The sequence below is a fragment of the Vreelandella neptunia genome (assembly GCF_034479615.1).
GTDB classification, from domain to species: Bacteria; Pseudomonadota; Gammaproteobacteria; order Pseudomonadales; family Halomonadaceae; genus Vreelandella; species Vreelandella neptunia.
Map to the genome: position 1 here is coordinate 1,948,947 of NZ_CP140255.1, position 56,612 is coordinate 2,005,558.

53 protein-coding genes and 2 tRNA genes (2 of these 55 cut by a window edge) are annotated in these 56,612 nt (G+C 54.0%); 38 read left to right on the plus strand and 17 right to left on the minus strand.

The window, feature by feature from the left end; translation table 11 throughout:
• The 3 genes from pgaB to SR894_RS09065 form a co-directional block, all read right to left on the minus strand.
• A protein-coding gene (gene pgaB / locus SR894_RS09055; protein WP_223288777.1) for a poly-beta-1,6-N-acetyl-D-glucosamine N-deacetylase PgaB crosses the window boundary here: on the minus strand, window positions 1–1,532 show its 5' portion. The gene continues 430 nt to the left of window position 1, outside the view; 1,532 of the gene's 1,962 nt are visible here — the first part of the coding sequence; its start codon is at window positions 1,530–1,532; the stop codon falls past the left edge of the window.
• Window positions 1,529–3,955, minus strand: a complete 2,427-nt coding sequence (pgaA, locus tag SR894_RS09060) for a poly-beta-1,6 N-acetyl-D-glucosamine export porin PgaA (RefSeq protein WP_133730683.1) — start codon at window positions 3,953–3,955, stop codon at window positions 1,529–1,531. Before pgaA ends, pgaB begins: the two co-directional genes overlap by 4 nt.
• 424 nt (window positions 3,956–4,379) lie before the next feature.
• Window positions 4,380–5,270: a LysR family transcriptional regulator gene (locus tag SR894_RS09065; protein WP_133730684.1), complete on the minus strand. Its 891-nt coding sequence runs from the start codon at window positions 5,268–5,270 to the stop codon at window positions 4,380–4,382.
• A 158-nt stretch (window positions 5,271–5,428) separates the two neighbouring features.
• Between SR894_RS09065 and leuC the strand changes: the two genes are divergently transcribed.
• From leuC to SR894_RS09140, 15 genes are all read left to right on the plus strand, one after another.
• The gene (gene leuC / locus SR894_RS09070; protein WP_133730685.1) at window positions 5,429–6,880 is read left to right on the plus strand and encodes a 3-isopropylmalate dehydratase large subunit; all 1,452 of its coding nucleotides are present in this window, start codon (window positions 5,429–5,431) and stop codon (window positions 6,878–6,880) included.
• Window positions 6,881–6,883: 3 nt separating this feature from the next.
• Window positions 6,884–7,531, plus strand: coding sequence for a 3-isopropylmalate dehydratase small subunit (gene leuD, locus SR894_RS09075; protein ID WP_133730686.1), 648 nt, complete (start codon window positions 6,884–6,886; stop codon window positions 7,529–7,531).
• A gap of 99 nt (window positions 7,532–7,630) precedes the next feature.
• Window positions 7,631–8,710 (plus strand): 3-isopropylmalate dehydrogenase, encoded by a 1,080-nt coding sequence (leuB, locus tag SR894_RS09080; RefSeq protein ID WP_133730687.1) that lies wholly within the window; start codon window positions 7,631–7,633, stop codon window positions 8,708–8,710.
• A gap of 274 nt (window positions 8,711–8,984) precedes the next feature.
• Window positions 8,985–10,097 carry an aspartate-semialdehyde dehydrogenase gene (gene asd, locus SR894_RS09085; RefSeq protein ID WP_133730688.1) on the plus strand — a complete coding sequence of 371 codons (1,113 nt, stop codon included), beginning with the start codon at window positions 8,985–8,987 and terminating at the stop codon, window positions 10,095–10,097.
• Window positions 10,098–10,285: 188 nt separating this feature from the next.
• Window positions 10,286–12,553, plus strand: a complete 2,268-nt coding sequence (locus tag SR894_RS09090; protein ID WP_133730689.1) for a FimV/HubP family polar landmark protein — start codon at window positions 10,286–10,288, stop codon at window positions 12,551–12,553.
• 9 nt (window positions 12,554–12,562) lie between these two features.
• Window positions 12,563–13,501 (plus strand): tRNA pseudouridine(38-40) synthase TruA, encoded by a 939-nt coding sequence (truA, locus tag SR894_RS09095; protein WP_133730690.1) that lies wholly within the window; start codon window positions 12,563–12,565, stop codon window positions 13,499–13,501.
• Window positions 13,498–14,136 carry a phosphoribosylanthranilate isomerase gene (locus tag SR894_RS09100; RefSeq protein ID WP_133730691.1) on the plus strand — a complete coding sequence of 213 codons (639 nt, stop codon included), beginning with the start codon at window positions 13,498–13,500 and terminating at the stop codon, window positions 14,134–14,136. The genes truA and SR894_RS09100 overlap by 4 nt, the downstream gene beginning before the upstream one ends.
• A 184-nt stretch (window positions 14,137–14,320) precedes the next feature.
• Window positions 14,321–15,508: a tryptophan synthase subunit beta gene (gene trpB, locus SR894_RS09105; RefSeq protein ID WP_208862649.1), complete on the plus strand. Its 1,188-nt coding sequence runs from the start codon at window positions 14,321–14,323 to the stop codon at window positions 15,506–15,508.
• 23 nt (window positions 15,509–15,531) lie between these two features.
• Window positions 15,532–16,335 (plus strand): tryptophan synthase subunit alpha, encoded by an 804-nt coding sequence (gene trpA, locus SR894_RS09110; protein ID WP_133730693.1) that lies wholly within the window; start codon window positions 15,532–15,534, stop codon window positions 16,333–16,335.
• A gap of 94 nt (window positions 16,336–16,429) precedes the next feature.
• On the plus strand, window positions 16,430–17,449 hold the full coding sequence (accD, locus tag SR894_RS09115; RefSeq protein ID WP_133730694.1) for an acetyl-CoA carboxylase, carboxyltransferase subunit beta: 1,020 nt from the start codon (window positions 16,430–16,432) through the stop codon (window positions 17,447–17,449).
• Window positions 17,427–18,785 carry a bifunctional tetrahydrofolate synthase/dihydrofolate synthase gene (gene folC, locus SR894_RS09120; protein ID WP_244286495.1) on the plus strand — a complete coding sequence of 453 codons (1,359 nt, stop codon included), beginning with the start codon at window positions 17,427–17,429 and terminating at the stop codon, window positions 18,783–18,785. The genes accD and folC overlap by 23 nt, the downstream gene beginning before the upstream one ends.
• Entirely contained in the window at window positions 18,772–19,506 is a 735-nt protein-coding gene (locus SR894_RS09125; protein ID WP_133730695.1) for an SPOR domain-containing protein, read from the plus strand. The genes folC and SR894_RS09125 overlap by 14 nt, the downstream gene beginning before the upstream one ends.
• A gap of 3 nt (window positions 19,507–19,509) precedes the next feature.
• Window positions 19,510–20,085, plus strand: coding sequence for a CvpA family protein (locus tag SR894_RS09130; RefSeq protein ID WP_133730696.1), 576 nt, complete (start codon window positions 19,510–19,512; stop codon window positions 20,083–20,085).
• 87 nt (window positions 20,086–20,172) lie between these two features.
• Window positions 20,173–21,693, plus strand: a complete 1,521-nt coding sequence (purF, locus tag SR894_RS09135; protein WP_009286952.1) for an amidophosphoribosyltransferase — start codon at window positions 20,173–20,175, stop codon at window positions 21,691–21,693.
• A 12-nt stretch (window positions 21,694–21,705) separates the two neighbouring features.
• Window positions 21,706–22,914 carry an O-succinylhomoserine sulfhydrylase gene (locus SR894_RS09140; protein ID WP_133730697.1) on the plus strand — a complete coding sequence of 403 codons (1,209 nt, stop codon included), beginning with the start codon at window positions 21,706–21,708 and terminating at the stop codon, window positions 22,912–22,914.
• A 114-nt stretch (window positions 22,915–23,028) separates the two neighbouring features.
• Here the strand turns inward: SR894_RS09140 and SR894_RS09145 are convergent, their stop codons facing one another.
• Window positions 23,029–23,307 carry a hypothetical protein gene (locus SR894_RS09145; protein WP_133730698.1) on the minus strand — a complete coding sequence of 93 codons (279 nt, stop codon included), beginning with the start codon at window positions 23,305–23,307 and terminating at the stop codon, window positions 23,029–23,031.
• A gap of 354 nt (window positions 23,308–23,661) precedes the next feature.
• Between SR894_RS09145 and SR894_RS09150 the strand changes: the two genes are divergently transcribed.
• From SR894_RS09150 to SR894_RS09160, 3 genes are all read left to right on the plus strand, one after another.
• The gene (locus tag SR894_RS09150) at window positions 23,662–24,234 is read left to right on the plus strand and encodes a cytochrome b (protein ID WP_133730699.1); all 573 of its coding nucleotides are present in this window, start codon (window positions 23,662–23,664) and stop codon (window positions 24,232–24,234) included.
• Between the two features lie 93 nt (window positions 24,235–24,327).
• Window positions 24,328–24,912, plus strand: a complete 585-nt coding sequence (locus SR894_RS09155) for a YceI family protein (protein ID WP_133730700.1) — start codon at window positions 24,328–24,330, stop codon at window positions 24,910–24,912.
• Window positions 24,913–25,005: 93 nt separating this feature from the next.
• A complete protein-coding gene (locus tag SR894_RS09160) occupies window positions 25,006–26,340 on the plus strand; it encodes an MATE family efflux transporter (protein WP_223288779.1) in 1,335 nt (444 codons plus the stop codon).
• Here the strand turns inward: SR894_RS09160 and SR894_RS09165 are convergent.
• From SR894_RS09165 to SR894_RS09180, 4 genes are all read right to left on the minus strand, one after another.
• Window positions 26,337–27,821 carry an NCS2 family permease gene (locus SR894_RS09165; RefSeq protein WP_133733534.1) on the minus strand — a complete coding sequence of 495 codons (1,485 nt, stop codon included), beginning with the start codon at window positions 27,819–27,821 and terminating at the stop codon, window positions 26,337–26,339. The genes SR894_RS09160 and SR894_RS09165 overlap by 4 nt on opposite strands.
• Before the next feature lie 137 nt (window positions 27,822–27,958).
• Window positions 27,959–29,149 carry an amino acid aminotransferase gene (locus SR894_RS09170; RefSeq protein ID WP_133733533.1) on the minus strand — a complete coding sequence of 397 codons (1,191 nt, stop codon included), beginning with the start codon at window positions 29,147–29,149 and terminating at the stop codon, window positions 27,959–27,961.
• Window positions 29,150–29,488 (minus strand): 4a-hydroxytetrahydrobiopterin dehydratase, encoded by a 339-nt coding sequence (locus SR894_RS09175; protein WP_133733532.1) that lies wholly within the window; start codon window positions 29,486–29,488, stop codon window positions 29,150–29,152.
• 30 nt (window positions 29,489–29,518) lie between these two features.
• Entirely contained in the window at window positions 29,519–30,421 is a 903-nt protein-coding gene (locus SR894_RS09180) for a GGDEF domain-containing protein (RefSeq protein WP_133733531.1), read from the minus strand.
• 265 nt (window positions 30,422–30,686) lie between these two features.
• On the opposite strand from SR894_RS09180, the gene cobA reads away from it, so the two are divergent.
• The 4 genes from cobA to dcd all read left to right on the plus strand — a co-directional run bounded on the left by cobA (window position 30,687) and on the right by dcd (window position 34,444).
• Window positions 30,687–31,487, plus strand: a complete 801-nt coding sequence (gene cobA / locus SR894_RS09185) for a uroporphyrinogen-III C-methyltransferase (RefSeq protein WP_133733530.1) — start codon at window positions 30,687–30,689, stop codon at window positions 31,485–31,487.
• A gap of 189 nt (window positions 31,488–31,676) precedes the next feature.
• Window positions 31,677–32,891, plus strand: a complete 1,215-nt coding sequence (locus SR894_RS09190; RefSeq protein WP_133733529.1) for a coiled-coil domain-containing protein — start codon at window positions 31,677–31,679, stop codon at window positions 32,889–32,891.
• A gap of 174 nt (window positions 32,892–33,065) precedes the next feature.
• Window positions 33,066–33,866 carry an iron-sulfur cluster carrier protein ApbC gene (apbC, locus tag SR894_RS09195; protein ID WP_133733528.1) on the plus strand — a complete coding sequence of 267 codons (801 nt, stop codon included), beginning with the start codon at window positions 33,066–33,068 and terminating at the stop codon, window positions 33,864–33,866.
• 11 nt (window positions 33,867–33,877) lie between these two features.
• Entirely contained in the window at window positions 33,878–34,444 is a 567-nt protein-coding gene (dcd, locus tag SR894_RS09200) for a dCTP deaminase (protein ID WP_035579668.1), read from the plus strand.
• A gap of 82 nt (window positions 34,445–34,526) precedes the next feature.
• Here the strand turns inward: dcd and purN are convergent, their stop codons facing one another.
• Both purN and purM read right to left on the minus strand, forming a co-directional pair.
• Window positions 34,527–35,294, minus strand: a complete 768-nt coding sequence (gene purN, locus SR894_RS09205; RefSeq protein ID WP_133733527.1) for a phosphoribosylglycinamide formyltransferase — start codon at window positions 35,292–35,294, stop codon at window positions 34,527–34,529.
• The gene (gene purM / locus SR894_RS09210; protein WP_133733526.1) at window positions 35,291–36,358 is read right to left on the minus strand and encodes a phosphoribosylformylglycinamidine cyclo-ligase; all 1,068 of its coding nucleotides are present in this window, start codon (window positions 36,356–36,358) and stop codon (window positions 35,291–35,293) included. Before purM ends, purN begins: the two co-directional genes overlap by 4 nt.
• Window positions 36,359–36,602: 244 nt before the next feature.
• Between purM and SR894_RS09215 the strand changes: the two genes are divergently transcribed.
• Window positions 36,603–37,763 (plus strand): AI-2E family transporter, encoded by a 1,161-nt coding sequence (locus tag SR894_RS09215; RefSeq protein WP_133733525.1) that lies wholly within the window; start codon window positions 36,603–36,605, stop codon window positions 37,761–37,763.
• Complete coding sequence (gene hda, locus SR894_RS09220; RefSeq protein ID WP_133733524.1) at window positions 37,760–38,467, plus strand: DnaA regulatory inactivator Hda; 708 nt, start codon at window positions 37,760–37,762, stop codon at window positions 38,465–38,467. The genes SR894_RS09215 and hda overlap by 4 nt, the downstream gene beginning before the upstream one ends.
• Window positions 38,468–38,578: 111 nt before the next feature.
• On the opposite strand, the gene SR894_RS09225 is transcribed toward hda, so the two are convergent.
• Window positions 38,579–38,953 (minus strand): phasin family protein, encoded by a 375-nt coding sequence (locus SR894_RS09225; protein WP_064233518.1) that lies wholly within the window; start codon window positions 38,951–38,953, stop codon window positions 38,579–38,581.
• Between the two features lie 291 nt (window positions 38,954–39,244).
• On the opposite strand from SR894_RS09225, the gene SR894_RS09230 reads away from it, so the two are divergent.
• Window positions 39,245–40,621, plus strand: coding sequence for a class II fumarate hydratase (locus SR894_RS09230; RefSeq protein ID WP_133733523.1), 1,377 nt, complete (start codon window positions 39,245–39,247; stop codon window positions 40,619–40,621).
• A 36-nt stretch (window positions 40,622–40,657) separates the two neighbouring features.
• Here SR894_RS09230 and SR894_RS09235 read toward each other — a convergent pair whose 3' ends face one another.
• The gene (locus tag SR894_RS09235) at window positions 40,658–41,728 is read right to left on the minus strand and encodes an endonuclease/exonuclease/phosphatase family protein (RefSeq protein ID WP_133733522.1); all 1,071 of its coding nucleotides are present in this window, start codon (window positions 41,726–41,728) and stop codon (window positions 40,658–40,660) included.
• Between the two features lie 219 nt (window positions 41,729–41,947).
• Between SR894_RS09235 and SR894_RS09240 the strand changes: the two genes are divergently transcribed.
• Both SR894_RS09240 and SR894_RS09245 read left to right on the plus strand, forming a co-directional pair.
• Window positions 41,948–42,024: transfer RNA gene (locus SR894_RS09240), tRNA-Val, on the plus strand.
• Between the two features lie 22 nt (window positions 42,025–42,046).
• A tRNA-Val gene (locus SR894_RS09245) sits at window positions 42,047–42,123 on the plus strand.
• 386 nt (window positions 42,124–42,509) lie between these two features.
• Here SR894_RS09245 and SR894_RS09250 read toward each other — a convergent pair.
• The 4 genes from SR894_RS09250 to SR894_RS09265 form a co-directional block, all read right to left on the minus strand.
• On the minus strand, window positions 42,510–42,995 hold the full coding sequence (locus SR894_RS09250; RefSeq protein WP_133733521.1) for a GAF domain-containing protein: 486 nt from the start codon (window positions 42,993–42,995) through the stop codon (window positions 42,510–42,512).
• A gap of 101 nt (window positions 42,996–43,096) precedes the next feature.
• Window positions 43,097–43,888 carry a MetQ/NlpA family ABC transporter substrate-binding protein gene (locus SR894_RS09255; protein ID WP_133733520.1) on the minus strand — a complete coding sequence of 264 codons (792 nt, stop codon included), beginning with the start codon at window positions 43,886–43,888 and terminating at the stop codon, window positions 43,097–43,099.
• Window positions 43,889–43,991: 103 nt separating this feature from the next.
• The gene (locus SR894_RS09260) at window positions 43,992–44,645 is read right to left on the minus strand and encodes a methionine ABC transporter permease (RefSeq protein ID WP_071695914.1); all 654 of its coding nucleotides are present in this window, start codon (window positions 44,643–44,645) and stop codon (window positions 43,992–43,994) included.
• Window positions 44,626–45,684, minus strand: a complete 1,059-nt coding sequence (locus tag SR894_RS09265; RefSeq protein WP_133733519.1) for a methionine ABC transporter ATP-binding protein — start codon at window positions 45,682–45,684, stop codon at window positions 44,626–44,628. Before SR894_RS09265 ends, SR894_RS09260 begins: the two co-directional genes overlap by 20 nt.
• A 571-nt stretch (window positions 45,685–46,255) precedes the next feature.
• Here SR894_RS09265 and SR894_RS09270 point away from each other — a divergent pair.
• The 10 genes from SR894_RS09270 to moaE all read left to right on the plus strand — a co-directional run bounded on the left by SR894_RS09270 (window position 46,256) and on the right by moaE (window position 54,128).
• Complete coding sequence (locus SR894_RS09270; RefSeq protein ID WP_133733518.1) at window positions 46,256–46,882, plus strand: riboflavin synthase subunit alpha; 627 nt, start codon at window positions 46,256–46,258, stop codon at window positions 46,880–46,882.
• Window positions 46,883–47,090: 208 nt separating this feature from the next.
• Window positions 47,091–48,389: an NCS2 family permease gene (locus tag SR894_RS09275; protein WP_133733517.1), complete on the plus strand. Its 1,299-nt coding sequence runs from the start codon at window positions 47,091–47,093 to the stop codon at window positions 48,387–48,389.
• Window positions 48,390–48,428: 39 nt separating this feature from the next.
• Entirely contained in the window at window positions 48,429–48,974 is a 546-nt protein-coding gene (locus tag SR894_RS09280) for an adenine phosphoribosyltransferase (protein WP_071693411.1), read from the plus strand.
• Window positions 48,975–48,980: 6 nt separating this feature from the next.
• A complete protein-coding gene (gene gpt / locus SR894_RS09285) occupies window positions 48,981–49,460 on the plus strand; it encodes a xanthine phosphoribosyltransferase (protein ID WP_009286932.1) in 480 nt (159 codons plus the stop codon).
• Between the two features lie 2 nt (window positions 49,461–49,462).
• A complete protein-coding gene (gene ung / locus SR894_RS09290) occupies window positions 49,463–50,146 on the plus strand; it encodes a uracil-DNA glycosylase (protein ID WP_208862740.1) in 684 nt (227 codons plus the stop codon).
• A gap of 95 nt (window positions 50,147–50,241) precedes the next feature.
• Window positions 50,242–50,871 carry a uracil phosphoribosyltransferase gene (gene upp, locus SR894_RS09295; RefSeq protein WP_009286930.1) on the plus strand — a complete coding sequence of 210 codons (630 nt, stop codon included), beginning with the start codon at window positions 50,242–50,244 and terminating at the stop codon, window positions 50,869–50,871.
• Window positions 50,872–50,958: 87 nt separating this feature from the next.
• Window positions 50,959–52,191: a uracil-xanthine permease family protein gene (locus tag SR894_RS09300; RefSeq protein WP_133733515.1), complete on the plus strand. Its 1,233-nt coding sequence runs from the start codon at window positions 50,959–50,961 to the stop codon at window positions 52,189–52,191.
• 71 nt (window positions 52,192–52,262) lie between these two features.
• Complete coding sequence (gene mobB / locus SR894_RS09305; RefSeq protein WP_133733514.1) at window positions 52,263–52,856, plus strand: molybdopterin-guanine dinucleotide biosynthesis protein B; 594 nt, start codon at window positions 52,263–52,265, stop codon at window positions 52,854–52,856.
• Between the two features lie 4 nt (window positions 52,857–52,860).
• Window positions 52,861–53,658, plus strand: coding sequence for a cyclic pyranopterin monophosphate synthase MoaC (moaC, locus tag SR894_RS09310; RefSeq protein WP_133733513.1), 798 nt, complete (start codon window positions 52,861–52,863; stop codon window positions 53,656–53,658).
• A gap of 2 nt (window positions 53,659–53,660) precedes the next feature.
• Window positions 53,661–54,128 (plus strand): molybdopterin synthase catalytic subunit MoaE, encoded by a 468-nt coding sequence (gene moaE, locus SR894_RS09315; protein ID WP_264478626.1) that lies wholly within the window; start codon window positions 53,661–53,663, stop codon window positions 54,126–54,128.
• 33 nt (window positions 54,129–54,161) lie between these two features.
• Here moaE and SR894_RS09320 read toward each other — a convergent pair whose 3' ends face one another.
• Window positions 54,162–55,772: a ribonuclease J gene (locus SR894_RS09320; RefSeq protein ID WP_133733537.1), complete on the minus strand. Its 1,611-nt coding sequence runs from the start codon at window positions 55,770–55,772 to the stop codon at window positions 54,162–54,164.
• 230 nt (window positions 55,773–56,002) lie between these two features.
• Between SR894_RS09320 and purU the strand changes: the two genes are divergently transcribed.
• Window positions 56,003–56,612, plus strand: the 5' portion of a protein-coding gene (gene purU / locus SR894_RS09325; protein WP_133733512.1) for a formyltetrahydrofolate deformylase. The gene runs 245 nt beyond the window's last position; 610 of the gene's 855 nt are visible here — the first part of the coding sequence; it begins with the start codon at window positions 56,003–56,005; the stop codon falls past the right edge of the window.

A 56,612-nucleotide genomic window follows, 5' to 3' on the forward strand; every position in this document is an offset into this window, starting at 1 on the left:
TAGTAGTTAGCTGCTTGCGCTAGCTCTAGAGTGAAGTCCGTCAGGTATTCCGTTTTTAAGCGAGCCCAGATGGACATCAAGTTTTCGTCGTTACGTATGGCATTAATATCTCTGGGCAGCGATGCACGCTCATAGGTGGTCAACGCTTCTGGACTAGCATCCTCAAAGTCGGTAAAGAAAGCGTCATCGTGAAACAGTAGGCCATCGAATTTGGTTATACGGCCAAGGTCTTGGTAAATCTCACTGATGATGTTCCGATTCTTTGCCACGTAAGGCGAAAGCCGACGGTAGTGATCGGGTGATTCACTGCCCGTTCTTACATCGATGACATATTGGTAGCTATCGCCAAGATCAAACGACAGCACCGGCATCCAAGCGTAAACTTTAACGTTGGCGCGTTTCTTTAACTGCCAGGCAACCCGGTTGAACAGGTCAGCCCTCACCGGTAAGTGGCGGTTGGGAAAGTAGAGTGCATCCGCCACGCCGTCACCATCGGGGTCAGCGTAGGCCTGCAAGTAAACAGTGCTAACGCCGTAGCGAGAGATGCGCTCAATCAATCGGTCGAGATTTTGTTCTTGTTGAATGGGATCTGGGTCAAACACGTAATCTAAGTCTACGTGCACGATACGCTGCTCTTCATTCTCCCAAACGCGGTTAGACAGAATCTCCTCAATCGTTTCCAGGGTGGTTTCCTGGTCAATAAGGTAGCGGTTCATGCTGCGCATGGAATCTTGAAGCTGGTTAGGTGCACTGAGCAGGCTAAAGGTATAGTTCATGCCATATTCGGCGGCGAGATTGAGCGTCGCTTCGCTGTAGGCACCGTAGGGCCACACCATGATTCGGGGTGTACTCCCTAGCTGTTCCTGAAACCGCTGCCGTGTTCGTGCCATATCATTACGAATTCGCTCAAGGTAGTCGGCTTCGCTTTCATAACCGCTGCGGGTATTCCACATACTGGTTACTGCTGCCGCTTGCTCATTACCCATGGGGTTGCCGACAACGCCGTAGTGGAGGTTGTAGGAGTGAGATGCGATCTCAACCAGTGGCGATTCATCAAGGGTTTTTACCTGATCCCAGGTTAGGAAACGCTCGCGAGGGAGGGTGATGTTGCCGTAAGGCACTCGTCCGCCCGCTGGCACATCCAGCCAGCTACCTACGACTGCCTGTACCGCAGGGAAGTCGTACAGCTTGAGTAGCGGGAAGACAATATCGTGGAAGCTGCGATAGCCATCATCGAACGTCAGCAGCACCGCTTTTTCAGGAAGCGGTTGCCCGCCTGCTTTGGCATTGATGATCTGCTGCAAGCTGACCGGCTGATATCCGCCTAAAGCAATCAGGTTGAAGTGTTCTATTAACCGACCGCGAGTGATGGTCTGCGAATAGATATCCAGATCGGGAGTGACAGTTGAATCCACGACATCGTGGTAGCTGATCACCACATAATCACCCGCTGAGCGTGCGGCTTGAGCCTGCTGAATATTGACGATCACCAGCAGAACAGCACTCATTGCAATGACGCGCCAGAGTGTCATAGGAATCTCCATACAAAGCCGGCTGAAATAACATTGTCGTATTCAGGGACGCCGTCATAGACGGCTCTTTCACGAGTGATGCCATATTCGAAGCTCACATTGGGGACTAACTCCCAACTATGTTGGTAGCCAATTGACCAGGTGTTTTCACTGTCGAAACTCTCTTGCCAGTAACGGCCTGAGCCTAAGGAGATGGTCTGGATAAAGGACTGCCGATAATCGAACGGAATTTCATAATTAACTGACAGGACGCCTGCTAAGCTGGCGTCGCGTTCTGGGTTGAAATAGCTGGCTTCGACGTCATCATTGCGCGAAGCGGATACTTGAACCTCGCCGTTAATCTGCCAGCGATCCAGGTGGTAAAGCGTTTGATTCCAGTAGCCGTATACGGATTGCCGTAGGTTGCTATCTTCAAAGTCGGTGGCCATTACGCCGATCGCGCCAGCGCCGCGCTCGTCTCTGCGGTAGGCCAATTCAGCGCGATAGCGGTCAGCGTTGATGCCATCCCGTAGCGCCCGCAGCGGTGTATCGGTGGTATTGATTTCAACGCCCAGCGTGGTGGTGATGTGGTCTGTTGGGGCGTACTGCAGTTCGGCAAGTGCCAAGAAGTCGTCATTAAGCTGAGAACCATGGCCCGCCGCTAGCGTTACTGTGGCTGGGTGCAGGTTCCATTCGTAGCCCGCCACATTGTAAGAGGCATACAGATCCTCATCCTCAAACTCCCCGTACTGGCCAATGCGCTGAGCGAAGGGGCGGGAGCCGTTGTCGTTACGCGGGCCTTCCAAAAGCACTTCGTAGCGCCATTCACGCGATGCCTGGGTACCACTACCTTGGCCTTTGCTACGCTCAAAGGAGGAACTCAGTTGCGGCGCACGTAGTTCGCGCCACTCACGGGCCATATCGTCTCGTGATGTGCTTGGTCGTGCTGTTGCAATTTCTGTTGCTATCTCACTGGTAGTGCCTTTCCATTGGCCTCGCTGTAACCGAGAAAGCAATACGCCATGTTCGGCGACTTCTTGCCGGTCATGGGGCAATAAGGGCATCGCTTGCTGATAAGACTCCTCGGCTTTCCTTGGCCAGCCTCTGTCGCGTTCGATATCACCTTTGATGATCCATAAGTAAGGGTCAGCTGGCGCCTGAGCTTGATAAGCGGCAAGGCGTTCACTGGCCTCAGCTTCACGTCCGCGCCAGGCATCAAGAAGCACCTCTAAAAGTAATACTTTCTGATAGTTGGGGTTTTCGATACGAACGGTGCGAGTAAAGTCCAAGCGTTGCTCGGGTTCACTGGCGCGCCACTGTTCTAACAGTCTGTCCGCATCACGAAAGCGCTGGGCATCGGTGTAGCTGTAAAATAGCCCTTCGTTTAATGGGTCATCGGGATTTGTCGCCTGCTCAGGGGATTGTCGAATCAGGTTTTCGTAGAGCGCAATGGCCTCATTTGGGCGGCCCATACCATTAAGGGCATGAGCCCTGGCTCGGGAAACGTAGCTGGGCAACTGGCCGTGCTGATTCTCTAACCTCACGGCAAGTGCTTCAGCCTCAGAGAAACGCCTTAATTCGGCCAATGCCACTACCTTGTCGTATTCGGCGATGGTAATGAGTTCCTGAGGAGCATTCGGTGAGCTCAGAACGCTATTTAACTGTTCCAGGCCGCCGCGGGTTCTTGCCGGTTGGTCGGTGTGAATACCCAGCCGTATATCTGTTACTCCTTCATAATAGGTAAGCCAAAGCCGGTCACTGTCGCTGAATACCTCGGGATTCGTTTGCATAATACGTCGCGCTGCAGAGCTGGCACCCAAGCCTACCGCCAGCCGATAAAGCGCGTGGAGTTCACTGGTATTATTGGGGTCTTGCGCAACCAGCTTTTGGCGGGCATCCAATTCTTGTGTTGCATTCGCGGTTTTTGCGGCTAGATAGCCCTTTGCTTCAAGCCCCGCTGTGGTGGTGCCTGCTACTTGGTTATATTGCTGTAGGGAGATATCGGCCAAGGTGTAGTTGCCCATGTCGGTCTGGACTAGCGCTTGTCCAAGCCATCCCTCAGCGTTAGAGGGATTGCGATAGCTAAGCGCTCGAAACAGCTCAAGGGCCTGATCGTAATCACCCGCACTGCGCGCAGCTCCCGCCAAGTTGGCAAGTTCTGAATCGCTGTAATTTTCCGTTTGGCACCAGTCACAAACGGCTAGCGCTTCTTGATGGCGAGAGGCGCGTACTAGCAGTGCCACCAAGTCTTCGCGAACACGAACATCGCGTGTTTGGAAATAAAGCGTCTTTAAGCCATCAATTGATGCTTCCAGAGCCCCCTGGCGTGCTTGGATAACCAAGGCTTCGCGTTGTGCGTCAGTAGACGTTTGCCCATATGCCGCGCCCGAGGTTAGCCAGGCGAGTAGGCAAATTGGGAGTAGGGAGCTAGGACGATTTTGCATGGTGATATTCCTACCCTGGGAGCTAATGACAATTGTTTTGTAATCAAATGTATCTTTCCAGTGTATAGGAGTATCTTTAAGTAAATATTGGAATAAAACGTGAACTTGCAGAGGAATATCATCAGCAAAAGAGCTGAGAAAATTCATTAAGGGTCTATGAAAGTCTCTCATATAGCCGTGGTTGGTAGGTTTTAGTATCGCCTTGAAAAAATATGGTTACTCAGAAATTAGCTGAGCTGTTTTAGCCCATGCTGCTCTGAACATTCGTCTGACAGGGCAGGCTATTAGTTTGCATTTTGGGCCTAAGTTACGGGATGTTACGAAATGGAGCGGGTATGACAAACGTTATTCACCACCAAGACCATGTTTCTGCGGTGCTGTAAGCGTCAGCATTCAGGCGTGATTAAAGCCCTGCACTATTACGCTAACTGTGCCGAGCGGCTTCAAGCTCCTCAATCATTCGGCGCGCTGCATTTGAAAGCGTTCGATTGGTATGCACTAAATAGCCCAGCGGTCGGTAAATAGGCGGGGTGTCTACCTTAAGCTCTACCAGCTCGCTATCGATCATCTTTTCTGGCAGTAGGCTCCAGCCTAATCCTACGCTGCACATCATTTTTAGCGTTTCTAAGTAGTTGGTCGCCATGCTAACAGGCAATTGAAGGCCAGCTTCGTTAAAGCGTTTCGCAATAAGTGACCCTGTAAAGGTCTTCGCCCCCGGCATTACGCAGTTGAATTCGCACAGATCGGCCAATGACAGGAGGCTTTGAGGCGCTCGGGCGTGGGTGGCAAGTGGGTGGTCAATCGCACAGATAAAGCAGAGCCTATCGCGCCACAGTTCTACGACCTGCAGTTGCTCATGGGGGTGGGGGGCAAGCGTCACCACCGCCATTTCCAAAGTGCCATCCAGTACCCCCTGGTAAGCCTGCTCAGAATCCAGAAAATGCAGGTCGAGTTCGACTTCCGAGTGGCGCTGGGTGTACTGCTTTAACAGTGGTGGTAAGCGGTGCAAGCCAATATGGTGACTGGTGGCCAGGGTGAGCTTGCCGCCCACTTGTCCAGAAAGGTTGGCTAGCGCCCGGCGGCTGTCCTCAACGGTAAACAGGATGCGCCGCGCTTGAGGTAGCAGCACATTCCCGGCTTCGGTTAGTGCAATACGCCGACCAATGCGGTCAAACAGCCTTGCACCTACCTGAGACTCCAAGGTAGCGATGCGTTTGCTAACGGCGGGCTGAGTAAGATAAAGCTGTTCCGCTGCGCGGGAGAAACTTTGCGTATCGGCGACAGCCAGAAAGGCTTGTAGGCTTTGGGTATCCACTTACGAATCCTTGAATAAGTATTCCTATTTGGAATCTAATCTATGAATAACATGAATTGCTTTTATGCGCGAGTCGCGTAACACTCGTGCTATCGCCATATAAGCAGCACGAAGAGGCTGCCATAACGAACTAGCAGGGCAACGCCCAGGAGAGCCATATGTCAGGTCAAACACTTTACGACAAACTCTGGAATCAGCATTTGGTCAAGCAGCGTGATGACGGCACTGCGTTGATCTATATCGACCGCCAGCTGCTTCACGAGGTGACCTCGCCGCAAGCGTTTGAAGGCCTGCGTTTAGCTAACCGTAAGCCGTGGCGTTTGGATGCTAACTTAGCCACGCCCGACCATAACGTGCCAACGACCATTAAAGAGCGCGCCGAGGGCAACAGCGGTATTAAAGACCCGGTGTCGTTGATTCAGGTGCAAACCCTGGACGACAACTGCCTTGAGTACGGCATCGAAGAGTTCAAAATCAACGATCCGCGTCAGGGCATCGTGCACGTAGTTGGCCCCGAGCAGGGGGCCACGCTGCCAGGAATGACCGTGGTGTGTGGCGACTCCCATACCGCGACCCACGGCGCTTTTGGTGCTTTGGCCCACGGTATCGGCACCTCGGAGGTCGAGCACGTGATGGCGACTCAGTGCTTGCTGGCGCAAAAAATGAAAAATATGCAGGTGCGCGTGGAAGGTGAGCTGGGCCTGGGAGTAACAGCAAAAGATGTGGTACTGGCAATTATCGGCAAGATTGGCACCGCTGGCGGCACTGGTTATGCCATTGAATTTGCCGGTAGCGCGATTGCCTCGCTCTCTATGGAAGGGCGCATGACCGTTTGCAACATGGCCATTGAAGCGGGCGCACGGGTGGGTTTGATCGCCGTTGACGAGACCACCATTGATTATCTGGCCAAGCGTCCCTTTGCGCCTACCGCAGAGCAGTGGGATGCCGCCGTGGCAGATTGGCGCAACTTAGTGTCTGACGACGATGCGCAGTTCGATAAGGTGGTTACTTTGCAGGCTGAAGAGATCGAGCCACAGGTGAGCTGGGGTACCAGCCCTGAAATGGTCACCGGTATTTCCGGTCAAGTGCCTGATCCGCAGGCCGCGCTGGATGAAACCGTGCAGCGCAGCCACACTCGCGCACTCGAGTACATGGGCCTTCACCCCAATCAGAAAATCACTGATATCAAGTTGGATAAAATCTTTATCGGCTCCTGCACCAACTCGCGTATTGAAGATCTACGCGAAGCCGCCAAAGTCGCCAAGGGTAAAAAGGTAGCTGATTCCATCAAGTTGGCCATGGTGGTGCCGGGTTCTGGCTTGGTGAAGCGCCAAGCTGAAGCGGAAGGTCTGGATAAGATCTTTATTGAAGCAGGCTTTGAGTGGCGCGAGCCGGGCTGCTCCATGTGTTTGGCTATGAACGCGGATAAACTGGGTGCCGGTGAACACTGCGCTTCGACCTCTAACCGCAACTTTGAAGGGCGCCAGGGCTACGGTGGCCGCACGCACCTGGTCAGCCCGGCCATGGCAGCGGCAGCGGCGATTGCCGGTCACTTTGTTGATGTTCGCAGCTTGCCCGCTAACGACGCCACTCACGCTCAGGAGGCCTAAACCATGAAAAAATTTGAACGTTTTGAAGGCGTGGTAGCGCCCCTTGATCGCGCTAACGTCGACACCGATTTGATTATCCCGAAGCAGTTTTTGAAGTCGATCAAGCGAACTGGCTTCGGCGTTAACCTGTTTGACGAACTGCGCTACTTGGATGAAGGTCAGCCGGGGCAGGACTGCTCACAGCGCCCGCTGAACCCTGATTTTGTCTTGAACCAGCCGCGCTTCAAAGGCGCTGAAGTGCTACTTGCTCGGCGCAACTTTGGCTGTGGCAGTTCTCGTGAGCACGCGCCTTGGGCGCTGGAAGATTTCGGTTTCAAGGTCGTGATTGCGCCTAGCTTTGCCGATATCTTCTACAACAACTCGTTCAAGAACGGCATTTTGCTGATCACTTTCCCAGAAGATGTGGTCGATCGCCTGTTTGCCGAGGTGGATGCCAGTGAAGGCTATCAGTTGGATGTGGACTTGGAGAACCAGCGGGTCATTACACCGAGCGGCGAGATTTTAGAATTTGAAGTGGATGAGTTCCGCAAGCACTGCCTGCTGGAAGGATTGGACGATATTGGCCTGACGTTAAAAGACGAAGACGCCATTCGTGCCTTTGAGCAGAAACATAAAGCTGCGCGTCCCTGGTTATTCCGGCAGTCTGCGTAAAGGCTTTCCAGTTTTCAAAGTAGGTTTGATAGCGCGTTGCAATCCCATTGCAACGCGCAAAGCGGCTAATGTCGCTCGATAACACGTTAAGGATTCAGCATGACTCATAAGGTATTACTGCTGCCGGGTGACGGTATTGGCCCCGAGATAGCTGCTCAGGCGGCACGCTTGTTGAAGGCATGCCAAGAAGCGGGCTTGGATATTGAAGTAGAAGAGGGCTTGGTGGGCGGCTCCGCTTACGATGTTCATGGCGAGCCGCTGCCCGCGGAAACTCTCGAAAAAGCCAAAGTGGCCAGTGCGATTTTGTTGGGCGCCGTGGGTGGCCCCAAGTGGGATAAAATTGAAGACCTCTCCAAGCGTCCTGAAAAAGGCCTGTTGGGGCTGCGTAAAAATCTTGGACTGTTCGGCAACCTGCGCCCGGCAATGCTCTACCCTCAGTTGGCCAGCGCCTCCAGCCTGAGGCCGGAACTGGTGGCGGGGCTGGATATTATGATCGTTCGCGAACTCACCGGCGGCATCTACTTCGGTCAGCCCCGAGGCATTGAAGTACGCAACGGCGAGCGGGTTGGTTTTAACACCTATATCTACTCTGAAAGCGAGATTGAGCGTATTGGTCGTGTCGCTTTCGAGATGGCCCAAAAGCGCGGCAAGAAGCTCTGCTCGGTAGATAAAGCCAACGTACTGGAAGTCACTATTTTGTGGCGGGAAGTGATGGAGCGTTTAGCGCCGGAATACCCAGACGTTGAGCTTTCTCACATGTACGTGGATAACGCCGCCATGCAGCTAGTGCGCGCACCCAAGCAATTTGATGTGGTGGTGACTGGCAATATGTTTGGTGACATTCTCTCTGACGCTGCCGCTATGCTCACCGGCTCCATCGGTATGCTGCCTTCTGCTTCGCTAAACGAAAGCGGGCAGGGCATGTACGAGCCATGCCACGGCAGCGCGCCGGATATCGCCGGTCAGAATGTAGCTAACCCACTGGCCATGATGCTTTCGGTGGCCATGATGCTCCGCTACTCACTGAACGAGAACGCCATGGCAGAGCGCATTGAAGCCGCCGTCGGCAGCGTGCTGGATGACGGTCTGCGCACTGCGGATATCGCATCCGAAGGTATGCAAAGCATCGGTACCGATGCCATGGGTGATGCAGTATTGGCGGCGTTTGCAAAGCAGTGAGTAAAGTTATCGGGCTACTCCGGCGATAGGTCTACGAGGGGGCGCTGTAACCCCCTCCCTGGGCGCTACATTTGCCACTGACCGCCATGGATGGCGGAAATGCCGTAATTGCATGGACGCATTTTACGGCCATGGCAAATGCCCCCCTCTACGACCTATCCCCGGCGCCCTGGATTTCGCAGTCGTGATTACACCACTGGTCAATGTGGTTTCAAAAATCAGCGTAAAGAATTGTGTATAATACCAAGACTCATTCTTTGCAGGAGGACTTCATATGTTGAAAGTCGGTTTCGTGGGATGGCGCGGCATGGTGGGCTCAGTGCTAATGCAGCGTATGCAGGAAGATGGTGATTTCAATGGCATCGAGCCGGTATTCTTCACCACCTCCCAGGTTGGCCAGCCCGGCCCCGACATCGGTGTAGACGTACCTCCGCTAAAAGACGCCTTTGATATTGAAGCGCTCAAAGCGTTGGACGTTGTTGTCACCTGTCAGGGCGGTGACTACACCAAGCCCGTCTATAAAGACCTGCGTAGCGCAGGCTGGAAAGGCTACTGGATTGACGCTGCCAGTACGCTGCGTATGGAAGATGAAGCGACTATCGTGCTGGATCCGGTCAACCGCAAGGTCATCGATGACCAGCTAGCTAAAGGCGCCAAAACCTTTGTGGGCGGAAACTGCACCGTGAGTCTGATGCTCATGGGCTTGGGCGGTCTGTTTGAAGCCGATATGGTCGAGTGGATGACCTCCATGACCTACCAGGCAGCTTCTGGTTCGGGCGCTAAGCACATGCGCGAGCTGCTCAACCAAATGGGCCAACTGCGCGATAGCGTCGGCGAAGAGCTAAAAGATCCCTCAAGCGCGATTCTGGATATCGACCGCAAAGTAACGGCTGCCATGCGCAGCGGTGACTTCCCGACCGGTAACTTTGCTGCGCCGCTGGCAGGTAGTTTGCTGCCATGGATCGATACCAAGCTAGACAACGGCCAGAGCCGCGAAGAGTGGAAGGGCAGTGTTGAGACCAATAAGATTCTTGGCCTCGATAACAACCCGATCCCCATCGATGGCCTGTGCGTGCGTATCGGTGCGATGCGCTCACACAGCCAGGCGTTCACTATCAAGCTGAAGCACGATGTGCCGCTGGATGAGATAGAAGATCGCATCGCCAAGCACAACGAGTGGGTCAAGCTGATTCCTAATGACAAAGACGCCACCATTGCTGGCCTAACGCCCGCGGCTGCTACCGGCACGCTGCAAGTGCCGGTTGGACGCCTGCGTAAGCTGCAAATGGGCGGAGAATACCTTTCAGCCTTTAGCGTGGGTGACCAACTGCTGTGGGGCGCTGCAGAGCCACTGAAGCGTATGCTGAAGATTTTGCGCGAACAGTAATTGTCGTTGTCGCAGGTAAGTCAAAAACGGGAAGCTGTTCGCAGCTTCCCGTTTTTTTTACTCGGCAGTTTCTAGCGTTGGTAGGAAAGTGATCATTATTTGGTTAAGTTATGCTAAAACTAGCCATTAGGTTGGAAGCTCAGCTTACTTGGCACCGAATATTAAAAGGTAGGCAGTAGGGATCATTCATGAAAAAAACACTGACGTGGATTACATGGCTCTCACTGAGTGCAGTCAGTCCTCTCGCACTAGCCATTGGATTGGGCCAGGCGAGTGTCAGCTCGTATCTGAATGCGCCTTTAGATGCTTCAATGCCGTTGCTAGAGAGCAATCAATACGCGCTTAAAGATATTCAAATAAGCGTTGCCGAACCGTCAGAGTTTGCTTCAGTTGGACTTGAATGGTCACCACTAGTGGCTAATGTTCGAGCTCAAGTCAGTGAGCAGCAGGGGCAACGTCAGGTAGTCTTGAGTTCGCAACAGTCAATGGAGGAACCGTGGCTAGAGCTGCTGCTGACTATTGACTATCCAGGTGGACAGCATACCCGTGAAGTTACCCTGCTGTTTGATCCTCAGGGCTATTCTGAGACCGCGGCGCAGGGCGGTACGCTAGATAGCGCTCAAAACAATACACAAGAGAATGGCCTCAACACTTCGCAGGCGAGTAATCAGGGTCAGATTGACGCCTCAAACGCTCTCCCTGTATCTACCCTAAGTGATTCTTTAACGACAGAACAGTCCATAGGAAGCGAGGTTGCTGGTAGCAGCAGTCAAACCAGTGCCTACGTAGGCAGTGGCGATACTTTATGGGGCGTGGCCGAGCGCATAAAACCTGCTGATGCTAGCGTGCAGCAAATGATGGTTGCGCTGCTTGAAGCCAATCCTAATGTATTTCCATCAGGCAACGTTCACGATATGCGCGCGGGTCGAACGCTACAGGTGCCAGATTCCCAGCGCGTGCTGGCACGCTCTCGAGTAGATGCCGCCTCGACTATTCAGGCTATGAATGAAGCTTGGCGCTCGCGGCGTAATGGAAGTCTCCAGGAGGTGCCACTTCCCCCCGCAGAGCGCAATGTTGAAACTCTCTCGATCTCTGATTTGGCGATAGCAACTGCCCAAGCAGTGCAGAGTAACAGTATGGGTACCCCTGATGCTGGCCTGGCTGCCGCGGCTTCAGAGCCAGTCGAGTCAGAGGGGAGTGCGCCTGAAATGAGTGAAGAGGAGGCGTCTAGGGCAGAAGTCCCTGAAGGAGCGGAAGAGAGAGACGAGCAGGTCGAAGCATTAACGCCCGTGGAATTAACAGAGCAGCTTCGCTTGAGTCAGGCGACCCTTCAGCAAGTCCTTGATGAGCGTGAGCTGATGCGCGCTGAGATCAATGCGTTAGATAGTGAAGTCGGCTCGCTTAACCAGGCCTTAAGCGAGTCACTTGCTGCCCAGCAGCAGGCGCAAACGCAGCTCGCGGCGAGCAATGCCCAAAAGGCTGATCAAGATTTGATTAGTTTAATTGCTCGCTATCAGTGGCCATTAGCTGCCGTTGCTATTGTGCTGCTTATAGGGTTGCTGTTATTGCTCCGTAAGCGGCGAGAGGAGAGTTGGGAGCCTATTTCCACTTTGCAGGAGTCAGTGCCTACACCCACGGCGTCTTCAAGCGCGGATAACAGCACTGCTTCGCCTGTGCAGCCGACTACTCCTCGCCGCGATAGCAACCAGTCCCAAACCACGCCCTTCAACGTAGGCACCACTGATATACCTTTAGCCGCCAGCGAGACAGAAAAGGTCGATGAGTCACAGGCTGCCAGTACAGAGGAGGGGACAAGTGCCGAGAATGCCTCTCCCCTGTTCAGCCACCAACAGGAACCGGTGTTTTCGACCAAAGAGTGGTTTGTTAACGCAGAACCAGAAGTGCCCCCACAAGAAGCACCGTTTCACTATGAGAAAAGCCAGGCAGCAGGACTGGCAGAGCAGGGACGTCAACGCCGCTACGAGCCCTATGGAGGTGGCGCGGGCAGCGCCGAGCATACCTCGCTAGCGCCACCGCCTAGCGCACGGCCTTTGCGCGCAATGCTTGCCGCCTTTAGCACTGAATCGCCAGAAGAGGTACAGATGGACTCTGTCCAACAGACAGAGCCGAGAACCGCTACCGACGTCACTGAGGGGGGAGCGGCATCAAAGCAGGAATCAGCTGAAACGAGCGCTTCTGAAGAGGTTAGCGAACCTGGTCATCGCTTTATTGACTATCAGCCCCCAAGGCTAACAACTCCCTTCGATAAAGCTGAGCAGAGCCGTTTGGAAACGCCTATGCAACCCACGGTAGAGTTTCCAACTGAATCATCTGCTCCGTCTGAGGCATCTGTTAGACAGCCACGTAGGCCAATTGAAGAGGAGTGGGACATTGAAGAGGTAGCATTCAAGCCGCGAGGCCTGGATAATAGCGATCCTTCAAAATCTTCAAAATGATGTGGCTTGATGACGCTGTTCTATCACTTCGATGAGAAAATTCCGCTTACTGGCCGTTTGGCAATGGGTATTGAGTACGACGGTACCCATTACTGCGGTTTCCAGCGCCTTAAGCACGCCGCATCTGTCCAGGCTTCGTTAGAGGCTGCGCTGTCCAAGGTGGCCAATGAGCCTATTCAGGTGCATGCCAGCGGTCGCACTGATTCGGGTGTGCATGCCACGCGCCAAATCGTGCATTTTGACCCCACCGCGGGGCGTTCTGAGAAAGCCTGGATTTTTGGTGCCAATACCCAGTTACCGCGCGACATAGCCGTGCGCTGGGTGAAACCAGTGGGCGACGACTTTCATTCCCGCCTGTGCGCCTTAGGGCGCCGCTACCGCTACGTGCTGCTGAATCAGATAAGCCGCCCGGTATTGGAACGTACCAATGTGACCTGGTGCCGTGACCCCTTAGACGCCGATGCCATGCACCGGGCCGCCCAGGCGCTGGTAGGTGAGCACGATTTTTCCAGCTTCCGTGCCGCTGGCTGTCAATCCAAAACCCCCTGGCGGCATATGCACTTTGTGGACGTGAAGCGGTACGGCCAGCTGGTGATGATCGATATTCAAGGCAACGCGTTCTTGCACCACATGATTCGTAACATTGCTGGAGCGCTGGTGAGCGTCGGACGCGGTGCCCAGGCTGAAGCTTATATTGGTGAACTTTTAGCGCTTAAAAACCGTCGCAAAGGGGATGTTACAGCTCCCGCCTGCGGGCTGCATTTTGTCGATTCGGTTTACGATGAGCGCTTTGATTTGCCTAAAGAGCCGCTGGGGCCGCATCTGCTCTCGTTTACCGGAGAGTGGACTGGAGAACGTGAGCTTCCTGATACGCCACGGGTGGCCTATCGGCGCAATCGCTCGCTGCGTAACCCGGCAGCTACCCCTGAGCAGGAGGCGTCGTCATGAGCACTGCTCCGCTAACCCGCACCCGGATCAAGTTCTGTGGCTTTACCCGTGGTGAGGATGTTGACCGCGCCGTGGCGCTGGGCGTGGACGCCTTGGGTTTCGTTATGTGGCCCAAAAGTGCGCGCAGTGTGAGCGTCGAACAACTGGCGGCGCTCTCTGCCCGCGTGCCCGCCTTTGTGACCCGCGTGGGGTTGTTTGTCGACCAGCCTGCAGAGCTCATTGAGCAGTGCGTGCCCTATCTCGATATGCTTCAGTTTCACGGCAATGAATCGCCCGATGAGTGCCAGCGCTTTTCGTTACCCTGGATGAAAGCGTTGCGCATGCGTGATGAGATAGATCTTGCTCAGGAGACAGAGCGCTATCATCACGCCCAGGCGCTGCTGCTTGACGCTTATCGGCCGGGAACGCCAGGGGGCACGGGGGAGACCTTTGATTGGTCGAGAATCCCCGCAAATCTTGCAAAACCTGTTATCCTCGCCGGTGGGTTGAGTGCTGATAACATTGCTGACGCTGTGCGTCAGGTAGCGCCCTATGCCGTGGATGTGTCTGGCGGTATTGAAGCCTCCCACGGCTGTAAAGATGCTGACAAGATGGCGTGTTTCGTGCGTCAAGTGGCATTAGCCGACACCCGTTAGCGTTCGCCGTTTATGTGCGACTAGTTTGTGTGTAATTTATACGTATTGCTTATAGGTATTTTATCGAGCTACGTGTTTACGACGATTCATTTATTGTTTGCCTGTTCTGGCGATCTTGTGAGGTATCCCTGTGACTGTTTCTGCGACGCCTGCACCAAAAACCAAGTTCAGTGATCTGACCCAAATGCCGGATGCCCGCGGTCATTTTGGCCCTTACGGCGGTCGATTTGTGTCAGAGACCCTGAGCTTTGCGTTGGAAGAGTTGGAGAAAACGTACTCAAGCTTGCGTGATGACCCCGACTTTCAGGCTGAGTTTGACTACGATCTTGCCCACTATGTGGGGCGTCCATCGCCGCTCTACCACGCCAAACGCTGGTCGGCGAGTCTTGGCGGTGCACAGATTTGGTTGAAGCGGGAAGATCTGAATCACACTGGCGCTCATAAGGTAAACAACACCATTGGTCAGGCGCTGCTGGCCAAAAAAACCGGCAAGCCACGCATTATCGCGGAAACCGGGGCGGGCCAGCATGGCGTTGCCTCGGCAACCGTCGCCGCTCGCTTAGGGCTTGAGTGCGACGTTTATATGGGGGCTGAAGACGTCCAGCGCCAAAAGCTGAACGTGTACCGTATGCGCCTATTGGGCGCCCGGGTCATTCCGGTAGAGTCAGGTACCCGCACCCTCAAAGACGCCATGAACGAAGCGCTGCGTGACTGGGTCACCAACGTTGACAACACCTTCTATATCATCGGTACCGTGGCCGGCCCGCACCCTTATCCGCTGCTGGTGCGCGATTTCAACGCCGTAGTAGGGCGCGAAGCGCGCCGTCAGTCGCTGGAGCAGATCGGCCGTTTACCTGACGCACTGATTGCCTGTGTGGGCGGTGGCTCTAACGCCTTGGGTCTGTTCTACCCCTTCGTGGAAGATGACGACGTGGCCATGTACGGCGTTGAAGCCGGTGGCGATGGCGTTGAAACCGGCCGTCACGCGGCGCCGTTGGCATCCAATGCGCCGCGAGGCGTGCTCCACGGTAACCGCACCTACTTAATGTCAGATGAAGCCGGGCAGGTGTCGGATACGCACTCCATTTCAGCCGGCCTGGATTATCCTGGCGTAGGCCCAGAGCACGCGCTGTGGAAAGACGTGGGGCGGGTCTCCTATGTGGCCGCTAACGATAAAGAAGTGCTCGAAGCGTTCCGTGAGCTGACCCACATGGAAGGCATTATGCCCGCCCTTGAGTCGGCCCATGCGCTGGCTCATGCCAAGGTATTGGCGCCTACCATGCGTCCTGACCAGCATATCGTGGTTAACCTCTCCGGGCGTGGCGACAAAGACATCATGACCGTTGCTAAGATTGATGGCATCGAATTTTAAGGTCAGCTTTTTTAAGGGCGAGCATGAACCGTATTGATCAGCGTTTCAGTGAACTTAAGCAGCAGGGACGCAAGGCCCTGATTCCTTACATCACCGCAGGTGATCCAGCGCCGCAGTACACCGTGGGGTTTATGCATGCCCTGGTGGAAGCAGGCGCTGATGTGATTGAGCTAGGCGTGCCTTTTTCCGACCCCATGGCGGATGGCCCGGTGATTCAAAAAGCCTGTGAACGTGCGTTAAAGCAGGGCACACGGCTGATTGACCTTATGCAGATGGTCAAAGAGTTCCGCCAAACCGATACCACCACACCGGTTGTGTTAATGGGCTACTTGAATCCCATTGAGCGTATCGGCTACGAAAACTTTGCCGATCAAGCCGCCAGCGTGGGCGTTGACGGTGTGCTGATTGTGGATATGCCACCTGAAGAGGCCGACGAGATTGGGCCGCTGCTGAAATCGCGGGATTTAGCGGCGATTTTTCTCGTTGCACCTACCACTTCTAATGAGCGTGCCGCTACAATATGCGCCCATGGCGAGGGCTACCTCTACTACGTTTCGCTGAAAGGCGTGACCGGTGCCGCCACCCTGAACGCAGACGATGTGGCTGAGCATTTGGCGCCGCTGCGGGGGATGACCGATTTACCGCTATGTGTTGGTTTCGGTATCCGCGACGGTGTGACTGCCGCAGAAGTAGCTAAAGTCGCCGATGGTGTGATTGTAGGTAGCGCTTTGGTTAACCGTATCGCTGAAAGCGTCGATGCGCCGGAAACCATTGCGGGCCAGTTGAAAAGTGTATTAGCAGAGATGCGTACGGCGATGGATGCCTAAGGCAAAATGCTTTATCGCCTATACTGAATAGATTCACGACACTCATCGAGCCTGGTTCTGCCAGGCGTTGACGTATAACGGAAGCCTTTTTGATATGAGCTGGTTAGACAAGATCGTACCCTCTATGGGTCGCATCCAGCGTAAAGACCGTCGCGCTAGCGTGCCCGACGGCCTCTGGCGTAAATGTCCCAAGTGCGAAGCGGTTCTCTACCTCCCTGAGCTAGAGAAACATAACAGCGTCTGTCCCAAGTGCGATCACCATCTGCGCTTGACTGCACGCAAACGCTTGGACTGGTTCTTGGATAAAGCAGGACGCGAAGAGATCGCGGCGGAAATCGAACCTAATGATCGGTTGAAGTTTCGCGACTCTAAAAAATACAAAGACCGCCTGACCGCGGCGCAAAAAGATACCGGCGAGAAAGATGCGCTGGTCGCTATGCGCGGTGAGTTGGACGGTTTGCCGGTGGTCGCCGTTGCCTTTGAGTTCACCTTTATGGGCGGCTCAATGGGGGCCGTAGTTGGCGAGAAGTTTGTTCGCGCCGCTACTCTGGCGCTGGAAGAGAATATCCCGCTGGTATGCTTTGCCGCCTCCGGTGGTGCCCGCATGCAGGAAGCGCTTTTCTCGTTGATGCAGATGGCTAAAACATCCGCCGCGCTTGAAAAGCTCAAACAAGCGGGTGTGCCGTATATTTCTGTGCTTACGGATCCCGTCTTCGGCGGTGTTTCAGCCTCACTAGCCATGTTGGGTGACTTGAATATTGCCGAACCCAATGCCTTGATTGGTTTTGCCGGCCCGCGGGTTATCGAGCAAACGGTGCGTGAAACCTTGCCAGAGGGGTTCCAGCGCAGCGAGTTTCTGCTTGAGCATGGTACTGTCGACATGATCGTTCATCGTCATGAAATGCGTGCCCGCGTGGGCAGCGTGCTGCGTAAGTTAACGCATCACGACGCAACCCCGGTGAGTTCGACCAATCCTGATGATGCTGAGGTTGTTGAGCCTATCGTTGAGGAAGATACCTTAGCGGAAACTGCTGACGTCACCTTTGAGAAGGTTGAAGCGCCCCAGAAGGACACCAGTACCGCTAAGAGTGATGACCATTCACGCAATGCCTGACTCTCTACAGACACCTTCTTTGCCGCTCTACTCTTTGCAGCAGTGGCTCCAGCATTTGGAAACGCTGCATCCGGTAGGGATAGATATGGGCCTGGAGCGGGTCTCGCAGGTTGCCAAGCGGATGGGGCTGCTTTCAAGCCCCATCGCCCCCCGGGTCATTACGGTAGCAGGCACCAATGGCAAGGGCTCAACCCTTGCCATGATTGATAGCGTTGCCCGTGCCCATGGTTGGCGAGTGGGTACCTACACCTCTCCCCATTTATTGCGCTACAACGAACGCGTTAAAATCGACGGCCAGGAAGCCGACGATCAATTGCTGGTGCAAGGTTTTGAGCAGGTTGAGCGTGCGCGATTGCAAGGCGGTGAAATCAGTCTGACCTATTTTGAAGCGGGTACACTGTGCGGGCTGTGGTGCTTGGCCAATGCCAAGCTGGATCTTGCGGTCCTCGAAGTGGGGCTGGGTGGTCGCCTTGATGCAGTCAATATTATTGATGCGGACGTGGCCATTGTTACCACTATTGCTCAGGATCACGCTAACTTTTTAGGCACCGATTTAACCCAGATTGGCCGCGAGAAAGCGGGTATTTTTCGGGCCAATCGACCCGCCGTGTTAGGCAGTCAAACCTTACCTTCCAGTGTGGCTGAATGTGCTCAGGTACTAGCAGCGCCTATGTTTGGTTTGGGCCAGCAATTTGCCCATAAGGCGATGGACTCTGAGCCTTCTCGATGGTGCTGGCAGGGGCAGCAGGTGGATGGGCAACGCATTGTAATTGATGACCTTCCCGAACCGGGGCTGCCTGTTGATAACGCCGCCACTGCTTTGCAGGCGCTTGTGCTTGCAGGGCTTGGGTTAGAAGTGGCGCGCGTGCAAGCAGCGCTGAGTTCTGTGCAGTTGCCAGGGCGGTTGCAGTGGATTGGGCCTTGGTGCCTGGATGTGGGGCATAATCCTCATGCCGCCGAGTATGTCGTTCGCCACTTGCCGCGACCGCCGGAAGATGGCCGACAGTGGGGCCTTATCGGCATGTTGAATGATAAGGATATTGACGGTGTCATACAGGCGTTAGCGTCTCGTATTAGTGATTGGGTATGCGTTTCGCTGAGTGGGGAGCGAGGTTGCCAGGCAAGCGAGTTGTCGCAACGTATTATAGCTCAGGGAGGGCGAGTGCATTTTCGCGCTGATTCGCCGCAAGCTGGCGTCGATTGGCTCGCTAACGTGTTAACGCCCAATGATCGTGTCTTGGCCACCGGGTCGTTCTTTACAGTAGCGGCACTGTTAGCTCGGCCACTGCCAACAGGCGCTGTGTCGCTTGATGGAGACGGAAATGAAATACGGTAAAACGGAACGCATTAGCGGTATTGTGATTCTACTCGCGCTACTGGCGATCTTTGTGCCGTGGTTAATGAGCGACCCCGCGCCTAGGGAAGAGCGTCCCCAGCCGAACTTTGTGATCGAGCAACCCGTTGAAGTGGAGCGCCGTGACGTTCCTGCACCGGAAAGGCCTTCAACCATTGGCGAGCAGTCGCTATCGTCAGCGCCCCGTAATGAAGAGGGGGATATGCCTATTGACGTCGATCCGAGGTTACCGGAAACCGATCAAATTGCTGCTGCTAATCAGTCGTCCTCCAGTCCCGAGGCGGCGGGATCCAGTGAGCCCGATGAAGCTCCGTCAATCTCTGATAGTGACCCTATTGCTGACCTGATTGCCAGCAATAGTGGCAGCGCCCAAAGCAGCAGTGAAGACTCGTCGCAAAGCTCTTCACAGGACTCTTCACAACGTTCATCGCAAAGCTCCTCGTCTAGCTCTTCGCCCCCCGCCGCCAGCGCTCAGGGAGAGTGGGCGGTGCAAGTCGGCAGCTTTGGTGAGCCCGGCAATGCGCAGCGCCTTAGCGAGCAACTTTCGGGGGAGGGGTTTACTGTTTATCAGCGTGAGCGGGACAATAATATGACCACCGTCTTTGTGGGCCCTTATGCCACTTCTGAAGAGGGTGAGTCCGCCATGACCTCGATCAAAGAGCGAGCCAATGTGCAGGGCCTTCTTGTTCGGGTAAGAGACTAAACCATGGCGTTAACATGGATTGATGCGGTTTTCTTGGCCGTGCTGGCGCTATCAATGCTAGCCGGATTCGTTAGAGGATTTGTTCGCGAAGCATTGGGTTTGGCAGCCTGGGTCGTTGCCTTAATGGTTGCCCGAGTACTTGCCGAACCGGTGGCCGAACTGATGAGCGGGTTTATCGATAGCTTTGATGCCCGCCTGGTACTCGCTTTTATACTGGTGATTTTTGCCGTTATTTTGCTTTGCGGCATAGTGATTCGCTTGGTGCATGCGGCGATTGAATGGGTGGGCATGGGGCTTTTGAACCGCGTGGCGGGGGCCGCTTTTGGCGTTGCCCGCGGAGCGGTTATTCTGCTTATTGCTACTGTATTGATTACCCTAACACCGCTGGCGGAACTGCAGGCGTGGCAACAAGCTGAGCTGCGCCCAACCTTTATTCAACTGCGCGATTGGGCGGTGAGCCAGTTAGATCAGTGGGATCGCGAGCTCCCAGAAGCGCCATCGTCGCTGCGCAACATCTCTCTACCTGAACTGCGTCTGCCCGGTGCGGCGGAGCGTGAGGTTATCCCAGCAGGTGATTGACCTGCTACTGAAGTCGATTCTACGAACGTTCGGGCTTTCTTAGGTATGTGACTTAGGTAAGCCATGGCATTAAGCGAGGTAACGTGAATGTGCGGTATAGTGGGCCTTCTGGGCAAGCAGGCGGTAAATCAGGGAATCTACGATGCCCTGACCGTACTTCAGCATCGTGGCCAGGACGCTGCCGGCATGATGACATGGAGCGAGGGACGCTTCCTACTGCGCAAGAGTAACGGCTTGGTACGTGATGTATTTCACACCCGCCATATGGCCCGCCTAAAAGGTAATCTAGGCATTGGTCACGTGCGTTACCCGACGGCAGGCTCTTCAAGTGAAGCCGAGTCACAGCCGTTCTATGTTAACTCTCCTTACGGTATTGCGCTGGCGCATAATGGCAACCTGACCAACTCCGAGCAGTTGAAGCAGGAGCTGTTCTCTACCGACCTGCGTCATATTAATACCAGCTCCGATTCTGAAGTGCTGCTCAATGTCTTTGCTCACGAGCTGGGCAAACAGGGTTTGCACCTGGAAGCGGAAGATATCTTCGACGCCGTGCGTCGCGTTCACCGTCGCTGCAAGGGCGGTTATGCTGCTGTCGCGATTATTAACGGCTTCGGCATGGTGGCGTTCCGCGACCCCTTCGGTATTCGACCCGTGGTGTTTGGTACTCGCGAAGAGGAGAACGGGCAGGCGGTGATGATCGCCTCCGAGTCCGTTGCCTTGGACGTGGGCGGTTTTGAGCTTGAGCGCGACCTTTCACCTGGCGAAGCCATCTTTGTCGATATTGAAGGCAATATTCATACTCAGGTATGTGCTGACCGTCCCGAGCTACGTTCGTGTATTTTTGAGCACGTTTATCTGGCGCGTCCCGATTCGCTGCTGGATGGCGCCTATGTTTACGGCACCCGTATGCAAATGGGTCGCAAGCTGGGTGACCGCATCCTCAATGAGTGGCCGGATCACGATATCGACGTGGTCATCCCGATCCCTGATACGTCGCGCACCTCCGCCCTTGAAATGGCGCAGCACCTCGGTGTGACCTACCGCGAAGGGTTCATGAAGAACCGCTATATTGGCCGTACCTTTATTATGCCGGGGCAAACCCAGCGTAAAAAATCCGTACGCCAAAAGCTCAATGCTATAGACGTTGAGTTTAAGGGTAAAAATGTCCTGCTGGTGGACGACTCTATTGTGCGCGGCACGACCTGTAAGCAGATCATTCAAATGGCCCGCGATGCAGGCGCGCGTAAAGTTTATTTTGCTTCAGCAGCGCCCCCGGTGCGATTCCCTAACGTTTACGGCATCGATATGCCAGCGGCGTCTGAATTGATTGCCCATGGCCGTAGCGAAGAAGAAGTTGGGGATTTGATTGGCGCTGACCGTATCTTCTATCAAAACCTGGAAGATCTAAAAGCGGCCTGCCGCGAAGTGAATCCTGAAATGGAAGAGTTTGATTGCTCGGTGTTTGACGGCAACTACGTGACCGGTGATATCGACGACGCCTACCTGGCCGCCTTGGAAGCTAGCCGCAATGATTCCGCCAAGGATCAAAGCGCCGGTGACCATGCCCTGGTTGATATGCATAATCAGGACGATGACCTGGACGATTAGGAGAGAAGCCATATGCAGGATGATAATCACCAGGAAAGTCACCAGGATGAGTGGTCACTAGAGACGCTGGCGATTCGGGCTGGCCATCAGCGCACCTTCGAGCAGGAACACTCGGAGCCTATTTTTCCGACCTCAAGCTTTGTCTACGAAAGCGCTGCAGAAGCGGCGCGTAAATTTGGTGGGCAGGAGCCGGGCAACGTCTACTCGCGCTTTACCAACCCAACAGTGCATACCTTTGAGCGCCGTCTGGCGGCCCTTGAAGGCGGCGAGCGCTGTGTGGCCACCAGCTCGGGTATGTCCGCTATTCTCTCTACCGCGCTGGCGCTACTTTCAGCAGGGGATGAGATTGTTGCCTCCCGGTCACTGTTTGGTTCAACGGTTAGTCTGTTCGATAAGTACCTGGGTAAGTTTGGTATTACCACGCACTATGTGGAGCTCTCCAACATTTCAGCCTGGGAGGCGGCGATTACTCCAAAAACGCGGCTACTGTTTGCTGAAACACCCTCAAATCCGCTGTCAGAAATTGCTGATATTCCAGCGCTGGCAGCGTTGGCAAAGCGTCACGATGCGCTACTGGCGATAGATAACTGCTTTCTTACCCCGGCGCTCCAGCAGCCGCTGGCGCTAGGCGCCGATTTAGTGATCCACTCGGCGACCAAGTACCTGGACGGCCAAGGCCGTGCAGTCGGTGGTGCCGTGGTAGGTAGCCATGCGCTGCTTGAAGAAGTGTTCGGCGTGGTGCGCACCTGCGGGCCTTGTCTGAGCCCCTTCAACGCGTGGATTTTTACCAAGGGCCTGGAAACCCTGTCGCTGCGCATGAAGGCCCACTGTGAAAATGCCTTGACTCTAGCGCGTTGGCTGGATGCCCACCCGGCTGTTAAGCATGTGTTTTATAGCGGCCTGGAGAATCATCCTCAGCACGCCTTGGCCAAACAGCAGCAGAAAGGGTTTGGCGCGGTGCTGGGTTTTGAAGTGAAAGGTGGGCAAGAGGGGGCGTGGCAGGTGATCGATGCAACCCGAATGCTTTCGATAACGGGTAACTTGGGTGACGTTAAATCCACCATTACTCATCCGGCCACCACTACCCATGGGCGTTTGTCTGATGCTCAGAAAGATGCGGCGGGTATTGCGCCAGGGCTGATCCGCGTGGCGGTAGGGCTTGAGAGTCAGCAGGATATCCAGCGCGATCTTGCTCGTGGACTGGATGTTCTGGCTGGCTAATTGATGTTAAGCAATCCTGTACAGTAACGAAAACCCACCTTTGAAAGGTGGGTTTTTCGTACTTTTGAAACCTAATGAGTCATATGCTGTGCAAACAAAGCACCCTTATTTGTTTTAAGAAGCGTTGCGGTGAGGCAGATCTGACAGCGCAATCTGGTCTTCATTGCTGGAAGAGTGATTGATGTGAGAGCTCGGAGCAACAACGATGTTGTTCTTCGCATCGCCGTTGACCAATGGCAAATCAGCTGGTGTCAGGTGCACGCTGTCAGTGCTGTAATTCGCTGAAGAGCTAGGCTGAGTAATCTGGTTAAGCTCGCCAGAACCCTGTTCAGCTAGAACGGCAGTAGAAGTCAATGTCATGGCAATAGCGGTGATAAGGGTCATTTTTTTCATGATTGGCGCTCTCTAATAGAAAGTTTATGTACCGTTTTTCGGTCATTTCTGGATGTCTTGTAGGACATGCGCTAATAGTAAGCGCGCAAACAAAATTATAAAATTGGTTATATTTGCTCTATTTATTCGATTTTATAGAATGGATTGACTTTGACTTTTTAGAAAGGCGAACTGCGTAAAGGTTGTTATCGGGTTATTCAATGGTTTTTACGAATGAAATATCCTGCTTTTTTCAGCAGTTTTTATTAGCTTCTAGCGGTAAGGTTCTGGGCGTGGACGAATAGCGTAATCCAAGATCTGATAAGCGCGTTGGCTAAGTTGAAGCCGCTATAGATAAAAATGAGGAATAGCACAATGTGGCGTAACAGTCGCACCGGTTGGGGATTGATTAGTATTCTGTTTCATTGGCTAAGCGCGCTGGCCATTATTGGTCTGTTTGTACTGGGCTGGTGGATGACTGACCTGGGCTATTATAACCCTTGGTATAATCAGGGGCCTTGGGTACACCGCTCGATTGGCATTTTGCTATTGTTGGCTACCTTTGCGCGTTTGGTATGGCGCTTCGTCCAGCCGACGCCTTTCGCCGAGGGTAGCCAATTAGAAACTATTGCGGCCCATCTCGGTCATATTGCGCTCTATGTGCTTTTATTAGTCGTTATGGTGAGTGGCTATTTAATTTCTACTGCCGATGGTAGTGGCATTAGTGTGTTCGGTTGGTTTGAGGTGCCGGCGTTGCTATATGGCTTGCCCAATCAGGCAAGCCAAGCGGGCACCGTACACTGGTACAGCGCACTGGCACTAATGATCTTAGCTGCGGGCCACGCCCTTGCTGCTTTTAAGCATCATTGGCTAGGGCGGCACAAAACCTTGGTACGTATGCTAAACCCAGCGCACAGCCATGCTGGCAGTCACGATGCACCAAGATAATAACGTTATCTGTATACAAGTTTTTCTAACCACTGCGGGTAAGATAATTGACTGCCCGCAGTGCCTATTAAGTAAAGCAAGGAGCAATTCAATATGTTCAAGAAGACCGCATTTGCATCCGCGATCGCCGCTGTAGCGCTGGTACCGTTGAGCCAAGCGCAGGCAGCTGATTATCAGATTGATACAGAAGGCCAGCACGCTTTTGTTCAGTTTAAAATTTCACACCTGGGCTTCTCCTATATTCTAGGCAGCTTTGAAGAGTTTGAAGGTCAGTTTGCCTACGATCCTGAAGATCTCGATGCATCTTCTGCTGAAATCGAAGTACAGGTGGATAGCCTGACCAGTAACCACGCAGAGCGCGATCGTCATATTCTGAGTGACGATTTCCTCAACGCCAGCGAATTTCCGACCGCTACCTTCACATCAACAGGCTTTGAATCAACGGGCGATGATGAAGGTGTGCTGACCGGTGATCTGACCTTGCATGGCGAAACACAAGAAATTGAAATGCCGGTTAAACTGATGGGTGAGGGTGATGACCCTTGGGGCAACTACCGCGCTGGTTTCGAAGGCAGCACCACGCTGACACTGGGTGACTACGGAATCGACATGAGTGATTTCCCTGAATCCATGCATGAGCTTGAGCTATACGTCACGTTTGAAGGTATTCGTCAGTAAAGAGTACTTTTAGTTAAGCGCCATCACCCCGCTAGGGGTGGTGGCGTTTTTGCGTTTAAGGCGAATAAAAGGAGAGTTAGCTTGGCAATTGTGATGCAGCAACGCGAGTTGGCGATAACCCTATGGCGGCAAACCTGGCCAATGGCTATCGGGGTTTTGGCGTTATTGGGTTTTCAACTTGTTGATAGCGCCTTTATTGCCCGTTTGGGGACTGCACAGCTAGCTGCACAGTCGTTCACCTTTCCGCTGTCATTTCTGATTATCGGCATTCAAGTGGGTATGGGGATTGCGATTGCCGCGCTGATTTCCCGGGCGCTAGGTGCAGGGGAAGGTGAGCGGGCGAGGCGCTTAAGTAGTTTGGTGTTAATGGCGGGCGGTGGCGTGATCGGCCTATTGGCGATCATATTGTGGCTATTTCATGTGCCCATTTTTCGACTGCTGGGTGCGGATGACACCACGCTCTCGTATATTTATATTTACTGGGGTCCTCAGCTTTTATCTGCATGGCTGGGTGCGCTGCTCTATTTTAGCTATAGCGTATTCCGCGCCCATGGGGATACCCGCTTGCCGGGCAAAATGATGGTGCTGAGCAGCCTTGTTAACCTTGTACTCGACCCTTTGCTGATTTTTGGGGTAGGCGATTGGCAGGGCTGGGGATTGCCCGGTGCTGCCTGGGCAACTGCAATTGCTTTCTCTGTGGGGCTGTTGGTCACTACGCGTAAACTGCTAAAACGCCAGTGGGCGTCGCAGTTAGGGCTGTGGATAGAGGCGAAACAGTCGTGGCGGCCGTTTACAGGCATTGCCGCTCCCGCGATGGTCAGCCAATTGATGCCGCCCTTGGCGGCGATGCTGGCAATTTCCGTGGTGGCGGGCCTGGGCGAAAGTGAAGTAGCCGCCTGGGGGTTGGCGAGTCGTTTGGAAACACTCTCGCTGATGGTGATTCTAGCCATGACCATGTCGCTGCCACCTTGGTTAGGGCGCTGCTACGGCGCCGGTGATTGGGGGCAGATACAGCAGCTTATGCGCTTGGCGGTCAAGGTCGCGCTGGTTTGGCAGCTTAGTCTGGGCGTGTTGCTGGCCCTGGGGGCTCCCTGGCTAGCCATGGCTTTAGCGGGTAATCCTGAAGTACAAAACGAGCTGGCTCTGCTGATTCGCTTTCTGCTGCCTAGCTACGCCGCGCTGGGCGTTTGCATGCTAGTGGTCTCGGCGGGAAATGCCTTAGGTTGGCCGCTGCGAGCGATGCTGCTATCCAGCGCTCGGCTGTTTGTTTGCTATCTGCCCTGCCTCTGGTTGGGTTCACAGTTCTTCGGTTGGTGGGGGCTGGCGGCGGGCGCGGCCATAGGCAACCTGCTGGCGGGCTTGATGGCGTGGCAGGTCATGCGGCGTATTTTGTCCCGCCCGCATCGGCAGGCGGGATTCGTTAATTAACGCAGGCGCCCAGCTTCCTGAAAGGAGAAATAGATAAACAGCAGCGCCATCCCTAAGTAGCCCATCACGAACTCTGGGGAAGCATTGAGTGACAGCTCGGGGGCATGCATCAGCCCGACGAAGGAAAAGCCCGCGGCAATGGCTGCGAAGGCGGCCGCACGTCGGAACTGATGGTCAATTACCGATACTGTCATTGCGCCCAGCAGAATGGCCATAAACATAGCCCCTTGGCCCATTACCACAATGGCACTGGATATGTCGGTGACGACTTCACCAGCCCCGCGGTTAAAGCGCGTCATCACGTAGTTGGCGAAGTAGGGCAGCATGGCCAGCGCCACAGCAGGGTAGTAGCGTGTGTCGTTGGCCTGAAACGCGGTGGCAATCATCGACATGCCGACAAAGACCAAAATCGGTGCCACCACCGAAACGGGAATAATCGCGGCCAGGGCGGCGATTAAACCAAACATGGTAGCCAGCGCATAAACAGCACCGTTGAGAAGGCTGTAGCCTCGGCCTGCGCCCATCCACTTGGCCCCCACGGTAGCTATATAAACCGTGGTTGGAAACACGCCGCCAAACAGGGCGCCAATCATGGTACCGGCGCCATCAACCGCCTGACACTCGCGCACATCGTACTTATCGCCTGCCGCCTCCATCGCCTCGACGTTGTTCATCGTCTCAATGGCGTTATACAGCGTGATCGGCAGAACGACGGTCAAGACTGCGAGCATGCTGGTGAACAGTAAACCCAGCCCTTCAAACCAGGCTAGATTGGGAAGCAGCGGGTAAAAGCCTAGGTGGGTAAAGGCATCGCTAAAGCGTTCGGTACCGGCATCGCCAATCAAATAGGCCATGGCAGTACCGACGATGATGGCGAATAGCGAGGTGGGCAGTTTAAACGGCATGCTCACTCTGGCGACCAGGCCAACAATAATGATCGCTAACACCAGCAGGCCAATAATCGGCATTTCCAGGGTTTTGAACAGCATTTCACCGGCGATAAACGTCAGGGCGACACCGGCAACGGCGCCCAGCATCGCGGCGCGGGGCAGGTGATACTGCACCCAGCGGCCAACCACGCTGATCGCGGCTTCGATAGCGCCGCTGATAAAACAGGCGGCGACCGCAACTTTCCAGGCCATTTCAGCATCACCGGTGAGCTGTTTGGCGGGTAGCAGTACGCCGAATAGAAACACAAACATGACCGGCGTTGAGATACCGTAAGAGAGCGCCGTTACATCGGCACGGTTCTCCTTACGGGCCAATCTTGCCGCGCTCCATGCATAGTAGAAATTACCCACCATGACCGCGACTGCCGCTCCCGGCAGCACCTGCCCATAGACAATGGATGAGGGGAATCCCATGCCCAACATGGTGATGGCGATAATGACAAAGTTGGCAATATTGTTTTGGAACAGGGCGAAGAACGCGTCGGTATCTTCTTTTTTGTACCAGGGGTAGTGGATGCTGGCAGCCGCCATGGTAGGCCTCTTGATTATGGTGTGTTGTATACAAGGCAACGCTGAGTGTGCCGAAGTGTTGACTGATCGGTCAAGTGCTCAGCACACAAAAACGCCCAGGTAGGCCTGGGCGTTTGTAGTACGGCAATGCTTGCTAGCTAGTCGTTAACAGCGGCAATCGCTTTAGCCAGGTAGGGCAGGTTCTCATGGGAGAAGCCCGCTACGTTAGCGCGACCCGAGCGCACCATGTAGATGCCAAATTCATCGCGCAAACGATCCACCTGTTCCGGCGTTAAGCCGGTGTAGGAGAACATGCCGCGCTGCTCTGCTACGCAGGCGTACTTCTCGTCAAGCCCGTAGGGCTTCAGCGCTTCGACGAAATCGCGACGCAGGGTATTAATACGATCACGCATTTCGGTCAGCTCTTCACGCCATAGCGCAGTCAGCTCTGGATCGTGGAGGATCTCGCTGACGATAGCGCCGCCGTGCGCAGGCGGGTTTGAGTAGTTTTCCCGTGCCACGATCGCGACCTGCGAGCGAATGTTATCCATCTGCTCGCTGTCTTTTGCCACCATGATCAAGCAGCCGGTACGCTCGCAATAAATACCAAAGTTCTTCGAGCAGGAGCTGGTGATGATCGCTTCGTCGAGGTTTTCCGCCAGCAGGCGTACGCCGTAAGCGTCCTCATCCAGGCCTTCACCAAAGCCCTGATAGGCAAAGTCGATCAGCGGCAGCAGCTTGCGCTCACGGACGATCTCTAGCACTTCCTGCCACTGGGCGTGGGAAAGATCAAACCCAGTCGGGTTGTGACAGCAGGCGTGGAGTACGACTACATCACCTTCTGGGATACTTTTTAGCGCTGCACGCATACCGTCAAAGTCGAGACGGTTGTCAGGGTCAACGTAGGGGTACTTGTGTAGCTCAATACCTGCGGCGGTAAAAATACCGTGGTGGTTGGGCCACGTTGGGTCGCTTACCCAGATACCTTTGCCCGGCAACTGAGTGGAAATGAAATCGGCTGCCAAGCGCAGGGCGCCGGTGCCGCCAGGCGACTGGGTAGCGCTGGCACGGTTGGCTTTCAGTACCGGTGACTCAGCACCAAATACCATGGGAAGTACTACTTCGCCATAGCTAGGCGCGCCGTGAGAACCGATATAGGTTTTCGTCGTTTCATTCTTGAGCAGGCGAGCTTCTGCTTCCTTAACGGCGCGCATTACCGGCGTATTGCCTTGGGTATCGCGGTAAACACCAACACCTAAATCCACCTTTTGCGGATTGGTATCTTTCTTGAAAGCTTCGATCAGCCCGAGAATGGCATCTCCTGGGACTCGCTCAATATGCTCAAACATTTATTCGGCTACCTCGTCGGTTCTGGCGGCAAGAATGAAGTCATTAAGATGCAGGCCTTTAATAGCGTGAGACCACCACGTAACGGTGGCTTTGCCCCACTCGGTCACGATAACGGGGTGATGGCCGGCCTGCTCTGCAATATCGCCAACGCTCTGGGTAAACGCCAATGCGCTGGCAAAGTCACGGAATTTAAAACTTCGCGACAGCTTCATGATGCCATCGTGCTCGACAATCTGCCACTGGCTGAGGCTTTTTAGCCGCTCTTGGGCCTCATCTTTATTAAAAGGTTGAGCATCTTTGCTGCACGGCTCACAAATGGCATCGGCTAGCCTTGTCATTGTATGGCTCCTGCAATGGGGGATTCCCTATCAGCGTAGATGGCAAACGCAGTCGCGACCAACGTCTTTGGCGCTATACAACGCCTGGTCGGCCCGCTCGATCAAGCTCGTGAGGGGTTCGCCACAGCGATACTCGGCAACCCCAATGCTCAATGTCACTTGGCCCGGCCCCATACCGAAGTCGCGTACACTGATGGCCTGGCGTAAGCGGTCAGCAAGTGCATGGCATTGCTGCAGCGGCGTAAGCGGCAGCACGACCATAAACTCTTCACCTCCTAACCGAGCGACCATGTCTTCACAGCGCAGCAGCGACTGGGCGTGCATCGCTAGCTGTTTAAGCACATCATCCCCATGTAGGTGGCCCCAGCGGTCGTTAAGGCGTTTAAAATGATCGATATCGATCATCATGATGGAGAGCGGTGTGCCGTGGCGGGTGCTAAGCGATGTAACATGGGTTAAGTGCATCATCAGCTTGCGCCGATTGGGCAGTTGCGTCAGGGGGTCTGTGTCGCATAGGTTGCGAAGCCGCTGCTCTTCGCTGACTTGATCGCTAATATCCATCATTATGCCGTTCCACTGTACGCCATCGACAACGGGCTTTGGCTTGGCGCTCACCGCAATCCAGCGGGGGTTGTCTTCTGGAAACGGTAGTCGAAAGCGCGTCGTGAGAGGCAGCATCCAGCGGGCCGAACGTTCGATCGCCGACATTATCTTGGGGTGGTCATTGCCGGTCAGTTGCTCAACTAACTCGCCAGCATTTTGAGCAAGCAGATCCCGGTCAATATGTTTGAGAGCCACGCCGCCGCCCTCTAAGTAGGGGAACCGCATATGGCCATTGCGCGCGCGATGAAACTGAAAGATAACGCCTGGTATGTGGGGTACAAGGTGGTCTGCACTGACTCGCTCTGGTGCGTCTATATCATTCACGGGCATGCGTGAATCTCCAAACATATGCCAATTTGAATTTGATCGTGAAGATTAGCCCTAAAACGTAATCAGGATGTAAACCATTGCAGACAAAATCACCATTATCTATATTTTTTTAGAATATGCATGTTCTTTTCTTGTATATATTGGATTCTATTTTAAGCAATAGACAAGGTGTTATTGGTATTTAGTGGTAAAATTAATTACTTTTTTGCATATTAAAAACCTTTTTTATTCCTGGGGTGGATTCTTGGAAGCAGGACGAGAGCAAATGTCTCAGCCATACGGCTTGGTAAGTCTAGTGGGCGCTGGCCCTGGCGATCCGGAGTTATTAACGTTAAAAGCGTATAAGCGCCTACAGTCCGCTGAAGTGGTGCTGTACGACCGTTTGGTTAGCGATGAGATTGTCGCCTTTATACCGCCACAGGCGCAGCGATTTTATGTGGGTAAAGCACGCTCGCTGCACAGTGTCCCTCAAGAGGGTATTAATCAAGCGCTTGTAAAGTGGGCTCAGCAGGGTAAGCGTGTCGTGCGCCTTAAAGGTGGTGATCCGTTTATTTTTGGCCGAGGTGGAGAGGAGCTTGAGGCGCTGGTGGCGGCACAAGTGAGTGTGGAAGTAATCCCTGGGGTGACGGCGGCATCAGGCTGCGCGGCCTATGCGGGCATTCCTTTGACTCATCGCGACCATGCCCAGTCGGTGCGTTTTGTTACCGGACATTTGCAACAGGGCGAGTGTGAGCTTGATTGGGATGCGTTAGCGCGGCCAGGGCAAACCTTGGTGTTTTATATGGGGCTCGGCACCGTAAAGGTAATCAGCCAAGCCCTGGTTGAGCATGGTTTAGCCCCAGATACGCCGCTGGCGCTAATTGAGCAGGGAACCACTCGCCGACAGCTTACTCACGTAGGCACGTTGTCTGCGCTGCCAGATGCTTTCTTGGCGGGCTCCATTAAACCGCCTACGCTGCTAATAGTGGGTAGCGTGGTGTCACTGCATACCACCTTGGATTGGTTTGATGCGTTCAGTGGAGAGGCCTCTGGCTTTCATGAGGGAAAGCATCCGCCTTCAGACTAAAAAGATAAACACCTTTGCTTGATTGGTAACACTGCTGCAACATTTATACACGTTTTTGCAAACAGACTGGCTAGATACAGCGAGCTGTGTATGCTGAAGGGGGAGATCATTCACGGTTAGCGCAATATCCACTTACTTGATTATCGTTAGCTTGGACAAACGTTAGCTTAGACCATAGAGGAAAGCATAATGTCGGAAGCAAACCATTCGGATCAACAGTCGCCAGCCAACAAGCCAGAGCCGGCTAAAAAGTCGGATATGAAAACCCTCTTCCAGGATAACCGGGTAAAAGCCATTGCCGGTATTGCCGCCATTGCGGTTATTTGGGCGATTATGGCGCAGTCTAACGCAGGCTCTCGTCAGGATCGTGTCGATAGCCTAGAGGAGCAGCTCGCCAGTGCTGAGCAGGAAAATAGCCAAATGAGCCAGCGCATTAGCGAAATCGAGGAAGCTGAAACCAATTTAGCCGCGCTGCAGGAGGAGATGGCATCCCTGGAAGCTCAGCAGGAAGAGGCCAGCTCTTCGCTGGAAAGCGCCCAAGGGAATGTCAGCGATGTGCAGTCGCGTTTAGAAGAACTTGAATCCGAGCGTGATGCGCTGGAAGAGGAAATTGCCTCTCTTAATGACCAGGTAGAGAGCGCTGAAAGTGAGATGAGCGCGCTGCGCGAAGAGCGCGACGAAATCACCAGCACCCGTGACGAGGCAGAAAGCGCCCTTCAGCAAGTAGAAGAAGCGCGTTCTAGCGCTGAAGAAGCCCGTCAGGAGGCTGAGTCCGCCCGTCAGGAAGCTGAACAGCAGCGTCAAGAAGCGGTTGAAGAGCTGGGCAACACCGAAGAGGAGCTGTCCGGACTAGAAGAGCAGATTAGCCAGTCAAATGAACAGCTAAGCAGTTTAGAAGAAGAAATCTCAACTGCTCAAAGCGAGCTTGATGAGTTAAAAAGCGAGCGTGACTCCATTACTAGCGAGCGCGATGAGCTGCAAAACGAAGTTGATTCGCTAACGGCGCTTCGCGAAGAGGAAGAGCAGAGCTTGAGCGATGTGCGCAGCGAGCTCGACGACGTCATGGTCGCTTTGGAGATGGGCCGCGAGGAAGTGTCGAGTGTTGAAAGCGATATTGAAGAGCGTGAAAGCCAGTTGGAGCGTTTAGAAGGCCAGTTAAGCGAATGGCGCGATGAGCTGTCGACATTAGATAGCCGCTTGGCCGATGCGGAAGAATCCGCCGGTGAGGCTGCTTCATCTTCACAGAATAGCTCTTCACAGAATAGCTCCTCACAGAGCAGTTCTTCAGAAGAAGGCTCTTCAGATGGCTCGTCGGATGAAGGCTCGTCAGATGAGGGTTCTTCAAATGAGAGCGCCAATGATAGCGATGGTGGCAGTGAAGAGTCACAGCAAAACGCAGGCTGATAAATGGCTAAATAGTAATGCTGTAACGCACCTTTCGCGTTAGTAAAGTGAGGGCGGATGTCGGGAACCCGGCATCCGCTCTCTTGTTGTTGGTTTATGATTTTGGCTGTGAGGCGTATCATTCACGCAAGCCTAACGTAAATATTAAGAGCCTAAAACGAGGAGTGCCATTGAATGGATGGGGTTAAGCATATTATTGCAGTGGCATCGGGCAAGGGCGGCGTGGGAAAATCCACCGTCACCGTGAATTTGGCATTAGCGCTGGCAGCGCAGGGCTACCGCGTGGGCGTCCTGGATGCGGATATCTATGGGCCCAGCCAGGCACAAATGCTCGGTGTTAAAGAGGGTACGCGCCCCCAGGCGGCAAGTAATGACAAATTCCTTCCGCTCCAGGCCCATGGCATTCAGGCTATGTCGATGGCGTTTATGGTCAACACACGTGAGCCTATGGTGTGGCGCGGACCGATGGTGGTGGGCGCGTTCCAGCAGATGCTGACGCAAACTCAATGGGATAATCTCGATTTTCTATTGATCGATATGCCCCCAGGCACCGGTGATATCCAATTGACTCTGGCCCAGAAAGTGCCGGTGGCGGGCGCGGTGATCGTAACCACACCGCAGGATATTGCGTTGTTAGATGCCCGTAAAGGGATCGAAATGTTCCGTAAGGTTAACGTGCCGGTGCTTGGCGTGGTGGAAAATATGAGCCTCTACCACTGCGAAAACTGTGGCCATGAAGCGGCTATCTTTGGCACCGGCGGTGGCGATAGTATCGCTCAGGAGTACGATACCCAAGTGCTTGGAAGGTTACCGCTAACGCTTTCCATCCGTGAACTGACGGATTCAGGCCGCCCGAGTGTGGTCTCTGAGCCTGAGGGGGCGGTGAGTCAAACCTTTGCGACTATTGCCAAAAAAGTCGCTGAAGCGGTTAGCGCGCATCAAGGCGACGGCCCAACTATTTCCTTTAGTGAGTGATAACGAAATAAATGAGTATCAAATCTGATAATTGGATTCGTCGCATGGCCAAAAGCGACGCGATGATTGAGCCGTTTGAAGCCGAGCAAGTGCGCTATGTGAACGATCAGCGCGTGATTTCTTACGGCACCTCAAGCTACGGTTACGATGTGCGCTGCTCAGACGAATTCAAAGTCTTTACCAATATTCACTCAGCGATTGTCGATCCAAAGGCGTTTGATGCGAAAAGCTTTGTCGATATTAAAGGCGACGTATGCATTATTCCGCCCAACTCTTTTGCGCTGGCGCGCACGGTGGAGTACTTCCGTATTCCCCGTAACGTGCTGACTATTTGCCTGGGAAAATCCACCTACGCGCGCTGTGGCATTATTGTTAATGTGACGCCGCTGGAGCCTGAGTGGGAAGGCCACGTTACGTTGGAGTTCTCTAACACCACCAACCTGCCGGCAAAAATCTATGCCCACGAGGGGGTCGCGCAGATGTTGTTCTTGGAGTCCGACGAAGTGTGCGAAACCTCGTATAAAGACCGAGGCGGGAAGTATATGGGCCAGCGTGGTGTGACCTTGCCGCGTACCTAGTTTACGCAATGCACTGCTACGAAAAAGCGCCTTACGGCAAAACCGTAAGGCGCTTTTTAATGCTTATGGTGATGATACCCGTCTAGCCCTGAGACTCTTCGTCGAGCTTTTCATCAAGGTCTTCATCAAGTTCTTCTGCAGCGTCGGCATGGGAAAGCCGCATGCCGTGTTCTGGCAGCAGGTGGCCGTCCATTTTGGCCCCTTCGGCGCTGAACTGCAGCCTGCCTTCCATAAACCACTGCACCGCAATCGGGTAGATTAGGTGTTCCCGTGAGCGAACCTTCTCTTGCAGTGTTTCAGCCGTGTCGTCAGCGTTGAGCAGCAGTTCCGCTTGCAGTACCACTGGGCCACCGTCTAACTCTTCGGTGACGAAGTGAACGCTACAGCCGTGGCTGGCAACACCGTCTGCCAGGGCGCGGGCGTGAGTGTTGAGCCCTTGGTAGTCCGGCAGTAACGAAGGATGGATATTCAACATTCGGCCCAGGAAGCGCTGCACAAAGCGAGGCGTCAAAATGCGCATAAAGCCTGCCAGAACGATCAGATCCGGCTCGTGGCGCTCAATGACTTTGATCAAGGCGCCGTCGTAGGCTTCGCGGCTATCGTATTCCCGGTGGGGGAGCGCAACCGCTTCAATGCCCGCTTCGTGGGCGCGTTTCAAACCATAGGCGTCAGCGACATTGGAAATCACCGCGACAATCTCACCGCCGCCTAAGCGGTCGTGGGACTGAGCATCAATCAGCGCCTGAAGATTGCTACCGCTGCCAGAGATAAGCACGACAATGCGGCGTGCACCGAGAGGCTCTGGCGTTACGTCTTTAATGGTATCGCTCTGGTAGTCCGTATTGGTCATGCCGAGAGGTTCTCCAGAATAACGGCGTCCCCTTGGCGTTCAACGATCTGGCCTAGACGATAAACGGATTCGCCTTCGGCTTGCAGATGAGCCGCTGCCTGCTCTGCTTGATGTTGCGGCACCACAACGACCATGCCAATACCGCAATTGAGCACGCGGTGCATTTCGGTTTCATTCACGTTGCCGTTGGCCTGTAGCCAATCAAACACGGCGGGGCGCTGCCAACTGGCAATATCAATATGCGCCGCGAGATTGTCCGGCAGCACGCGGGGAATGTTTTCAAGCAATCCACCACCGGTGATGTGCGATAACGCATGCACGGCAATGTCGCTGCCGCGCATTAAGGAGAGCAGTGATTTAACGTAGATGCGGGTAGGTGCCATCAGCGCATCGCCAAGGGTTTGGCCGTCGATGTCGGTCTCTAGCGAAGCGTCGCTAACCTCAAGGATTTTGCGAATCAGTGAGTAGCCGTTGGAGTGTGGCCCGGATGAGGCAAGCCCCAATATGACGTCGCCTTCGGCCACTTTGCTGCCATCTAAAATGTCTGCTTTTTCAACCACACCTACGCAAAAGCCCGCTAAATCGTAGTCGTTTCCTTCATACATGCCCGGCATTTCGGCGGTTTCGCCACCTACCAGAGCGCAGCCAGCCAGTTCGCAACCAGCGCCAATGCCGGTGACAACGTCAGCAGCAATATCCACATCGAGCTTACCCGTGGCATAGTAGTCAAGAAAGAGCAGTGGTTCGGCGCCGGCCACGATGAGATCGTTGACACACATAGCGACCAAATCAATACCAATGGTGTCGTGTTTGCCAAGATCCATCGCCAGGCGCAGCTTGGTGCCGACACCATCGGTACCTGAGACGAGTACGGGCTGCCGATAGCCCGCGGGAATCTCGCATAGCGCGCCAAAACCGCCAAGCCCGCCCATGACTTCTGGGCGAGTAGTGCGTTTGGCAACGTGTTTAATGCGGTCAACTAAGGCGTTACCGGCATCAATATCGACGCCTGCGTCCTTGTAGCTGAGGGAAGGAGTAGCCGAAGAAGAGGAAGTCTCGGTCATGACAGATCCTGTGAAGCAAATAGCGGTGCTGGTAGTGCTGGCGACATGGCCAGTGCTAGACGATAACTGGAGCGGATTGTAACACTCAGCGGCGCAGGCCGCACCGCTGTCGCACATGATGAAAAGCTTACGAGCGACTTTTGCTTATATGCGGCATAGTAGTGGCAAGTAAAATAGTAGTGATAAGTAAAATAGTGACTGTAAGTGAAAATGGTTGGTTTAAATCCACGTTTGAGAGGGAACTATGCGGAATTCTTGGTGGGGTGTCCTATTTTTGCTGGTAATAGGCGGTTTAATCTATTTGTTAGACGCGGTGCTGATGCCTTTTATTGCCGGGATGATTCTCGCTTACTTAGCTGATCCGCTGGCTAACCGTTTCCAGCGCTGGGGCATGAACCGGCCATTCGCGGTGAGCAGTGTGTTTTTAGTACTGTTGGTCGTGCTGGTAGCGAGTCTGTTGATATTAATACCGCTGCTTGTTCAACAGCTTAAACAGCTGGGCGAAGCTATCCCGGGTATCTTCAATTGGGTAGAAAATACGCTCGCACCTCAGGTGCAAGAGTGGACGGGTTATGACTTAACCGCGGAGTTAATCAATGCGCGTGAGACGCTGGTCGAAAACTGGCGCGATGCTGGCGGCTACTTAGCTCAGGCGTTAGGCCAAATTGGCCGTTCCGGAATGGCATTTGCCTCATGGATCACCTATGTAGCGCTAATCCCCGTGGTGACCTTCTATTTACTCTTGGACTGGAATCGCCTGCTGACCAATATTGCCAATCTCGTGCCACGCCAGTGGGCGGATGATACTTTCCGGTTGGCGCGTCGCTGCGATGAAGTGTTGTCATCGTTTCTACGTGGCCAACTGCTGGTCATGCTCTGCTTAGGGATTATTTATGCGGTGGGCTTAACGCTGATGGGGCTCAACTTTGGCCTGTTGATCGGCTTTGTGTCCGGGCTGGTAAGCATCGTGCCGTTCCTGGGCTTTATTGTCGGCTTGGTGATTGCCCTTGTTGTCGCGCTGTTCCAGTACGCCACCTGGTGGGCGGTACTAGGCGTCATCCTGGTGTTCAGTATTGGCCAAATGGCGGAGAGTGTGGTTCTACAGCCTAAATTGTTGGGCGATAAGATTGGTCTGCATCCGGTGGCGGTTATATTTGCCGTGCTGGCGGGTGGCAATCTGTTTGGTCTAACAGGGGTGTTGCTGGCACTGCCTGTTGCCGCGGTGATTCTAGTGCTGCTAAAAGAAGTAAAAGTTCGCTATCAGCATAGCGAGTTATACGACGAAAATAATACCGACAAACATGCCTCAATTATCGAGGTCAGCTCTTCGTATCATGATGAGCTGGGGCATAGTGGGCCTAGTCGTGATGGAAATAGTCGTAATGATCAAGGTGAGTCATCATGAGCCGACTACCGGCACAGCTTCCTTTGGGCATTGGTCTGCGCGATGACGCGACCTTTGATAATTACTATGTGGCGCGTTCAAATACGCCGCTGGTAGAGCATCTTACTCAGCAGCTTACTTCAGAGGGGGAGCAGTTTCTCTATCTTTGGGGGGCGCCAGGGGTAGGGCGCAGCCACCTTTTACAGGCGGCGTGTCATGCCGCATCTGATGCGGATAAGCGCGCGCTTTACTTACCGCTGGATGATTTGGGCCACTTTCCGCCGCTAATGCTGGAAGACATCGAGCGTCTGGATCTTGTCGCCATTGATGATTTGGAGTGTGTCATTGGCCGTAAGCGCTGGGAAGAGGCGCTGTTTCATGCCTTTAACCGGCTCAGAGATGCTGGCAAGAAATTAGTGATTGCGGCTAGTGTTTCCCCGCGACAGCTAAACGTGGTGCTACCGGATTTGGCTTCTCGTTTGACCTGGGGGGTAACGTTTCACGTTCACCCCTTAGAAGATGATGACGAGCGGTTGGCAGCGCTAAAGCTGCGCGCCAGTGTGAGAGGAATGCAGCTTCCCGATGACGTTGGTCGCTATATTTTGCATCGTGGCCCCCGCGATCTAGGTGAGCTGTGCCGCGCGGTTGAGACCCTGGATAAAGCATCGCTATCAGCCAAGCGTAAATTGACGATTCCGTTTGTGAAATCCGCCCTCGGTTGGTGAAGTGGCTGGTAAAAAAATGCTAAAGGCAACGACTAAAACGCCCCTGTCAGCGTGAGCCAACAGGGGCGTTTTTTAAGACTTACTTACCAGCTTATTTGATTCAATAAGCGATTAAGCAGTTTTGCTCAACTTGCTAGCAGCGGTTTGCGCCTGCTTAACGTTGTCTTCGGTAATTTTCTGGCTTTTTTGGATAAAGTCTTGCTGCAGGGATACGACTTTATCGGTATCGCCTTTAACACGCTCAGCCAGCTCTTTCGCTACTTTTTGCTGACCTTCCATGTAGCTACGCAGACCTTCTGCGTCTTTTACGTCCATCATTTGGCGCATTTGCGCAATGCCGGTGTCGACATAGGCTTTGCTGGCATCCATCTGAGCGTTAAGCATTTTTTCGCTGTAATCGATGCTCAGCGCCATGTAAGCGCGTACTGGTGCCATAAACATGTTGTCAAACTGCTGAGTCATTTCGTTAGTATTTAATGTACGCATCGTCATACCCTCCTGGGTTTAGTCTTGCCAAAAGCAGCTATCCAGTGGTTGGCGCTGCTTATTGAATGAGTAGCTCTTTAAGCTATCTTGCGTTGCAGCATAGCAACTGTTTTTGTGCAGTGCAACATTTGGTTTTTGGCATTTTAATGCCCGCGGGCTAAGGGCGTGTTTACCCGCATGAACTAACCAGCTAGCTTGAAGGTAGTGGATGCAGCCTTAGCTGGCGAACGATAGATCGGCTTTGCGCTCAGATAAGTATCACTACTGATCTTACCGATGGGAGAAAGAGCAATGGCAACACGGATGGAACGTGACAGCATGGGCGAATTGGAAGTGCCTTCTGACGCCCTTTATGGTGCGCAGACCCAGCGGGCAATCAATAACTTCCCTGTCTCTCATTCGCCCATGCCCCCGGCTTTCATTCATGCAGTCGCGCGTATCAAGCTAGCGGCAGCCCGGGCTAATCAAACGTTAGGAGGGCTTGATAGCGCCCGCGGGGAGGCGATTCAAAAGGCGGCGCGCGAAGTGTTAACGGGCAAGCATGACCAGCACTTCCCCATCGATGTGTTTCAAACCGGTTCAGGCACCTCCACCAATATGAACGTCAACGAGGTACTGGCCACATTGGCAAGTCGTGAGGGCGTTGAGGTGACCCCGAATGATCACGTCAATATGGGGCAGTCCAGCAATGATGTGATTCCCACGGCCATTCACCTTTCGGCTGCCATCGCGGTGCACGAATCACTCCGCCCAGCCCTGGTTCATCTACGCGACACTATCGACCAACGTGCCAGTGAGCTGAGCCATGTGGTAAAAACCGGCCGTACTCACCTCATGGATGCCATGCCGCTGCGTATGGATCAAGAGCTGGGCGCCTGGTCTAGTCAACTAAGTCAGGCCATTGAACGTTTTGATAGCGCCATGAAACGACTGTGCCGCATCGCTCAGGGCGGCACCGCCGTGGGCACCGGCATTAACGCGCCTATCGGTTTTGCTGAGCAGGTCGCCCAGGAGCTGAGCGAACAGACCGGCTTGATGTTTACCCCTAACGACAGCTTCTTTGCCAGCCTCTCGTCTCAGGATGCAGCGGTAGAGCTCTCGGGGCAGTTGAAAGGCTTAGCCTGCGTGATCATGAAAATAGCCAACGACCTGCGCTGGATGAACTCGGGGCCGCTAGCGGGGCTAGGAGAAATTGAGCTTGAGGCGTTACAGCCCGGCAGTTCGATTATGCCAGGAAAGGTGAACCCGGTTATTCCTGAGTCGGCCGCTCAGGCTGCCGCGCAAGTCATTGGTCTGGATGCCGCGATTACCGTGGCCGGCCAAAGTGGTAACTTTCAATTGAACGTGATGCTGCCGTTGGTGGCTTCCAATTTGCTAACATCCATAAGCTTAATGAGTAATACCGCTCGGCTGCTGGCTGATCGTGCGATTGCCACCTTTAAAGTGCGTGAAGATAACCTGCAAGGCCCGCTGGCTAGAAACCCCATTTTGGTGACGGCGCTCAATGGCGTGATTGGCTACAACGCCGCCGCCGCAGTCGCCAAAGAGGCTTACCAGGCGGGAAGGCCGATTATTGATGTGGCGGAAGAGAAAACTGACCTTGACCGGGAGACGCTAGAGCGGCTGCTGGATCCGGTCGCGTTAACACACGGAGGCATCCCTGAGTAACACTTTTAAGGTCAGCTAACTTCAGGCCACCCGAGTTCAGGTCTCCTGCGTTTCGGTTTTACCTTCCTGAATCGTTTCGCTGGCCTCACTGCGCTCCTCGGCATCGGCTTCGGGGGTTTCATGCTCATCTTGACGTGAGGGGCGATAGCAAAAGGTAGCCAGTATCGGGAAGTGGTCGGAACCGAAGTAGTTAAGGCGCTGCATGCCGACTAAGGTGAAGTGCTCGGTCACAAAAATATGGTCAAGGGGCCAGCGCAAAACGGGATATTTGGCGTGGAAGGTGCTGAATAAACCACGCCCACGGCGTGGATCGAGCATGCCGCCAACGCGGCAAAACAGCCGTGTGGTACGTGACCACGCTACATCGTTCAGATCCCCGGCGACCAACGTCGCTTGGGGATCTTCATGAATCTTCTTGCCAACCAACAGCAGCTCAGCATCCCGCCAAAGGGATTTTTCACTCTCGCTCGGGGCCGGTGGACGAGGGTGGAGTGCGTAAAAGCGAATGCTATCGCCGTTAGCAAGCCTCACTCGGGTATGAATAGACGGAATATCGTCCTGAATTAGCCATTCCACCGAGGTGTTAGAGAGTTCCAGGTGAGAGTAAAGGTGCATGCCGTAAAGGTTGTCGAGCGGGATTTTAACGCTATGTGGCCACTGCTCTGCGAGCGCCGGATCCAACTGATCCTGCCACCACTGGTCTGACTCCAGGGTCAGTACTATGTCGGGCTGATGCTGTTTGATCATGTCGATCAGCGCTTGGGCCTGCCGGTTAGGGGTCAGCACGTTGGCGATCAGCAGCGTAATCGTTTTATCTGAGTCGTTACTCTCTGCCGCTTTAACCTGCACCGGCCAGAGCGGTGTCCAGGGCAGAATATAGTAGACCTGAAACAATACAGTGATACCGGAGGCAAGTAGAGCTACCCATAGCCAGGGGCCAGGTTCAACGAAGATAACCGCTAATAGCCAGGTGATTAAGGCTAGGAAGGCGATCTGCAGGCGTGGAAATTCAAAACTGCGGATCCACCACCAGTGTAAATGTATCCGTGCAATCAGCGTAGCCAATAACAGTAGGATCGCTATGCTTCCTAGCAAAATACCCAGCATTGTTTATCTCCCTATAGATAACACCCAGCACATTGAAGCGCTAAGCCTAGCGCTAGAAGGTTGCAGGTGTCGAATTGAACATCTATTCGTAATGGGTTTAACGCTGGCGGGAGAGGGCGCGCATGGGAAAAGAACTTGCAATTCAGTGATAAAAGCGTAAGATATGCATCCGTTGCAAGGCGTGTGGCTATCCGAATAGCCCACTCTAAATAGCATAATAGAACCATAGCTCAGTTGGTTAGAGCGCCACGTTGACATCGTGGAGGTCGGCGGTTCAAATCCGCCTGGTTCTACCAGCCCTATGTGACACCTCTTTTTAGGACCATAGCTCAGTTGGTTAGAGCGCCACGTTGACATCGTGGAGGTCGGCGGTTCAAATCCGCCTGGTCCTACCAGCTTTTATCAGAAGCGCCCCAGGCAGTGATGCTTGGGGCGTTTTTGTGTGGGCGTTATATGGTGCTTTTCACTTTGTAGACGATGGCTTTTAACCTTTATTTTTTGTAACTATTCAGTAGGTTTCAGGCTTTACTCGCCAACCTGCTGTTTCATCAGGCATAGATAGCTGCCCCGTGGGAGGCAGCTTTAGCTCGCGACCCTCCAAGCTTCCAGCCGGAAGACACTAAGGGGTGCCTTCGGCACCCTTCGCGCGATAAATCGCCCTCTCACAAATAGCTTCTGGCTTAGTGCTGGCTATAGGGTGTTGTGGGAGGGAGCTTTAGCTCGCGACCCTTTAGGCTGCCAGCATGAGCTGAACAGTTACTATTTTTTTACCGCTATTTTTTTACGAGCTCTTTTGAATTAGGTCGGGCAGGTCAGTTTGGCGCTTAAACGTTGCGACCAGTGCCTCAATGCCTGCTTGATCTTGTTGGGTGAAGCGCCCGTGCAGCGGGCTATCCAGGTCAAGAACGCCCCATACGCGACCGTCCATCACGATGGGAATCACCAGCTCTGAGCGAGAGTTGGCGTCGCAGGCAATATGGTCGGCAACCGCGTGCACGTCGTCCACTCGCTGGGTGGTTTGTTGGCGAGCGGCCGCGCCGCATACGCCTTTGCTAAAGGGAATTGGATGGCAGGCGGGCTGGCCCTGAAATGGGCCTAGACCTAACACATCAGGCTGGCGCTGAAGATAAAAGCCTGCCCAATTTAAGTCGCTAAGCTGTTGGTGAATAAACGCACAGGTTTGCGCGCTGTTGGTGAGCCAATCGCGTGTATCGAGCAGCGCTTCAAGCTGTCGATTGAGAAGAGGGTAGTCAACACTGTTTTGCATGAGGGATCCTTTGCTACTAACGCAGCAGGCCGACACTTTTGCATAGGGGGCTACCTATGCGAAAGTGTCGGCCTGATGTCATTTATTGATAGCTTGCGGTATTACTCGGTCCAGCCAGGAACTGCTGCGCCTTTGAACAGCTCTTCAGCTTTCTCGATCACTTCGTCGCGCTGATAGGCGTCGACTAACTGGCGAATCTCTTCACGCTCTTCGTCACCGCCGCGAACCGCAATCAGGTTGACGTAAGGAGACTCAGGGCCCTCTTTGATCAAAGCGTCATCCAGGCTTAAACCAGCTGGCTGCGCGAAGGTGTTGTTGATGAATGCCATGTCCACATCGGGCAGCACGCGGGGTAGCTGGGCGGCTTCAATTTCGCGGAAGCGGAAGTCGCGAGGGTTTTCAGCAATATCGATCGGTGTTGATTCGAGAAATTCAGGGTCGTTGAGGGTTATCAGGCCTTCGTTGTGCATCAAAATCAGCGCGCGACCTTCATTGGAAGGGTCGTTGGGTAGTGCGATTTGCGCGCCGTCAGGTAGGTCATCGATACTATCGTATTTTTCTGAGTAAGCGCCAATCGGGTATACGAAGGTGTAGCCAGCGATTGCCAGGTCATAGCCACGGTCATCGACCATCGACTGTAAGTAGGGCTCATGCTGGTAAGCATTAGCGTCTAAGCTGCCGTCGGCCAAGGCGGCGTTCGGGGTAACATAATCAGTGAATTCGATGATTTCCACATCAAGGTCGTACTCTTCTTTGGCAATGCGCGCCGCCACTTCCATCACTTCTGTTTCAGGGCCCGCAACGGTGCCCATTTTGATGCTGCGCGTTTCAGCATTGGCGACGTTAACCGCAAGCGCCAGGGCTGTAAGACTACCAATGATCAGTTTTTGCATGAGGTCTCTCCAGTGACGTTGTGCTTGATGATGCAATGATGCGGCAATAAAAAACCGTTGTCTAATGCATTTTGGTTATATTGGATGGCTAATGATCGGGCTGCTACTTGCGGTCACTTTTGCGCACCAAGTAGTCACCCAAACTCTGAAAGCCCTGCACCATGACAACCAAGATAACCACCGTAATCAGCATGATAGTCGGGTTGAAGCGGTTGTAACCATAGCGAATGCCTAAGTCGCCAAGGCCACCGCCACCCACTGCACCCGCCATGGCTGAGTAGCTCACTAGCGTGACCACGGTAATCGTTAAGCCGGTCATGATCCCGCCGCGAGCTTCTGGAATCAGCACTTTGCCAATAATTTGCCAAGGCGTTGCGCCCATGGCTTGGGCGGCTTCAATTAATCCTGGCGAGATTTCATTAAGTGCCGCCTCGACCAGCCGAGCGACAAACGGAATAGCGGCAATCGTAAGCGGTACCGACGCAGCGTTAATGCCAATCGAGGTGCCCACCAGCATGCGCGTAAAAGGAATGATCGCCACCATCAAAATAATAAACGGGATGGAACGGCCAACGTTGGTAATAATACTCAGTACTTGATTAAGTACGGGCTTTGCCAATATTTGCCGCGGACGCGTGACATACAGCATTACCCCAAGGGGCAAGCCCACAAGGGTAGAAATAAGTCCTGAAACGGCCACCATATAAAGGGTATCCAGCGTGGCCTGTAAAATGAGATCAATCATTGCGCTGGACATGGCCGAGTACCTCCACTTGCAGTTGATGAGATTCGAGATAGTGCATGGCTTGCTGGGTTTGCGTTGGTGAACCTAATAGTTCCGCAATCATCAGGCCCAGGGTGCGCTCCTGAATCGACTCTACCTTTGCTTGTAAAATGCTGACATCGACCCCGCACTCTCGAGCAAGGCGGGAAATCAACGGCGTCGAGACCGCATCGCCAGAGAAGGTTAGGCGTACCACTGGGTGGGTGTTTTCGCCGGGAGCGTCAAGAAGCCTCTCGATCAGCTCTTTGGGCGGCGTTAGCTGCAGGAAGTCGTTGAGAAACTCACGACCCAGCTGGGTGCGTGGGGCGGTAAAGAAGTCGCCGACTTCCGAGTCTTCCACCAGTTCGCCGTCTGAAATCAGGCTCACCCGATGGCAAATCGATTTGACTACTTCCATCTCGTGGGTGATCAGCAGGATGGTAATGCCCAGTTGATGGTTAATATCGCGCAGCAGTTCCAGTATTGAGCTGGTGGTTTGTGGGTCTAGGGCAGAGGTTGCCTCATCGCAGAGCAGTACCTGAGGCTTACTGGCTAGCGCCCGGGCAATTGCTACCCGCTGTTTTTGACCGCCGGAAAGCTGAGCAGGGTACTGGTTGGCTTTATCCGCCAGACCTACCATTTCCAGGAGCGGAATAACGCGATCACGAACGGTTCGGCGTTTTTGCCCCATGAGCTCTAAAGGCAGGGCGACGTTGTCGAACACCGTGCGTGTGGTCAATAGATTAAAGTGCTGAAAAATCATGCCAATACGGTGGCGCGCGCGGTTGAGTGCTGCGTTGCTCAGCTGGGTCATTTCCTGACCATCGACCGTGACGCTACCGCTCGTGGGGCGCTCTAAGAGATTAACGCAGCGAATCAGCGTTGATTTGCCTGCGCCTGAGAGGCCGATGACGCCGTGAATAGTGCCTTTGGGCACACTGAGAGTGGCATTTTTGAGCGCATGGACGGCATTAGTGCCGCTGCCCTTGTTGTTACTGAAATAGGTTTTACTGACGTTGCTAAGTTCAATCATAGCGTCTGCCTTAACGGTAGGCCGAAGACGGAGAGCGGGGTGCGAACAGAGAGCGGGCCAGTGTTGAAGTGAAAATAAAAAAGGCCACCCTAATGGGCGGCCATCAACGCTGGACACACCCTTTTAGCTGCACTTCACTAGGTCAATCACCAATACTACGTCAGTGACCAAGTGGACGCCCGCAATCTGGGTACAAATCGGCGTCATTACATTTGCGGCAAAATTTTAGAGTTAGGTTGCTGTTTTGTCAATTTTAGCCGCCTGATTTTATGTTTTAAGCTTGTGAATTAGCATTATTTTCTAATTTTTATGAATGTTTTGGTTTTTAGTTCTGTGGGCGTGGTTTGAAAAGCTCTCCACTGGAGGAAATTAGCTTAAGCAGCCATGGGAAAGTGGGTGGCGTACAATAGGTCGCTCAAGAAACCATCGTTACTGAGTGCACAAGCATGAGGCACCAGTAGTAAGCTTGCGCCAATGATTTAATGTTTTGGCTGCACAGGCCTTACTGCTCGGTCTTTACGACTCAATTTTTACCACACGGTTTTTACTACATTTAGGAGAGAAGAGCCTTATGTTTACTGGCATTGTGCAAGGGGTAGCCAGAGTAGTGGCGGTGCGTGAGCTAGAGGATTTTCGTGTGCATGTGGTGGAGTTGCCGCCCTCAATGCGTGAGGGGCTTGAGATCGGAGCGTCCGTTGCTCATAACGGCGTTTGCTTAACAGTAACGGCGATTGAGGGCAGCAACGTTAGTTTTGATTTGATGCGTGAAACGTTGCGATTGACTAATCTTGGTGCAATCACCCCTGGGCAATGCGTCAATATAGAGCGCGCTGCGCGTTTTGGTGATGAAATCGGTGGGCACTCCATGTCGGGCCATATTATATCCATGGCAGAAGTAGTGGCCATCGAAGAGGCGCCCAACAACCGTCGGCTGTGGTTCTCGCTACCCGAAAGGCTGGGCCGATTCGTGTTTGAAAAGGGCTACATCGGGGTAGACGGCATCAGCTTAACCATTGGCGATGTACGCGTTACTGAGAGTGGGGCCGTGGAGTTCAGCGTCAATTTAATTCCTGAAACGCTGTCGCGCACCATTCTTCAGGATCGTGCACCTGGGGATCAGGTCAATATTGAAATTGACCCGCAAACCCAGGTAATCGTTGAAACCGTTGAGCGCATATTGTCGCAACAGAACCGGTAATGGTGTTTATTGGTTGTTGGGCTGACCGATCGGTTAGATCATGGCCTGAAGATTGCTAGGTATTCGGCAGCGGAGCGGTTTCCGCCGACATTGGTCGCCATGCTAAGAGGCTCGCGTCGAGGCGCGCGTTTCGGTAGTATGTGCGGCTTTTCTCAGCACCAGAATGCATACACGTCATGCGACGTTAGCGCTAAGGACAACAAACTTCATGAAACTTCTGGATAACTATTTCAAGCTCTCCGAGCAAAAAACCAACGTGAAAACAGAAGTTATCGCAGGGATTACCACCTTCCTGACGATGGCCTACATCATCTTTGTAAACCCGAGCATCCTGTCTGAGGCGGGGATGGACTACGGCGCGGTGTTCGTGGCGACGTGTCTCGCAGCGGCGATTGGCTGTTTCGTCATGGGGATGTGGGCTAACTACCCGATTGCCCAGGCGCCCGGTATGGGCTTGAACGCCTTTTTCACCTACGGCGTGGTGTTGGGGATGGGCTATACCTGGGAAGCCGCGTTGGGTGCGGTCTTCTTCTCCGGCTTAACCTTCTTCTTGCTAAGTATTTTTAAAATTCGCGAGTGGATTATTAACTCCATTCCCATGACGCTTAGGCTAGGTATCGCCGCCGGTATAGGTTTGTTCTTGGCGATGATTGCGCTTAAGAACGCCGGTATTGTGGTTGCCAACCCTGCGACCTTTGTTTCCCTGGGTGATCTTTCCCAACCTCCGGCTATTTATGCGCTGCTGGGCTTCTTTGTGATTACCGCGCTATCTTACTTGCGAGTGACGGGTGCCGTCATGATCGGGATTTTGGGTATTACTATTGCTGCAATGGTGCTTGGCCATAACGAATACGGCGGTCTGATGTCGATGCCGCCCTCTATTGCACCTACCTTTATGGCAATGGATTTGGTGGGCGCGCTGGATGTAGCAATGCTTAGCGTGATCTTTGCCTTCTTGTTTGTAGATCTCTTCGATACCTCAGGCACACTGGTTGGCGTTGCTCACCGCGGCAAGTTGCTGGACAAGGATGGCAAGTTACCACGCATTGGTCGTGCCATGATGGCCGACAGTACCGCGTCAATGGCGGGTGCCGCCCTGGGTACTTCCACTACGACGAGCTACATTGAATCTACTGCGGGTATCGCATCGGGTGGCCGTACTGGGTTAACGGCGGTAGTGGTTGGCGTTTTGTTCCTGATCAGCCTCTTCTTTGCTCCGCTGGCGGGTTCAATTCCAGCCTACGCTACCGCGGGTGCACTGCTGTATGTAGCGGTGTTAATGGCAGGTAGTTTGGCCCACGCTAATTGGGAAGACCCCACTGATGCCGCGCCGGTACTGATTGCTGCCCTGGCGATGCCGCTGACATTTTCGATTGCCGAAGGTATCGCGCTTGGCTTTATTAGCTATGTGGCGATCAAAACGCTGTCGGGCCGCTTTGCCGACCTGAACCCGGCGGTGATTATTTTGGCGCTGCTGTTTGCGACAAGATATCTTTTCTTGGTTTGATTAATCATTACCACTTTTTATTACTCAATGAGAGACGCGATGAGCATCTACGGCGACTACATTAAGTCCGTTATTCGCACGGTTCCTGATTGGCCTGAACAAGGGGTGAATTTTCGTGATATCACCCCGTTGCTGCAAAATAGTGCGGCCTTTCGCAAACTGATCGATAGCTTCGTTCATCGCTATCAGGAGATGAACCTGGATGCCATCGCGGCGATTGATGCGCGTGGTTTTATCATTGGCGCGCCGCTTGCGTATGAGTTGGGCTGCAGCTTTGTGCCGGTGCGTAAGAAGGGCAAGCTACCCTTCAAGACCATCAGCGAGACGTATACGCTGGAATATGGGCATTCTGAAGTGGAACTGCACTCCGATGCGTTCCAGAAAGATGATCGTATCCTGCTAATGGATGACCTGATCGCCACCGGTGGCACCATGCTGGCAGCGGCCAACTTGATCCAGCGCAGCGGAGGCCAGGTGGTTGAGACAGCCACTATTATCGATCTACCCGAGCTGGGTGGTTCACAGAAAATTCGCGATGCCGGTTACAGCGTATTCGCCGTTTGTTCTTTCAATGAAGACGAGTAATTCCCCATGAGCAGCGATCGCTACCACCAACACTTCACCGTCTCCTGGGATCAGTTGCACCGTGATGTGCGTACGCTTTGTCACCAGATGATCGAACGTGACTTTAAAGGCATCGTAGCGATTACCCGGGGCGGGTTAATTCCCGCCGCGCTGATTGCTCGGGAGCTTAATATCCGCTTGATCGATACCGTGTGTATTAAAAGCTACGACCATATGGATCAAGGCGGCCTGGATATTATGAAGGGCGTCGATCATGACGGTGAAGGCTGGTTGCTGGTCGATGACTTGGTGGATACCGGCAAAACGGCGCGGGCAGTACGCAAAATGCTGCCTAAAGCTCACTTTGTGACTATCTATGCCAAGCCGGACGGCCGCCCCCTGGTGGATCAATATCTGACTGAAGTTGCCCAGCAGTGCTGGATTCAATTCCCGTGGGATATGGGCGTGGCCTACGTTGAGCCGCTTGTTGATCAAATGAAGAGGTAATAATGGCCAATCCGCTTCCCGACGATTGGAGTCAGTGGCTGGGTAATGAGTTTCAGGCTGACTATATGCTGGCGCTAAAAGATTTTTTGGCCCAGCAAAAAGCCGCGAAGAAGATCATATATCCCCACTCAACGCAGTGGTTTCGTGCCTTTGAGCTGACCCCGTTGAACGAAGTGAAGGTGGTTATTTTAGGCCAGGATCCCTACCACGGGCCCAATCAGGCCCACGGGTTATGCTTTTCCGTGCAGCCCGGGGTACCCGTGCCGCCGTCGCTGGTCAACATCTACAAAGAGTTGGCCACCGATGTCGGTTTTACCCCCGTGCGCCACGGCCATCTAGAAGCATGGGCCAAGCAGGGCGTGCTGTTGCTAAACACCTCGCTGACCGTGGAGCAGGGCAATGCGGCCTCGCATCGCGGTAAAGGGTGGGAGCCGTTCACTGACCGCGCGATTGAAACCGTCAGCCAGCACGCGCCGCCGTGTGTGTTTCTGCTCTGGGGCAGTCATGCCCGCCAGAAGAAGGCACTGATCGACCAGGGGCGCCACTTGATACTGGAAGCCCCGCACCCTTCACCGCTTTCTGCGCACCGGGGTTTTTTTGGCACTCGGCATTTTTCCCAAGCCAATCAATTTCTGCAAGCGCAAGGGCGAGCACCTATCGAGTGGCAATTGCCGGAAACCCCTTAACCTTGTAAGTGGTTGCGGGTAGAATACGCGCAATTTTGTGCCTAGTTGATGCAACCTTGGTTGCCATTCTGAATCCCCTGCAGTGAGGAAGTCCCATGAGTGTTTACGCCATTAACCATCCGCTTGTACAACATAAGCTGGGTCTGATGCGCGAAGTTGACCTGAGCACTAAGAGCTTTCGTGAACTGGCAGGTGAAGTCGCCAAGCTGCTGACCTATGAAGCAACCAAAGGTCTTGAACTGGAAGATCATGAAATTCAGGGATGGAACGGTGAGCCAATTGCAACGCGTCGATTAAAAGGTAAAAAAGTCACCGTCGTACCGATTCTGCGTGCCGGGCTTGGCATGCTGGAAGGCGTAACGGATTTAATTCCGAGTGCGCGGGTAAGCGTTGTAGGTCTTTATCGTGATGAAGAGACGCTGCAGCCGGTGCCTTACTTTGCCAAGTTTGCCAACGATATCGAAGAGCGCATGGCGATCGTGATAGATCCCATGCTGGCCACCGGTGGTTCGATGGTCGCAACACTGGATATGCTGCGTGAGCGGGGCTGTGAGCATATGAAGGTGATCGTGCTCGTCGCCGCCCCTGAAGGTATCAAGCGGGTGCAGGACGCTTACCCCGATATTGAAATTTACACCGCCTCAATAGATGACCGCCTCGACGAAAATGGCTACATCGTCCCCGGATTGGGTGACGCTGGCGATAAGATTTTCGGAACGCGCTAAGCGTCCTTATATTGATTGCCCCTTACGCTTAGCGTCAGGGGCATTTTTTTGCACACCTGCTATTCAATAAACACTAGGAATTCACTTATGCGTGAAGCTGCCAGTCAGGCTGAGTCGTGGCCGAAAATCATCTTAACCGGCGCACAAATGCTGTTTGTAGCGTTTGGCGCCTTGGTGCTAGTACCGCTTTTGACAGGACTAGACCCAAGCGTTGCCCTGTTCACGGCTGGGGTGGGCACGCTGGTATTTCATGGGGTGACCAAGCAGAGCGTGCCGGTGTTTTTGGCCTCATCGTTTGCCTTTATAGCGCCTATCCAAGGCTCTGTGGCGAGCTTTGGAGTTTCGGCGACCATGGGTGGGCTAATGGCGGCGGGGCTGGTCTATGTGGCGATCTCACAGGCTGTGCGTTTAAAAGGCACTGCCTGGCTGCACCGTTTGCTGCCCGCCGTGGTGGTGGGGCCGGTGATTATGGTGATTGGCCTGGCGCTGGCGCCGGTGGCAGTTAGCATGGCGACCGGTGAAACCAGCGATAACATCGGTTATGGCGCAGCGATTTTCTTATCAATGACCAGCTTGCTGGTAACCCTGGTGCTGGCGGTATTTGGTCGCGGGCTACTTCGCCTTGTACCGATTATGGGCGGCATTGTCACGGGCTATTTGTTAGCGTTGTTGATGGGGGTGGTTGACTTTACGCCGGTGCACGAGGCGCAGTGGCTATCGATCCCCAGCTTTACCGCACCCAGTTTTCATTGGGCTGCCATTCTATTTATGATTCCGGTCGCTATTGCCCCAGCGGTAGAGCACATTGGTGATATGGTGGCGATTGGCTCAGTGACTCGCAAAAACTACCTGGAAAAGCCTGGCCTACACCGCACCCTGTTAGGCGACGGCTTGGCGACCAGCGTAGCAGCGCTATTCGGCGGACCGCCGAACACCACGTACTCGGAAGTCACCGGAGCGGTAACCCTCACTCGGGCGTTTAATCCCAAGTACATGATCGTTGCAGCGATTATTGCCATTGTGCTGGCGTTTGTGTCCAAGCTTGGCGCGCTGCTGCAAACCATTCCTGGGCCGGTAATGGGCGGTATAATGACGCTGTTGTTTGGTTCCATTGCGGTCGTCGGTATGAACACCCTGGTACGTGCCGGGCAGTCGCTGACGGCACCGCGCAATTTAGTCGTGGTTTCACTGATACTGGTGTTCGGGATTGGCGGCATGCAGTTTGGCGGTGGCCAGTTTACGCTCCAGGGCGTTAGTCTAGCCGCCTTGGTGGGTATTGTGTTGAACTGGCTATTACCCCGTGAGCAAGAGGGCGAGTAGAGTCATTCTCTATAACGCTGTGTGAAACGGTAGAACGGTAGCGTTTAGTGATTATCAGGAGTCTCGGCAGCATGGAAAACGAACTAACCGCATCCTTTCCAGTATTGGGGATTGCTGCCTGGAGCGGCACCGGAAAAACGACGCTGTTAGAGAAGCTGCTACCACGATTAGGCGAGTATGGCTTAAACGTCGCGGTGATTAAGCATGCTCACCATTCGTTTGATGTCGACCAGCCCGGCAAGGATAGTTATAAGCTGCGCAGCGCAGGTGCCGCACCGGTGCTAGTGGCTTCCCGTCAGCGGTTTGCGCTGATGCAGGAAACCCCCGGCCAGGATGAGCCTGATTTAGGCCAGTTAATTGCCATGATGGTGCCGCACAAACCTGACCTGGTGATTGTCGAGGGTTTCAAGGCTTGGCCGATTCCCAAGCTGGTGTTATACCGCGACGGGATTGGCGATGCGGCGATTTTAACCGGCCAGTGGGTTGAGGCCGTCGCGCTCAGTGCGCCACCGCCTATCGACCTGGCGGCTTCGGTGGCTCAGTTAGATCTAGACGATAGCGAAGCGGTTGCACAATGGGTAGTGACCTGGTTAAGCGCTAAAAACGATACGATGTCTTCAAAAAATACGTCTTCAAAACATATGCCTTCAAAACAGCAATGGTGAAAACATGCATCTGACCCACCTTAATACCCGTGGCGAAGCCAATATGGTGGACGTCGGCGATAAGCAGGAAACCCGCCGCGAAGCAGTCGCCTCGGGGCGCATTATCATGCAGCCTGAAACGCTGAAATTGCTTAGCGATGGTGAACTGCCCAAGGGCGATGTACTTGCTACCGCGCGGATTGCCGGTATCCAGGCTGCCAAGCGCACCCATGAGCTGATTCCGCTTTGCCATTCACTGGCGCTCTCCAAAGTATCGGTTGAGTTCGATATCGATGTGGCCGAATCCTGCGTTCATGTGACCTCGCTGTGTCGCTTGAATGGACGCACCGGGGTTGAAATGGAAGCCCTTACCGCCGTCTCAGTAGCCTGTTTGACGCTTTACGATATGTGCAAAGCGGTCGATAAAGGTATGCGTATTGAGGCCATCCAGCTCGATAGCAAGCAGGGTGGGCTGCGCGGCGACTATCAGCGTATGAGTGCCCAGGCTCCGATTGTTACCGGTGACGGTGTAGCCGGAGAAGTCAGCTTGGGCGAGCGCTGCCCTTCACCCTGTGTGCGGGTTAAGTTTTTAGCCGAACTACGCGAGCGGGTAGGCGAGAGTGAGGCCGTCGTGAGTCTTGATCAACTGGCTAGCCGCGACATTAGCGGATTAAAAGCCGCGCTGGCCGAGCAGGATAGTCGCTTTAAACAGCTTACCGACCAGCGTACGCTGTGTGCGATTAACCAGGTCATGGCCAATGACGAGGCTTTAGTGACCGATGATGACGAAGTGGCGTTTTTCCCGCCAGTAACAGGGGGGTGAGGGTGGATAATAAGCTGGATATTAAAGTAGTCATTCAAGCAGACCCGTTCTCAATGGCCTACGGCTATGACGATGCCTTGGCGGGGCGCAGCGATATTGGCGCAGTGGTGAGTTTTACCGGCCTTGTGCGTGATTTTAATGAAACGCCGGACGTCACAGGGTTAACGCTGGAGCACTACCCGGGCATGACCGAACGTACGCTGACGGAGATTGGTGAGCAGGCCTGGCAGCGCTGGTCGCTCCAGGCGGTACGAATCATTCACCGCGTCGGTTACCTGGGGCCCGGCGATCCGATTGTGCGCGTGCTGGTGGCTAGCGCGCATCGGCGTGAAGCGTTTGAAGCCTGCGATTTTATTATGGATTTTCTGAAAACCCAGGCGCCTTTCTGGAAGAAAGAGCACTCTACCCAGGGCGAGTATTGGGTCAAAGAGCGCCACTCCGACCAACAGGATGCCGCGCGGTGGGAATGAGTTTCCCGCGTCGCTGCTCGCAAAGACTTGGCGCTAGCGATTAGCCGCATTTTTCAAGATGGGTTGTTCGGGCATTTCGGCGGCCATAATCTGTAGGTGCACGTCGGGCAGGTGCTGCATATGCTCCGCTAACCAGTGAACCAAGCGGGGCTGCAATGCCTGGCGCAAGTCGGCAAGCGTCTCTGCAGCAATCTCATCAAGCTGATCGTCCAGCCAATCGCTAAAGCTATCTTCATCCAGCGGGCTGGCCCCCGAGGCATCCAGCATCAAGCGACCAATACGCGCCCATCCTGTCTCAGTAGCCGTCACCGGCAGCGCTAAGTATAAGCTGCCGCGACGGGCCTTGCTGGCGTCGTTTACCTCGAGGCCAGGGTGGGGTACCACACTGTTTTGACTGACAATGCAGGGCGGCTGCGGATAGCGCGCCTCACAGCGCAGCCCGTGGCTATCGAAGAAAATTAGATCACCATTCACCGGCGCTAGCGGCGCGCTAACGCCCAGCTGTTGGGCAATTGCCTGATGAGCCTGCTGGTGGCGCACTTCGCCATGCACTGGCATAAGATGCTTGGGTCTTACCCACTGGTAAAGCTTGATGAGCTCATCCTCAGCTGGATGCCCGGTGGCATGCAACTCAGGATGATTAACCTCGTCATAGATGCTGACACCTAAGTGCGCCAAGCGCTTTTTAAGCTGCTCAATGGGGCGCTCATTGCCGGGGATGGCTTTAGCCGAAAAGATGACGTTATCGCCCGGCTGAAGATCCACAAAAGGGTGCCGCCCCTGAGCTAGACGCTGTAGTGCAGCGCGGGGTTCACCCTGGCTGCCGGTGGCGATAATCACCACTTCATCCGGGGGGAGGTAACCTAAGTCATGATTGGGCACCAGCGGCGGTAAATCATCCATATAGCCAAGCCCACGTGCAACGCTGACCATGCGCTCCATAGAACGGCCCATCAAGCTGATGCGGCGGCCACATTGATGGGCTGCGCGCCCTATCGCTAACACCCGGGCAAGATTGCTGGCAAAGCAGGAGACCACTACGCGGCCCTGGCAGTTGCTGAGAGTTTTTGCCAGCGCCCGGGCGACGTCCCCCTCGCTGCCTGAGTGCCCGGGCATGGGGGCGTTAGTAGAATCGCCCACCACTAAATCAACTGGCGCAAGCGCCTTGAACTGGGCCGCGCTTATCGGCGTGCCGATGATCGGTTCAGGATCGAGTTTCCAGTCGCCGGTATGTAGAACGCGATAGCCTCCGGCCATCATGATCAGCGCACAGCTTTCGGGAATCGAGTGGGTTAAAAGCAGATAGCGCAGCGTAAATGGCCCGCTTTCCAACGCCTCGCCAGGTTCAATAACATGGATTGCTGCGCTGCTAAGCTGATGCTCGGCAAATTTTAGCCGCAACAGTCCGGCTGCCAGTGGGGTGGCATAAATGGGGCAGTTCCACATTGGCCAGAGCCAGGCGACCGCACCAATGTGGTCTTCGTGGCCATGGGTGATAAATAGCGCTTTGGGCACGATCCCTAGTGCTTTCGGCGTATCGAGATTGGGTACCTGCAGCGGCGAGTTGGGAAGATCCTGGCGGATCATCATGCCGCAGTCCACGGCTATCCAGTGCTCGTCATAGCCGTATAGCGTTAGATTCATTCCAATCTCACCGCAACCCCCCAGCGGCAAAATGCGCAGCGGTGGACGACGACGGGGACGAATTTGAACGCGTGATGAATGCATCTGTTATGAAAAACCTAAAAAGTAGTGACTTAACTATACGGGAAGGCAGGGGCGGCTAACAATCATCCTTGGCCTTCCGATACAATATGCAGCCTAAGCCGCTGGTTTGTCATAATTACCTTAGAAATAGGTCAAGAGTAGCTCACATGTCTCATTATTATCGTTTAGTGGTTTCCTGTCCTGATCGGGTAGGTATTGTTGCACGGGTTTCAAACTTTATTGCCCAGCAGGGTGGCTCCATCACCGAAGCCAGCCAGCACTCTGATTTAGAAACCGGCTGCTTTTTTATGCGCTATGAAATTCTGGCGGATTCGGTGGGTATGTCGGTGGAAGCACTGCGCGCGGCGTTTGAACCGGTGGCCAGCGAATTCAATATGCAGTGGTCACTGGTGGATACCCAGCAGCGTCGCCGCGTAGTGCTGATGGTGTCGCGGGAGTCACACTGCTTGGTAGATCTACTTTACCGCTGGCAGGCGGGTGAGCTGGATTGCGATATTGTTGGGGTTATCTCCAACCATGACGATATGCGTTCGCTGACCGAGTGGTACGGCATTCCTTACCACCATGTGCCGGTCGACCCCGACAATAAGCAAGCGTCGTTTGCCAAGGTTCAAGCTGAAATCGACAGCGCTCGCGCTGACTGCGTGGTGCTGGCGCGCTATATGCAAATACTGCCCCCCGAGCTGTGCGCGCGCTATGCGGGGCGAGTGATCAATATTCACCACAGCTTTTTGCCCTCTTTTGCCGGGGCTAAGC

What these genes read in the sequence shown, in the direction of transcription:
- SR894_RS09235 (WP_133733522.1), bottom strand. Translation starts at nt 41,728, where the DNA reads ATGCTGGGTATTTTGCTAGGAAGCATAGCGATCCTACTGTTATTGGCT.
- hda (WP_133733524.1), top strand. Translation starts at nt 37,760, where the DNA reads ATGAGCCGACTACCGGCACAGCTTCCTTTGGGCATTGGTCTGCGCGAT.
- SR894_RS09215 (WP_133733525.1), top strand. Translation starts at nt 36,603, where the DNA reads ATGCGGAATTCTTGGTGGGGTGTCCTATTTTTGCTGGTAATAGGCGGT.
- upp (WP_009286930.1), top strand. Translation starts at nt 50,242, where the DNA reads ATGAGTGTTTACGCCATTAACCATCCGCTTGTACAACATAAGCTGGGT.
- leuB (WP_133730687.1), top strand. Translation starts at nt 7,631, where the DNA reads ATGACTCATAAGGTATTACTGCTGCCGGGTGACGGTATTGGCCCCGAG.
- SR894_RS09125 (WP_133730695.1), top strand. Translation starts at nt 18,772, where the DNA reads ATGAAATACGGTAAAACGGAACGCATTAGCGGTATTGTGATTCTACTC.
- trpA (WP_133730693.1), top strand. Translation starts at nt 15,532, where the DNA reads ATGAACCGTATTGATCAGCGTTTCAGTGAACTTAAGCAGCAGGGACGC.
- SR894_RS09160 (WP_223288779.1), top strand. Translation starts at nt 25,006, where the DNA reads ATGCAGCAACGCGAGTTGGCGATAACCCTATGGCGGCAAACCTGGCCA.
- SR894_RS09260 (WP_071695914.1), bottom strand. Translation starts at nt 44,645, where the DNA reads ATGTCCAGCGCAATGATTGATCTCATTTTACAGGCCACGCTGGATACC.
- leuD (WP_133730686.1), top strand. Translation starts at nt 6,884, where the DNA reads ATGAAAAAATTTGAACGTTTTGAAGGCGTGGTAGCGCCCCTTGATCGC.
- SR894_RS09275 (WP_133733517.1), top strand. Translation starts at nt 47,091, where the DNA reads ATGAAACTTCTGGATAACTATTTCAAGCTCTCCGAGCAAAAAACCAAC.
- SR894_RS09280 (WP_071693411.1), top strand. Translation starts at nt 48,429, where the DNA reads ATGAGCATCTACGGCGACTACATTAAGTCCGTTATTCGCACGGTTCCT.
- SR894_RS09100 (WP_133730691.1), top strand. Translation starts at nt 13,498, where the DNA reads ATGAGCACTGCTCCGCTAACCCGCACCCGGATCAAGTTCTGTGGCTTT.
- SR894_RS09165 (WP_133733534.1), bottom strand. Translation starts at nt 27,821, where the DNA reads ATGGCGGCTGCCAGCATCCACTACCCCTGGTACAAAAAAGAAGATACC.
- SR894_RS09150 (WP_133730699.1), top strand. Translation starts at nt 23,662, where the DNA reads ATGTGGCGTAACAGTCGCACCGGTTGGGGATTGATTAGTATTCTGTTT.
- asd (WP_133730688.1), top strand. Translation starts at nt 8,985, where the DNA reads ATGTTGAAAGTCGGTTTCGTGGGATGGCGCGGCATGGTGGGCTCAGTG.
- SR894_RS09230 (WP_133733523.1), top strand. Translation starts at nt 39,245, where the DNA reads ATGGCAACACGGATGGAACGTGACAGCATGGGCGAATTGGAAGTGCCT.
- folC (WP_244286495.1), top strand. Translation starts at nt 17,427, where the DNA reads ATGACCATTCACGCAATGCCTGACTCTCTACAGACACCTTCTTTGCCG.
- SR894_RS09255 (WP_133733520.1), bottom strand. Translation starts at nt 43,888, where the DNA reads ATGCAAAAACTGATCATTGGTAGTCTTACAGCCCTGGCGCTTGCGGTT.
- SR894_RS09155 (WP_133730700.1), top strand. Translation starts at nt 24,328, where the DNA reads ATGTTCAAGAAGACCGCATTTGCATCCGCGATCGCCGCTGTAGCGCTG.
- leuC (WP_133730685.1), top strand. Translation starts at nt 5,429, where the DNA reads ATGTCAGGTCAAACACTTTACGACAAACTCTGGAATCAGCATTTGGTC.
- SR894_RS09175 (WP_133733532.1), bottom strand. Translation starts at nt 29,488, where the DNA reads ATGACAAGGCTAGCCGATGCCATTTGTGAGCCGTGCAGCAAAGATGCT.
- mobB (WP_133733514.1), top strand. Translation starts at nt 52,263, where the DNA reads ATGGAAAACGAACTAACCGCATCCTTTCCAGTATTGGGGATTGCTGCC.
- purF (WP_009286952.1), top strand. Translation starts at nt 20,173, where the DNA reads ATGTGCGGTATAGTGGGCCTTCTGGGCAAGCAGGCGGTAAATCAGGGA.
- SR894_RS09130 (WP_133730696.1), top strand. Translation starts at nt 19,510, where the DNA reads ATGGCGTTAACATGGATTGATGCGGTTTTCTTGGCCGTGCTGGCGCTA.
- SR894_RS09320 (WP_133733537.1), bottom strand. Translation starts at nt 55,772, where the DNA reads ATGAATCTAACGCTATACGGCTATGACGAGCACTGGATAGCCGTGGAC.
- dcd (WP_035579668.1), top strand. Translation starts at nt 33,878, where the DNA reads ATGAGTATCAAATCTGATAATTGGATTCGTCGCATGGCCAAAAGCGAC.
- SR894_RS09250 (WP_133733521.1), bottom strand. Translation starts at nt 42,995, where the DNA reads ATGCAAAACAGTGTTGACTACCCTCTTCTCAATCGACAGCTTGAAGCG.
- SR894_RS09140 (WP_133730697.1), top strand. Translation starts at nt 21,706, where the DNA reads ATGCAGGATGATAATCACCAGGAAAGTCACCAGGATGAGTGGTCACTA.
- trpB (WP_208862649.1), top strand. Translation starts at nt 14,321, where the DNA reads ATGCCGGATGCCCGCGGTCATTTTGGCCCTTACGGCGGTCGATTTGTG.
- purM (WP_133733526.1), bottom strand. Translation starts at nt 36,358, where the DNA reads ATGACCGAGACTTCCTCTTCTTCGGCTACTCCTTCCCTCAGCTACAAG.
- ung (WP_208862740.1), top strand. Translation starts at nt 49,463, where the DNA reads ATGGCCAATCCGCTTCCCGACGATTGGAGTCAGTGGCTGGGTAATGAG.
- SR894_RS09145 (WP_133730698.1), bottom strand. Translation starts at nt 23,307, where the DNA reads ATGAAAAAAATGACCCTTATCACCGCTATTGCCATGACATTGACTTCT.
- pgaA (WP_133730683.1), bottom strand. Translation starts at nt 3,955, where the DNA reads ATGCAAAATCGTCCTAGCTCCCTACTCCCAATTTGCCTACTCGCCTGG.
- SR894_RS09180 (WP_133733531.1), bottom strand. Translation starts at nt 30,421, where the DNA reads ATGCCCGTGAATGATATAGACGCACCAGAGCGAGTCAGTGCAGACCAC.
- SR894_RS09265 (WP_133733519.1), bottom strand. Translation starts at nt 45,684, where the DNA reads ATGATTGAACTTAGCAACGTCAGTAAAACCTATTTCAGTAACAACAAG.
- SR894_RS09190 (WP_133733529.1), top strand. Translation starts at nt 31,677, where the DNA reads ATGTCGGAAGCAAACCATTCGGATCAACAGTCGCCAGCCAACAAGCCA.
- SR894_RS09225 (WP_064233518.1), bottom strand. Translation starts at nt 38,953, where the DNA reads ATGCGTACATTAAATACTAACGAAATGACTCAGCAGTTTGACAACATG.
- apbC (WP_133733528.1), top strand. Translation starts at nt 33,066, where the DNA reads ATGGATGGGGTTAAGCATATTATTGCAGTGGCATCGGGCAAGGGCGGC.
- purN (WP_133733527.1), bottom strand. Translation starts at nt 35,294, where the DNA reads ATGACCAATACGGACTACCAGAGCGATACCATTAAAGACGTAACGCCA.
- gpt (WP_009286932.1), top strand. Translation starts at nt 48,981, where the DNA reads ATGAGCAGCGATCGCTACCACCAACACTTCACCGTCTCCTGGGATCAG.
- accD (WP_133730694.1), top strand. Translation starts at nt 16,430, where the DNA reads ATGAGCTGGTTAGACAAGATCGTACCCTCTATGGGTCGCATCCAGCGT.
- SR894_RS09170 (WP_133733533.1), bottom strand. Translation starts at nt 29,149, where the DNA reads ATGTTTGAGCATATTGAGCGAGTCCCAGGAGATGCCATTCTCGGGCTG.
- SR894_RS09090 (WP_133730689.1), top strand. Translation starts at nt 10,286, where the DNA reads ATGAAAAAAACACTGACGTGGATTACATGGCTCTCACTGAGTGCAGTC.
- cobA (WP_133733530.1), top strand. Translation starts at nt 30,687, where the DNA reads ATGTCTCAGCCATACGGCTTGGTAAGTCTAGTGGGCGCTGGCCCTGGC.
- SR894_RS09300 (WP_133733515.1), top strand. Translation starts at nt 50,959, where the DNA reads ATGCGTGAAGCTGCCAGTCAGGCTGAGTCGTGGCCGAAAATCATCTTA.
- SR894_RS09270 (WP_133733518.1), top strand. Translation starts at nt 46,256, where the DNA reads ATGTTTACTGGCATTGTGCAAGGGGTAGCCAGAGTAGTGGCGGTGCGT.
- moaC (WP_133733513.1), top strand. Translation starts at nt 52,861, where the DNA reads ATGCATCTGACCCACCTTAATACCCGTGGCGAAGCCAATATGGTGGAC.
- truA (WP_133730690.1), top strand. Translation starts at nt 12,563, where the DNA reads ATGACGCTGTTCTATCACTTCGATGAGAAAATTCCGCTTACTGGCCGT.